This is a genomic window from Paraburkholderia sp. BR14320 (genome assembly GCF_040948665.1).
Classification (GTDB): Bacteria; Pseudomonadota; Gammaproteobacteria; order Burkholderiales; family Burkholderiaceae; genus Paraburkholderia; species Paraburkholderia youngii.
Genome location: NZ_JBFPKG010000058.1, coordinates 1 through 47622, shown reverse-complemented (window position 1 = coordinate 47622; position 47622 = coordinate 1). Strand labels below are relative to the sequence as shown.

Annotated in this window: 39 protein-coding genes and 1 pseudogene; 17 read left to right on the top strand and 23 right to left on the bottom strand. The window is 64.9% G+C overall.

The window, feature by feature from the left end; translation table 11 throughout:
* Nucleotides 1-143: 143 nt before the first annotated feature.
* The 4 genes from AB3X89_RS33605 to uraH all read right to left on the bottom strand — a co-directional run bounded on the left by AB3X89_RS33605 (nucleotide 144) and on the right by uraH (nucleotide 3747).
* Nucleotides 144-1490 (bottom strand): type II toxin-antitoxin system HipA family toxin, encoded by a 1347-nt coding sequence (locus AB3X89_RS33605; RefSeq protein ID WP_368587103.1) that lies wholly within the window; start codon nucleotides 1488-1490, stop codon nucleotides 144-146.
* Nucleotides 1487-1753, bottom strand: a complete 267-nt coding sequence (locus AB3X89_RS33600) for a helix-turn-helix transcriptional regulator (RefSeq protein WP_008920757.1) — start codon at nucleotides 1751-1753, stop codon at nucleotides 1487-1489. The genes AB3X89_RS33605 and AB3X89_RS33600 overlap by 4 nt, the downstream gene beginning before the upstream one ends.
* 276 nt (nucleotides 1754-2029) lie before the next feature.
* Nucleotides 2030-3223 (bottom strand): urate hydroxylase PuuD, encoded by a 1194-nt coding sequence (locus AB3X89_RS33595; protein WP_368587102.1) that lies wholly within the window; start codon nucleotides 3221-3223, stop codon nucleotides 2030-2032.
* Nucleotides 3224-3393: 170 nt separating this feature from the next.
* Complete coding sequence (gene uraH, locus AB3X89_RS33590) at nucleotides 3394-3747, bottom strand: hydroxyisourate hydrolase (RefSeq protein WP_368587101.1); 354 nt, start codon at nucleotides 3745-3747, stop codon at nucleotides 3394-3396.
* Between the two features lie 499 nt (nucleotides 3748-4246).
* Here uraH and AB3X89_RS33585 point away from each other — a divergent pair, with 499 nt between their 5' ends.
* A complete protein-coding gene (locus tag AB3X89_RS33585; protein ID WP_368587100.1) occupies nucleotides 4247-5635 on the top strand; it encodes an 8-oxoguanine deaminase in 1389 nt (462 codons plus the stop codon).
* An 88-nt stretch (nucleotides 5636-5723) separates the two neighbouring features.
* On the opposite strand, the gene AB3X89_RS33580 is transcribed toward AB3X89_RS33585, so the two are convergent.
* Nucleotides 5724-6656 carry a LysR substrate-binding domain-containing protein gene (locus AB3X89_RS33580; protein ID WP_368587099.1) on the bottom strand — a complete coding sequence of 311 codons (933 nt, stop codon included), beginning with the start codon at nucleotides 6654-6656 and terminating at the stop codon, nucleotides 5724-5726.
* 272 nt (nucleotides 6657-6928) lie between these two features.
* Between AB3X89_RS33580 and AB3X89_RS33575 the strand changes: the two genes are divergently transcribed.
* The 4 genes from AB3X89_RS33575 to AB3X89_RS33560 all read left to right on the top strand — a co-directional run bounded on the left by AB3X89_RS33575 (nucleotide 6929) and on the right by AB3X89_RS33560 (nucleotide 11855).
* Complete coding sequence (locus AB3X89_RS33575) at nucleotides 6929-8527, top strand: ABC transporter ATP-binding protein (protein WP_368587098.1); 1599 nt, start codon at nucleotides 6929-6931, stop codon at nucleotides 8525-8527.
* Between the two features lie 93 nt (nucleotides 8528-8620).
* On the top strand, nucleotides 8621-9727 hold the full coding sequence (locus tag AB3X89_RS33570) for an ABC transporter permease (RefSeq protein ID WP_368587097.1): 1107 nt from the start codon (nucleotides 8621-8623) through the stop codon (nucleotides 9725-9727).
* Nucleotides 9728-9767: 40 nt separating this feature from the next.
* On the top strand, nucleotides 9768-10697 hold the full coding sequence (locus AB3X89_RS33565; RefSeq protein ID WP_368587096.1) for an ABC transporter permease: 930 nt from the start codon (nucleotides 9768-9770) through the stop codon (nucleotides 10695-10697).
* Nucleotides 10698-10760: 63 nt separating this feature from the next.
* Complete coding sequence (locus tag AB3X89_RS33560; protein WP_368587095.1) at nucleotides 10761-11855, top strand: BMP family ABC transporter substrate-binding protein; 1095 nt, start codon at nucleotides 10761-10763, stop codon at nucleotides 11853-11855.
* Between the two features lie 112 nt (nucleotides 11856-11967).
* Here AB3X89_RS33560 and AB3X89_RS33555 read toward each other — a convergent pair whose 3' ends face one another.
* The gene (locus AB3X89_RS33555; protein ID WP_018435559.1) at nucleotides 11968-12177 is read right to left on the bottom strand and encodes a dodecin; all 210 of its coding nucleotides are present in this window, start codon (nucleotides 12175-12177) and stop codon (nucleotides 11968-11970) included.
* A 265-nt stretch (nucleotides 12178-12442) separates the two neighbouring features.
* Between AB3X89_RS33555 and AB3X89_RS33550 the strand changes: the two genes are divergently transcribed.
* Together AB3X89_RS33550 and AB3X89_RS33545 are read left to right on the top strand one after the other, a co-directional pair.
* Nucleotides 12443-13384 carry an NAD(P)-dependent oxidoreductase gene (locus AB3X89_RS33550; protein ID WP_368587094.1) on the top strand — a complete coding sequence of 314 codons (942 nt, stop codon included), beginning with the start codon at nucleotides 12443-12445 and terminating at the stop codon, nucleotides 13382-13384.
* A 93-nt stretch (nucleotides 13385-13477) separates the two neighbouring features.
* A complete protein-coding gene (locus AB3X89_RS33545; RefSeq protein WP_368587093.1) occupies nucleotides 13478-15070 on the top strand; it encodes an ABC-F family ATPase in 1593 nt (530 codons plus the stop codon).
* A gap of 92 nt (nucleotides 15071-15162) precedes the next feature.
* Here AB3X89_RS33545 and AB3X89_RS33540 read toward each other — a convergent pair whose 3' ends face one another.
* The 3 genes from AB3X89_RS33540 to AB3X89_RS33530 all read right to left on the bottom strand — a co-directional run bounded on the left by AB3X89_RS33540 (nucleotide 15163) and on the right by AB3X89_RS33530 (nucleotide 17734).
* Nucleotides 15163-15951: a uracil-DNA glycosylase gene (locus AB3X89_RS33540; protein ID WP_368587092.1), complete on the bottom strand. Its 789-nt coding sequence runs from the start codon at nucleotides 15949-15951 to the stop codon at nucleotides 15163-15165.
* A 153-nt stretch (nucleotides 15952-16104) separates the two neighbouring features.
* Nucleotides 16105-16308 carry a DUF1289 domain-containing protein gene (locus AB3X89_RS33535; RefSeq protein WP_368587091.1) on the bottom strand — a complete coding sequence of 68 codons (204 nt, stop codon included), beginning with the start codon at nucleotides 16306-16308 and terminating at the stop codon, nucleotides 16105-16107.
* Between the two features lie 124 nt (nucleotides 16309-16432).
* Nucleotides 16433-17734 (bottom strand): Nramp family divalent metal transporter, encoded by a 1302-nt coding sequence (locus AB3X89_RS33530; protein ID WP_368587090.1) that lies wholly within the window; start codon nucleotides 17732-17734, stop codon nucleotides 16433-16435.
* A gap of 539 nt (nucleotides 17735-18273) precedes the next feature.
* Between AB3X89_RS33530 and AB3X89_RS33525 the strand changes: the two genes are divergently transcribed.
* From AB3X89_RS33525 to AB3X89_RS33505, 5 genes are all read left to right on the top strand, one after another.
* Nucleotides 18274-19374, top strand: a complete 1101-nt coding sequence (locus AB3X89_RS33525) for a polyamine ABC transporter substrate-binding protein (RefSeq protein ID WP_368587089.1) — start codon at nucleotides 18274-18276, stop codon at nucleotides 19372-19374.
* Nucleotides 19375-19467: 93 nt separating this feature from the next.
* Complete coding sequence (locus tag AB3X89_RS33520; RefSeq protein ID WP_368587088.1) at nucleotides 19468-20634, top strand: ABC transporter ATP-binding protein; 1167 nt, start codon at nucleotides 19468-19470, stop codon at nucleotides 20632-20634.
* Nucleotides 20631-21563 carry an ABC transporter permease subunit gene (locus AB3X89_RS33515; RefSeq protein WP_368587087.1) on the top strand — a complete coding sequence of 311 codons (933 nt, stop codon included), beginning with the start codon at nucleotides 20631-20633 and terminating at the stop codon, nucleotides 21561-21563. The genes AB3X89_RS33520 and AB3X89_RS33515 overlap by 4 nt, the downstream gene beginning before the upstream one ends.
* Complete coding sequence (locus AB3X89_RS33510; RefSeq protein ID WP_368587086.1) at nucleotides 21560-22378, top strand: ABC transporter permease subunit; 819 nt, start codon at nucleotides 21560-21562, stop codon at nucleotides 22376-22378. Before AB3X89_RS33515 ends, AB3X89_RS33510 begins: the two co-directional genes overlap by 4 nt.
* A gap of 39 nt (nucleotides 22379-22417) precedes the next feature.
* Nucleotides 22418-22549, top strand: coding sequence for a hypothetical protein (locus AB3X89_RS33505; protein WP_368587104.1), 132 nt, complete (start codon nucleotides 22418-22420; stop codon nucleotides 22547-22549).
* 27 nt (nucleotides 22550-22576) lie between these two features.
* Here the strand turns inward: AB3X89_RS33505 and AB3X89_RS33500 are convergent, their stop codons facing one another.
* A complete protein-coding gene (locus AB3X89_RS33500; protein WP_368587085.1) occupies nucleotides 22577-24067 on the bottom strand; it encodes a flavin-containing monooxygenase in 1491 nt (496 codons plus the stop codon).
* Between the two features lie 210 nt (nucleotides 24068-24277).
* On the opposite strand from AB3X89_RS33500, the gene AB3X89_RS33495 reads away from it, so the two are divergent.
* Nucleotides 24278-24946: a TetR family transcriptional regulator gene (locus tag AB3X89_RS33495; RefSeq protein WP_368587084.1), complete on the top strand. Its 669-nt coding sequence runs from the start codon at nucleotides 24278-24280 to the stop codon at nucleotides 24944-24946.
* Nucleotides 24947-25039: 93 nt separating this feature from the next.
* Here the strand turns inward: AB3X89_RS33495 and AB3X89_RS33490 are convergent, their stop codons facing one another.
* The 3 genes from AB3X89_RS33490 to AB3X89_RS33480 form a co-directional block, all read right to left on the bottom strand.
* Complete coding sequence (locus AB3X89_RS33490) at nucleotides 25040-26224, bottom strand: tetratricopeptide repeat protein (protein WP_368587083.1); 1185 nt, start codon at nucleotides 26222-26224, stop codon at nucleotides 25040-25042.
* Between the two features lie 178 nt (nucleotides 26225-26402).
* On the bottom strand, nucleotides 26403-27083 hold the full coding sequence (locus AB3X89_RS33485; protein WP_368587082.1) for a PspA/IM30 family protein: 681 nt from the start codon (nucleotides 27081-27083) through the stop codon (nucleotides 26403-26405).
* Nucleotides 27084-27542: 459 nt separating this feature from the next.
* Entirely contained in the window at nucleotides 27543-28205 is a 663-nt protein-coding gene (locus AB3X89_RS33480) for a hypothetical protein (protein ID WP_368587081.1), read from the bottom strand.
* Nucleotides 28206-28761: 556 nt separating this feature from the next.
* Here AB3X89_RS33480 and AB3X89_RS33475 point away from each other — a divergent pair.
* A complete protein-coding gene (locus tag AB3X89_RS33475) occupies nucleotides 28762-31263 on the top strand; it encodes a penicillin-binding protein 1A (protein WP_368587080.1) in 2502 nt (833 codons plus the stop codon).
* 545 nt (nucleotides 31264-31808) lie between these two features.
* On the opposite strand, the gene AB3X89_RS33470 is transcribed toward AB3X89_RS33475, so the two are convergent.
* The 3 genes from AB3X89_RS33470 to AB3X89_RS33460 are packed head-to-tail and all read right to left on the bottom strand — an operon-like array spanning nucleotide 31809 to nucleotide 37671.
* Nucleotides 31809-33383 carry an efflux transporter outer membrane subunit gene (locus AB3X89_RS33470; RefSeq protein ID WP_368587079.1) on the bottom strand — a complete coding sequence of 525 codons (1575 nt, stop codon included), beginning with the start codon at nucleotides 33381-33383 and terminating at the stop codon, nucleotides 31809-31811.
* A 14-nt stretch (nucleotides 33384-33397) separates the two neighbouring features.
* On the bottom strand, nucleotides 33398-36526 hold the full coding sequence (locus AB3X89_RS33465; protein WP_368587078.1) for an efflux RND transporter permease subunit: 3129 nt from the start codon (nucleotides 36524-36526) through the stop codon (nucleotides 33398-33400).
* The gene (locus AB3X89_RS33460; RefSeq protein ID WP_368587077.1) at nucleotides 36523-37671 is read right to left on the bottom strand and encodes an efflux RND transporter periplasmic adaptor subunit; all 1149 of its coding nucleotides are present in this window, start codon (nucleotides 37669-37671) and stop codon (nucleotides 36523-36525) included. Before AB3X89_RS33460 ends, AB3X89_RS33465 begins: the two co-directional genes overlap by 4 nt.
* Nucleotides 37672-37888: 217 nt before the next feature.
* Here AB3X89_RS33460 and AB3X89_RS33455 point away from each other — a divergent pair, with 217 nt between their 5' ends.
* Nucleotides 37889-38506 (top strand): TetR/AcrR family transcriptional regulator, encoded by a 618-nt coding sequence (locus AB3X89_RS33455; RefSeq protein WP_368587076.1) that lies wholly within the window; start codon nucleotides 37889-37891, stop codon nucleotides 38504-38506.
* Between the two features lie 84 nt (nucleotides 38507-38590).
* Here the strand turns inward: AB3X89_RS33455 and AB3X89_RS33450 are convergent, their stop codons facing one another.
* Nucleotides 38591-38803 carry a hypothetical protein gene (locus AB3X89_RS33450; protein ID WP_368587075.1) on the bottom strand — a complete coding sequence of 71 codons (213 nt, stop codon included), beginning with the start codon at nucleotides 38801-38803 and terminating at the stop codon, nucleotides 38591-38593.
* A gap of 266 nt (nucleotides 38804-39069) precedes the next feature.
* Here AB3X89_RS33450 and AB3X89_RS33445 point away from each other — a divergent pair.
* Nucleotides 39070-39951: pseudogene (locus AB3X89_RS33445) on the top strand (LysR family transcriptional regulator); the annotation flags it as partial.
* Nucleotides 39952-40167: 216 nt separating this feature from the next.
* On the opposite strand, the gene AB3X89_RS33440 reads toward AB3X89_RS33445, so the two are convergent.
* The 6 genes from AB3X89_RS33440 to AB3X89_RS33415 form a co-directional block, all read right to left on the bottom strand.
* Nucleotides 40168-40398, bottom strand: coding sequence for a DUF2795 domain-containing protein (locus AB3X89_RS33440; RefSeq protein WP_368587074.1), 231 nt, complete (start codon nucleotides 40396-40398; stop codon nucleotides 40168-40170).
* A gap of 192 nt (nucleotides 40399-40590) precedes the next feature.
* Complete coding sequence (locus AB3X89_RS33435; RefSeq protein ID WP_368587073.1) at nucleotides 40591-40845, bottom strand: hypothetical protein; 255 nt, start codon at nucleotides 40843-40845, stop codon at nucleotides 40591-40593.
* A gap of 216 nt (nucleotides 40846-41061) precedes the next feature.
* Nucleotides 41062-42399 carry a C45 family autoproteolytic acyltransferase/hydolase gene (locus tag AB3X89_RS33430; protein WP_368587072.1) on the bottom strand — a complete coding sequence of 446 codons (1338 nt, stop codon included), beginning with the start codon at nucleotides 42397-42399 and terminating at the stop codon, nucleotides 41062-41064.
* A gap of 153 nt (nucleotides 42400-42552) precedes the next feature.
* Nucleotides 42553-44286, bottom strand: coding sequence for a ClcB-like voltage-gated chloride channel protein (locus tag AB3X89_RS33425; RefSeq protein WP_368587071.1), 1734 nt, complete (start codon nucleotides 44284-44286; stop codon nucleotides 42553-42555).
* A gap of 112 nt (nucleotides 44287-44398) precedes the next feature.
* Nucleotides 44399-45136 carry a glutathione S-transferase gene (locus tag AB3X89_RS33420; protein ID WP_368587070.1) on the bottom strand — a complete coding sequence of 246 codons (738 nt, stop codon included), beginning with the start codon at nucleotides 45134-45136 and terminating at the stop codon, nucleotides 44399-44401.
* Between the two features lie 202 nt (nucleotides 45137-45338).
* Nucleotides 45339-46418 (bottom strand): YeiH family protein, encoded by a 1080-nt coding sequence (locus tag AB3X89_RS33415; protein ID WP_368587069.1) that lies wholly within the window; start codon nucleotides 46416-46418, stop codon nucleotides 45339-45341.
* Nucleotides 46419-46554: 136 nt separating this feature from the next.
* Between AB3X89_RS33415 and AB3X89_RS33410 the strand changes: the two genes are divergently transcribed.
* Nucleotides 46555-47445 carry a LysR family transcriptional regulator gene (locus AB3X89_RS33410; RefSeq protein ID WP_368587068.1) on the top strand — a complete coding sequence of 297 codons (891 nt, stop codon included), beginning with the start codon at nucleotides 46555-46557 and terminating at the stop codon, nucleotides 47443-47445.
* The last annotated feature ends 177 nt before the right edge of the window (nucleotides 47446-47622 follow it).

Here is a 47622-nt window from a genome sequence, read left to right as displayed (position 1 = left end):
TTCCAGCACCCCAGCGCCTGCAGTGCCTTGCGATCGAGCAATTCTCCCCCTGATGTCCCCTCAATTCAGGCATCAGATTACGCAATTGGCAAAAATCGCTCCACGCTTTTCTACGAAGAACCTTTTTCTTGCATGGATCACGATTACTTGCGCCTGCCGAGCAGCGGCGAATGCCCGATGACTTCCCTTGACCGCTCGGGCGGCTCCGGCGCCGAAAATCCCGCTGCTTCGATGGCTGGCTTGAGGCCCCTGAATTGCAGGCTTTTCTTTGGCGAGCGCAGCGATGTCATGCCGTCGTCCCACGCATGCAGCATCTGCTTGGCGACCGTGCGCCACTGCGGTTCGTTGCGCGCTGCTTCGATCAACTCGTGGCCGACGTCGACAGCCGAGTCGCACAGCGCTTCAACCATTTGCGCATATTGCCGCGGAGCGATGCCCATGCGCGTGTTGAAAAAGCGTTCCAGCGTTTTACCCGCTGCCCAGGTTTTGCGGCCATCGATGGCGAGCCCCGGCGGATTGGCGGCGAAGCGCGGATAAGCCTGGGTCGTCACGACATCGTAGACGGGCGTGAACGCGACGTCGTCGACCGACGTATAGAACAGCGCGACGTTCTTGGTGTGGCAGTCCGCATTGCGCACGACGTAGTTGGTCAGCAGATGCCAGCCGAGCTGCTGGAGCTGCACCCGCAAGGTGTCGCGATCGAGCAGATACGCTCTTGCCGCGTTGAGCATTTTCTCGCTGGTCGAATTGTATTTTTCGTGCGGCGGCAAACCGAGCAGCCCGCACAGGTCTTCGACGCCGTACGCCGGCAGTCCTTGTGCGTCGACATCGAAGCGCTCGACGACGAGCGCCCGGCCATCGTCCGACATCTGCGTGCGCGCAACGGGCGCCACCCCCAGCCGCTCCAGCACCCGCATCGAATGGAATTCGTTGAAACCGAGAAAGGGCGTGTTGTCGTCCGAACCTTTGACGATGTGACGGCTCGTTCGAATCGTCGGCTTTCCGAGCTGCAGCGGTGTCGATGCGGCAGGCTGCGCTTCGGGCGCGATGAACTTCGGCACGACCCCTGAAATAGCCGCTCGCGCGTATTCACGCACCAGTCGCGCGAAATGTTCGGCGGTGTTGTCGCCGTGCAGGATGTGCTGGACGTCGAGCGCCTCCAGTTCGGTGCCCGGCGCGACGCCTTCGGGCGTGACGGTGACCCGGCCGATCCCCATCGATCCCACCACGGCGAGCAGCGACAGATCGGTTCCGTCGAGCAAGGGCCCGAATTGCTCGCGGATCAGATTCAGCAGATAGCCCTCGGGCAGGTTCTGCCGGAAAAACGGATGCAGGTCGCGCGGCCAGCGCCAGGCCTCTTCGCGCACCGGCATCGTCAGACTGACGAAGTCGGCCGCGCTCGCATCGCGGTTGTATTTGAGGACATAGTCGTCGCGCTCGCGAAACAGCGTGGCGACGTTCCTGCCTCGTACCTGAACGTCGAGCTTCATGGCTGCGCGTCCGGACTGCGCTGTTCAGCGAGAATGTCTTCCAGCGTGCGGCCATGTCCATGCGCAACGAACTTGAGGTCGTAACCGGCGGCTTCGAGCAGGCGCACGAGCACGGACACGCTCATATCGTTCTTGGCGAGCGTCTCCATCCGCGCGACGGTCGTGCGGGCCACGCCCGCGCGGCGCGCAAGCTCTTCCTGCGATAGCTTGCTGTCGCGGCGTACAGCTTTCAGCATGTCCGAGACATCGGCGAGGTTGGTCATTTGTAGCCTCAGGGCGTCAAATTCAGCGTATTTGCCATTTATTGTAGCCTAGGAGACACAGCAACGTTGCATGTCTTTGTGCCTCTAGGGCTACATTTTACGTATTTTTGGCGTTTTTGTAGCCCAACGGCGACAAATTTTTCGATGTATCGATGCCACTGACTGCACCCGGCACCCTGTCCAAACGACAACGGGCTTGCCGCTGTCGCGACAAGCCCGCTTCACCCTCCAGCCTCCACCTCGGCACCGGATGATCCGTGATCCTGACAGACCTTCTTACTTCGCCGCGCCGCCTTCGAACCACGCGGCGATCTTCATCCGCTCGTCGTCGGTCATGTGCGTGACGTTGCCGAGCGGCATCGCCTTCAACGTGACCGCCTGCTGGTAAATGCGCTGCGCGTTCTGCGAGATCTCGTCGGGGGTATCCATCAGCACGCCGGCGGGCGCGCTGCCCATCATCGTCGGATGCGCGGAGTGGCAGGCCACGCAGCGCTGCTGCAGCACCGGCGCGATGTCGGCGACCTTCAGCGTCGGCGCGTTGGCGGCCTGCGCCTGCGGCACCACCGGACGCGGCATGGTCCACACGAGCGCCGTGCACATCAGCGCGACGCCGACGAGCGGCAGATACCACAACACCTGGCCGCGATGGCGCATCACGAAGAACTGACGGATCAGCGCGCCGGCCAGCATGATGACGACGAGCACCGCCCAGTTGTACGGATGCGTGTAGGTCATCGCGTAGTGGTTCGACAGCATCGCGAACACGACCGGCAGCGTGAAGTAGGTGTTGTGCACCGAGCGCTGCTTGCCGCGCTTGCCGTAGATCGGGTTCGGCGTGTCGCCCTTGAGCATCGCGTCGACCATCTTGCGCTGGCCCGGAATGATCACGAAGAACACGTTGGCCGACATGATCGTCGCGAGCATTGCGCCCATGATCAGATACGCCGCGCGGCCCGCGAAGATATGACACGCGAGATACGCCGCGATCAGCACATAAACGCCGACGCAGATGCCGAGCAGTTTGTCGCGCGTGCCGAGAATGCGGCACAGCGAGTCGTAGACGATCCAGCCGGCCGCGAGGAAACCGATCGCCGAGGCGACCGCGACCACCGGTCCCATGTCGAGCACGTTCTTGTCGATCAGGTAGGTGCTCGGCGAGAACAGATACAGCACGGTAAAGAGACCGAAGCCCGACAGCCACGTCGTGTACGACGGCCATTTCGACCAGTGCAGGTCTTCGGGCATTTCCGGCGGCGCGACCGTGTACTTCTGCATGTTGTAGAAGCCGCCGCCGTGCACGTGCCACAACTCGCCGAACACGCCGCGACGGCGCTGGTTCGGATCGGTCGGCGGTTTCAGACTGTTGTCGAGCGCGACGAAATAGAACGATTCGCCGATCCATGCGATGGCGGCGATGACGTGGAACCAGCGAATCGCGAGGTTCAACCAGTCGGTGATAAAGCCTTCCATGAAACTCCTCCACTTCTGATTCGTTGTGCGCGCGATGACGTTCGACGTCGCCGGTCATCGCGCCGACTGCGGATAGAAGACGCAGCGCGGCTTGTTATGGGTATCGCGGGGCGCTTATGCGTATTTGTGTCTGTTCGTGCCGAAGCGGATGCGGCTCGCATCCGGCAGGGCTAGCTGCCCCGATACGTGCTGTAGGAAAACGGCGACACCAGCAGCGGCACGTGATAGTGCGAGTTGGCATCGGCGACGCCGAAGCGCAGCACGACGCGATCGACGAAGCGCGGCTCCGGCAAGCTGGTACCGAGCGACGCGAAGTAGTCGCCCGCGCCGAACACGAGTTCGTACTCGCCCGCGACGAGCGCGTCGCCTTCGAGCAGCGGCTCGTCGCAGCGGCCGTCGTGATTGGTGACCGTGGTTTTGAGTGCGCGGCGCGTGTCTCCGGCGAGCGCGAAGAGTTCGACCTTGATGCCTGCGCCGGGACGGCCGTTCGCGGTGTCGAGCACGTGGGTAGTGAGCTTGCCCATTCGCAATTGTCCTTGTGTGAATGCGAGGTGTCGGCGGCGGCCCGATCCAGTACGTTTGCGGCGGATCGAGGCTCCACGTCAGTGGCTACATACCCGTCGGCGAATTGAAGCGAGCGCCGTGGCAGCCATTGTAAAAAGGATGCCCCGTTCAGCGCGCGAGCGATAGGAAAGATAATAGTTCGCGCATGATGGGCAGCCAGTCGAAAGCCGCGCAGGCTCATCGGCCGATCGTACCGGCGCCAAAAATGCACCACTATATTGGCGGTGTGAAGTTGGGTATCGCAGCCGCGCGAGTTGCCAGCGGGATTTTGGCTACCGAAGGTAAGCGCTGTGCGAAACACCCGTGCAAAGGCAGGACTTTGGTACGGCAAACCCCGAAGACGGCGATTCACGCCGGGTAACCGGGCCAACGGCGTTCAAGCGAACGCGGCGGCGCGGTGGCGTGCCGCCGCATCGCGTTCGAACGGCTTTGCATGCAGGCAATCAGGCGGACAGACGAATGACGATGAATGAAGCACTGAAACAACCCGGCAAAACGATGCTCGTGAAGCACGCGGACGTGCTGGTCACGATGGATGGCGAGCGGCGGGAATTGCGCGACGCCGGGCTGTACATCCAGGAAAACCGGATCGTCGCGGTCGGACCAACCGCGCAACTGCCGCAAACGGCCGATCAGGTACTCGACCTGCGCGGCCATCTGGTGATCCCGGGCCTCGTCAATACGCATCACCACATGTACCAGAGCCTCACGCGCGCGATTCCCGCCGCGCAGAACGCCGAGCTGTTCGGCTGGCTGTCGAATCTGTACAAGGTGTGGGCGAACCTCACGCCCGACATGATCGAAGTATCGACGCTGACCGCGATGGCCGAGCTGCTGCTGTCGGGCTGCACGACCTCGAGCGACCATCTGTATATCTATCCGAACGGCAGCCGCCTCGACGACAGCATCGCCGCGGCGCGCCGCATCGGCATGCGCTTTCATGCGGCGCGCGGCAGCATGAGCGTGGGGCGCAAAGACGGCGGCTTGCCGCCGGATTCGGTGGTCGAGCGCGAAGCGGACATCCTGAAGGACACGCAGCGCCTGATCGAGACGTATCACGACGACGGCCGCTACTCCATGCTGCGCGTCGTCGTGGCGCCGTGCTCGCCGTTTTCGGTGAGCCGCGACCTGATGCGCGAATCGGCGGTGCTTGCGCGCCAGTACGGCGTGTCGCTGCACACGCATCTGGCGGAGAACGTCAACGACGTCGAGTACAGCCGCGAGAAGTTCGGCATGACGCCGGCCGAGTACGCACACGATCTCGGCTGGATCGGCCGCGACGTATGGCATGCGCACTGCGTGCAACTCGACGACGCCGGGATCGCGCTGTTCGCGCGCACCGGCACCGGCGTCGCGCACTGTCCGTGCTCGAACATGCGGCTCGCGTCGGGCATCGCGCCGGTCAAGCGCATGCGGCTCGCGGGCGTACCGGTTGGGCTCGGTGTCGACGGCTCGGCGTCGAACGACGGTGCGCAGATGGTCGCCGAAGTGCGCCAGGCGCTACTGCTGCAGCGCGTCGGTTTCGGGCCCGATGCGATGACCGCGCGCGAGGCGCTCGAAATCGCGACGGTGGGCGGCGCGCGCGTGCTCAATCGCGACGACATCGGCGCGCTCGCGCCCGGCATGGCCGCGGATTTCGTCGCGTTCGATCTGCGCTCGCCGCACTTTGCCGGCGCATTGCACGATCCGGTGGCGGCTCTGGTATTCTGCGCGCCGTCGCAGGTCAGCTATAGCGTGATCGACGGCAAGGTGGTGGTGAAGGAGGGGCGGTTGGCGACGCTCGAACTCGAGCCGGTGATCGAGCGGCATAACGCGCTCGCGCGGCAGCTCTATGAGGCGGCGGCTTGAGCTTGAGCTTGAGCGGAAGGGGCGGCGCTCACGCCCTGATGCGCGGGTGCCGCGAGTCGTTGATATCCGAGCGGCGCCGCATGCGGGCTCAGGGCTTGTCGATCAAAGTCCGGGTCGCCTCGCCAACCAGACCGCGCAGCCAGCGCACTTCGTCGGAGTAGTGCACGCGCTCGTGCCACAGCTGGTAGTACTGCATCGGCGGAAAGTCGAGCGGCGCGGACACCACGGTCAGCGGCAGGAACTTCGCGTAGTAGTCGGCAAAGAGGCGCGTCGTCGTGAAGATCAGATCGGATTTGATCAGCACGTACGGCGCGAGATTGAAGTAGGGCAGCGTGACGACCACATGGCGCTTGAGCCGCTCGCGCGCGAGATGCACGTCGATCGCGCCGCGCTGGCCGACCGAGTACGGCGTCGGCGCGAGATGCGGCGCGTTCAGGTACTGGTCGAGTGTGAGCCCGCCGCGTTTGGCGAACGGATGCGTGTTGCTCATCAGGCAGACGATCTGATCGACGAACAGGTTCGACAGATGCAACTGCTCGGGCGGTTCCGGCCAGTTGCCGACCACGATGTCGAGCTTGCCGTCTTCGAGCGCGAGTTCGTAGTCGAACGCCGGGCCGAGCGAATGGAATTCGAGCGTCGCGTTCGGCGCAGCCTGGCGAAAGCGTTCGACGACGGTCGGCACGAATAGCACATTGAGGTAGTCGGGACAGCCGATCCGGTAGCAGCGGATCGACGTGGCCGGATCGAAGTTGTGCTGCTGGAACTTGATGCGCTCGATTTCGCGCAGCGCGTTCTGCACCGGTTCGAGCAGGCGCAGGCCGTACTCGGTCGGCACCATGCCGGATTTGCCGCGCACCAGCAGCGGGTCGCCGGTGATGTCGCGCAGACGGCGCAGCGCCGCGCTGATCGCGGGTTGGGACTGGTTCAGTTTGACGGCGGCGCGCGTGACGCTGCGCTCCATCAGAAGCGTGTGCAACACGCGCAGCAGGTACGTGTCGATCGCCTCGCGTTGCTGGCTCATGGATTCTCCGAAATATATGTGCTGGCTGATCGAACGGACGTGGGGGTATATGCGTTTTAATATGGACGAAAAACGTCGTCAAGGGTGACATACCCGCAGAGCTTGTAGCGGCGCGGGTTTGCGGGAATTTTGTCAACTCGACTGAGTGGGGCGAATTAGGTATCGTCATTCGGTTGTGGTGACGGATCGCCCGTCGGCACGGTGGACGTTTTCGACGTCAAGCCGGCGGTATTCAGGCAGCATGCGGCGTCTCGAACGCACTACGGAATCTCATGAGCGACACTCCACTTAGCGACGGCGCACAACTCACCAGCCAGGCGGTGCCCCGGCTCGCGCTGACAGGGATCACGAAGCAGTACCCGGCCGTGCGCGCCAACGACGATGTCACGCTCGTCGTTGCGCCCGGCGAGATCCACGCGGTGCTCGGCGAGAACGGCGCGGGCAAGAGCACGCTGATGAAGATCATCTACGGCGCGGTCCGGCCCGATGCCGGCGAGATCCGGTGGGAAGGCGAGACGGTCGACATCGCGAGCCCGGCGGCCGCGCGCAAGCTCGGCGTCGGCATGGTGTTCCAGCACTTCTCGCTGTTCGAGACGCTGACGGTCGGCGAAAACATCGCGCTCGCGCTCGACGAACCGTTCGATCTGAAGTCCCTTGCGAAACGCATTCGCGAGGTGTCGGCCGACTACGGGCTCGACATCGATCCGCAACGGCACGTGCACAGCCTCACCGTCGGCGAACGTCAGCGCGTCGAAATCGTGCGCTGCCTGCTGCAGAATCCGCGTCTGCTGATCATGGACGAACCGACCTCGGTGTTGACGCCGCAGGCGGTCCGCAAGCTGTTCACGACGCTGCGCCGGCTCGCGGCCGAAGGCTGCAGCATTCTCTACATCAGCCATAAGCTCGACGAAATCCAGGAGTTGTGCGACACCGCTACCGTAATGCGCGGCGGTCGCGTCACCGGCAATGTGACGCCGAAGAACGAGACGCATGCGTCGCTCGCGCAGTTGATGGTCGGCCACTCGCTGCCCGACTACACGCGGCGCGAGCACAAGCCGGGCGCGGTGCTGCTCGACGTCAGGCAGTTGTCGGTCGCGAGCGACGATCCGTTCGGTACCTCGTTGCGCGACGTGTCGTTCAGCGTGCATGCGGGCGAGATCTTCGGCATTGCCGGTGTGTCGGGCAACGGCCAGGCGGAACTGCTCGCGGCGTTGTCCGGAGAAAAGCGCGCTGAAAAACGTAGCCTGCCGGCCGACGCGATCACGATCTGCGGCAAGCCGGCCGCGCGCCTCGGCGCGGGCCGGCGGCGCGCGCTCGGCTTTGGCTTCGTGCCTGAGGAGCGGCTCGGCCGCGGCGCGGTGCCGGCGATGAGCCTGGCCGACAACGCGCTCCTTACCGCGCATCGGCAGAGCATGGTCAAGTCGGGCTGGATCCGGGCGGGCGCGATGCGCGCGTTCGCGAAGCGCTGCATCGACGCATTCGACGTGCGCTGCGGCGGCCCCGACGCGCTCGCGCAAAGCCTGTCGGGCGGCAATCTGCAGAAATACATCATGGGCCGCGAGATTTTGCAGGCGCCGAAGGTGCTGGTGGTCGCGCAGCCCACGTGGGGCGTCGATGTCGGCGCGTCTGCATTCATCCGTCAGCAGTTGCTCGATCTGTCGGCGCGCGGCGTCGCGATTCTGGTGATCTCGGAGGAACTGGAAGAGCTGTTCGATATCTGCGACCGCATCGCGGTGCTCGCGGGCGGGCGGCTTTCGCCGGTGCGCGCGACCGGCGCGACCAACGCCGAGGAAATCGGCCGCTGGATGGCGGGGCTGTTCGGCGACCGCGAGGGCGCGGCGCCCGCGGCGGACCAGCCGGCGCATGCATGACGCGAGGCGCGGTCTGCCGGCCACACCAAAAAGCTAAGCACGCACGCGAACGCGGACCCTGAAGAACAGAACCCGAACAATTTCACGCTACCCATGATGCTTCCTTATCGACTCGAAGCCCGCACCACGCCCTCGCGCACGATGCAACTCGCCGTGCCGCTGATCGCCGCAGTGCTGACGCTGGCGATCGGCTTCCTGATTTTCGGCCTCGTCGGCCGCGACCCGTTGCAGGCGATGCACGCGTTCTTCATCGAGCCGCTGTCGAGCATCAACGGCTGGTCGGAGCTATTGCTGAAGGCGTCGCCGTTGTGCCTGATCGGCCTTGGGCTCGCGATCGGTTATCGCGCGAACGTGTGGAACATCGGCGCCGAAGGGCAGATGCTGCTCGGCGGCATCGCGGCGAGCGGCGTCGCGATCTATTTCGATCAGGCGAGCGGCTGGTGGATCCTGCCGACGATGATGCTCGCGGGCATCCTTGGCGGCATGGCGTGGGCTGCGATTCCGGCGTTCCTGAAGAGCCGTTTCAATACCAACGAGATTCTCGTGAGCCTGATGCTCACGTACGTCGCGACCCAACTGCTGATCTACCTGGTGAGCGGCCCGTGGCGCGATCCGCAGGGCATGAACTTTCCGCTGTCGGAGATGTTCAGCGGCGACGCGCTGTTTCCGACGCTGTATGGCGACTGGCACTGGAAATTTCTGCGCGGCACGCGCCTGAACGCGTCCGTGTTCCTCACGCTGATCGCGATTCCGCTCGTCTGGCTGTTCATGCGCAAGAGCTTCGCGGGCTACCGGATGAACGTCGGCGGACTCGCGCCGCTCGCCGCGCGCTACGCGGGCTTCTCCGACAAGAAGACGATCTGGACCTCGCTGCTGATTAGCGGCGGCCTCGCGGGCCTCGCCGGCATGGGCGAGATCGCCGGTCCGATCGGCCAGTTGCAGGCGACGTGGTCGCCGGGCTACGGCTTCACCGCGATCATCGTCGTGTTCGTCGGCCGCTTGCATCCGCTCGGCATCGTGCTCGCCAGTCTGCTGATGGCGCTGCTGTATCTCGGCGGCGAAGCGGTGCAGACCTCGATGCAATTGCCACAAGCGCTGTCGGGCGTGTTCCAGGGGTTGCTGCTGTTCTGCCTGCTGGGCGCCGACCTGTTCGTGAACTACCGCGTGCGGCGCCGCTCGGCCGTGGCAGTGAGTCATTGAGTTTGCCAATAAGCTCGCTAATCCGCCTTTAGAACTCGATATGGATATCCAGCAAGCCAGCGCGCTCACGTCGAGCGCGATCACCGCGTCGATCCCGCTGATGTTCGCGGGCGCCGGCGAACTCGTCGCCGAAAAATCGGGCGTGCTCAACCTCGGCGTGGAAGGGATGATGCTGATGGGCGCCGTCAGCGGCTACGCGGTCACGTCGATCACCGGCAGCCCGTGGCTCGGCGTGCTCGCCGCGATCGGCGCCGGTCTCGCGATGTCGCTGCTGTTCGCGTTCCTCACGCTGACGATGCTCGCCAACCAGGTCGCGACCGGCCTGTCGCTGACGATCTTCGGCATCGGACTGTCCGCGTATGTCGGCAAGCCGTACACGTCGGCGGCGGTGCGCGCGACGATCGATACGTGGACGATTCCCGGCCTGTCGAAAATCCCGGTGCTCGGTCCCGCGCTGTTTACCCTCACGCCGCTCGATTACCTCGCGTTCCTGACGTTCGCGGCGATCGGCTGGTTCCTGTATCGCACGCGCGCGGGGCTCGTGCTGCGCTCGGTCGGCGAATCGCCGCAGGTCGCACACTCGGTCGGCTTTCCGGTGGTCGGTGTGCGCTATGGCGCGGTCGCGTTCGGCGGCGGCATGGCGGGGCTCGCGGGCGGCTACTATTCGATCGTCAATCTGCACCTGTGGCAGGAAAATTTGACGTCGGGCCGCGGCTGGATCGCGCTCGCGCTCGTGGTGTTCGCGACGTGGCGCCCGGGCCGTCTGCTGATCGGCTCGCTGCTGTTCGGCGCGGTGACGGGGCTGCAGTTCTACGCGCAGGCGATCGGCGTGCCGGTGCCGACGCAGTTCCTCGCGATGCTGCCCTACGTCGCGACGATCGTCGTACTGGCGCTGATCTCGCGCAATCCGAACACGATTCGCCTGAATGCGCCCGCGTCGCTCGGCAAGCCGTTTTTTTCGGCGGGCTGACGGCGCCACAGGTTTTTTGTCGATTCGCTCACTACTATTCGCTCATCACGACAGGGGAAAAACATGAAGAGAAGAAATCTGCTGACCGCTTTTGCGTGGGGCGCGGCGTCGCTCGCACTTGCAGCGCCGCTCGCGCAAACCGCGCAGGCCGCCGACGTGCCGGGCGTTGCGTTTGTCTATCTCGGCAATCCGGGCGATGCCGGCTGGACCTTCGCGCACGACCAGGGCTCGCGCGAAGCCGAAGCGAAGTTCGGTAACCGGATCAAGGTCACGCGCGTCGAGAACGTGCCGGAATCGGCCGACTCGGAGCGCGTGTTCCGCGATCTCGCCAACAAGGGCAACAAGATCATCTTCGGCACGAGCTTCGGCTTCCAGGACTTTCAGCTGAAGGTCGCGAAGGACTTCCCGGACACCATCTTCCTGCACGCGACCGGCTACAAGAAGGCGCCGAACTTCGGCACCTACGACGTGCGCATGTATCAGGGCGCGTATCTGGCCGGCGTCGCCGCGGGCTACGTGACGAAGAGCAACACGCTCGGCTTCGTCGCGTCGGTGCCGATTCCGGAAGTGGTGCGCAACATCAACGCGTTTACGCTGGGTGCGCGCTCGGTGAATCCGAAGGTGCATACGAAGGTGATCTGGATCAACAGCTGGTTCGATCCGGGCAAGGAAAAGCAGGCCGCCGAAACGTTGATCGGCCAGGGCGCGGACGTGCTGCTGCAGAACACCGATTCGAGCGCGACGCTCGCCACAGCTTCGGAGAAGCACGTGCACGCGTTCGGCTGGGATTCGGACATGAAGAAGTTCGGTCCTGATGCCCATCTCGGCTCCGTGGTCGCGCACTGGGGCGTGTACTACAGCGCGGTGATCCAGCAGGTGCTCGACGGCAAGTGGAAGAACGATCCGGTGTGGTGGGGTATTCCGCAAAAGGCCGTCAACCTCGAGAACCTGAACACGTCGGCGATTCCGGCCGATGGGCAGAAACAGGTCGCCGCCAGGCGCGAAGAACTTGCGAGCGGCAAGCGCGACGTGTTCACGGGCCCGATCAAGGATCAGTCGGGCACGGTGAAGGTGCCGGAAGGCAAGACCTTGACCGATCCGGAGTTGCAGCGCCTGAACTGGTACGTCGAGGGTGTCGACGGGTCGCTGCCGAAGTAAATCGGGCGGTCCGCTGTTGAAAAAAGCTGCGTCCAGCGTGGGCTGGACGCAGCTTTTCTGTTTGCGGCCTGCGCGTGGCAGCGCGCAAGCGTGCGTGTCGTGCGGTCGCCGCTCAGTCCTCGATGCGCAGGCCGACCTTCAGCGTCACCTGCCAATACGCGACCTTGCCGTTCTCGATCTGGCCACGCGTTTCCGTGACCTCGAACCAGTGCAGATTGCGCAGCGTTTCCGACGCTTTGGCAATCGCGGTGGTGATCGCGTCGTCGATCGATTTCTTCGACGAACCGGTCAGTTCGATCTTCTTGTAAACGTGTTCTGACATGAATTCCTCCTTGGTGTGCGCCGCTGGTCGATAAAACGCTGCTCGGAAACGCGCTTGGAAAAAGTATAGGCAACGGTTCGCGCAGTCCGTCGGACATATGCGTGCTCGCGAGCGTCATCGCCTGCGCGGCGGATCGAACGTCGCGCCCGCACCATCGATGCCGCAGGTCGCGTGCCCGCTGCTGCGCGACTTCGGCGCATGGCATGGTCGTTATCATGTGAACGCAACATAATCCATTCAATCTGATAGCCGACGAGGTTCGAACGTGGAAATTGGTTTTTGCGGCCCCGGTCTGATGGGTGCGCCGATGATCCGGCACCTGCTGCGCGCGGGTCATACCGTGCATGTGTGGAATCGCACGCGAGCGAAGGCCGAGGCATTGCGGGCCGAGGGCGCGCACGTCGTCGATACGCCGCGTGAGCTGGCCGCGCGCTGCGACGCGGTGCTGCTGTGCGTCGCGGACGCGGCGGCGGTCGAACAGACCGTGTTCGGCGCCGCGGGGCTGCTCCATGGCGATCCTTCGACCCCGCGCCGTGTGCGCTGGATCGTCGATCATTCGAGCATTCCGCCTGCCGCGACGCGCGCAATGGCGCGACGGGTGGCGGATTTCGCCGGGCAGGGCGGCGCGGCGGGCACCGGAGTTTCCCGGGATGGCGCGTCGATCGGCTGGATCGACGCGCCGGTGTCGGGCGGAGTCGCCGGCGCCACGGCGGGCACGCTCGCGATCATGGCAGGCGGTGAGGCGAGCGATCTCGCCGTGGTGCGCCCCTTGCTCGACGCCTATGCCGCCCGCGTCACGCACATGGGCGCGGTCGGCGCCGGGCAAACCGCGAAGCTGTGCAATCAGGCGATCGTCACCGCGACCGTTGCCGCGATCGCCGAGGCGGTGAGCCTCGCGCAGCGCAGCGGCATCGACGCCGCGAAGCTGCCCGAGGCGCTCGCCGGCGGCTGGGCCGATTCGGTGCTGCTGCGGACCTTCGTGCCGCGGATGACGCAAAGCGATCTCGCGCCGATCGGCGCGTTGCGCACGTTCCAGAAGGACGTCGATACGGTCGCGGCGACCGCCTACGAGACCGGCACGCCGATGCCGGTCGCGTCGACGGTCCAGCAATTGCTGCGACTCGGTGCCGCGATGGGGCTCGCCGATGCGGATTTTTCGGCCTTTATCGACATTCTGCAGACGCCGCGCGACGGCTCGAACGGGTAATGCGAGCCGGGGCGGGCGAACTGTCGGGTTGATTTCTCTAAACCTGCTAAAATATTGAGTTTTTCGCCGATATCACATTCAAAGGGACGCGCCGTGCTGTCTACTGCCAATATCACCATGCAATTCGGGCCGAAGCCCCTCTTCGAGAACATTTCGGTCAAATTCGGGGAAGGGAACCGCTATGGCCTGATCGGTGCGAACGGCTGCGGTAAATCCACCTTCATGAAGATTCTCGGTTCGGATCTCGAGCCGAGCTCGGGCAACGTGATGCTCGAGCCGAACGTGCGCCTCGGTAAGCTGCGTCAGGACCAGTTCGCATACGAAGACGTGCGCGTGCTCGACGTCGTGATGATGGGCCACACGGAAATGTGGGCCGCGATGACCGAGCGCGACGCGATCTACGCGAACCCCGACGCGACCGACGACGACTACATGCACGCCGCCGAACTCGAAGCGAAATTCGCCGAGTACGACGGCTACACGGCCGAAGCGCGCGCGGGCGAACTGCTGCTCGGCATCGGCATCGCGATCGAAGACCACAACGGCCCGATGAGCAACGTCGCACCGGGCTGGAAGCTGCGCGTGCTGCTCGCGCAGGCGCTGTTCTCGAAGCCGGACGTGCTGCTGCTCGATGAGCCGACCAACAACCTCGACATCAACTCGATCCGTTGGCTGGAAGATGTTCTCAACCAGTACAACTCGACGATGATCATCATCTCGCACGACCGGCACTTCCTGAACCAGGTCTGCACGCACATGGCCGACATGGACTACGGCACGCTGAAGGTCTATCCAGGCAACTACGACGACTACATGCTCGCGAGCACCCAGGCGCGCGAGCGTCAGCAGGCCGCCAACGCAAAAGCGAAGGAGCGCGTGGCCGATCTGCAGGACTTCGTGCGCCGCTTCTCGGCGAACAAGTCGAAGGCACGCCAGGCGACCAGCCGTCTGAAGATGATCGACAAGATCAAGATCGAGGAATTCAAGCCGTCGTCGCGGCAGAACCCGTTCATCCGCTTCGAGTTCGAGAAGAAGCTGCACAACATCGCGGTGGTCGCCGAGAACATTTCGAAGAAGTACGAGCGCTCGATCTTCAATAACTTCAGCATCAGCGTGCAGCCGGGCGAGCGTATCGCGATCATCGGCGAGAACGGCGCGGGTAAGACCACGCTGCTGCGCTCGCTGCTCGGCAATCTGCAGCTCGATCACGGCACCGTGAAGTGGGCGGAAAACGCGAACGTCGGCTACATGCCGCAGGATACCTACGAAGAGTTTCCGAACGACGTCACGCTGATGGACTGGATCGACCAGTACCGCAAGGAAGGAGACGACGAGCAGATGGTGCGCGGCACGCTCGGCCGCCTGCTGTTCAATGCGGACGACATCCGCAAGTCGGTCAAGGTGCTGTCCGGTGGCGAGAAGGGCCGCATGATCTGGGGCAAGCTGATGCTCGGCCGCCATAACGTGCTGCTGATGGACGAGCCGACCAACCACATGGACATGGAGTCGATCGAGTCGCTGCAGATCGCGCTGGACAAGTTTGAAGGCACGCTGATTTTCGTGTCGCACGACCGGGAATTCGTCAGCGGGTTGGCGAACCGGATCATCGAAGTGCGCACGGACGGCACCCTGAACGACTTCGGCGGCAACTACGAGGACTTCCTGACGAGTCAGGGCGTTCAATAAGCGCTGGGTCGCTGGTTTTCAGCGATCCCCCAAAGGCCCATGCCGGCAGTTTGCCGGCGTGGGCCTTTTTGTTTTGGTGGCTAGCCGGTGCCTCAGGCGCTGGGCTCATGCCCGCTCTGCGCGAGCCGTCGAATGACTTCATCCAGCTTACCCATGATGCGATTCTTCGCTTGAGACGCGCTATTTGCAGGCTTTGCCGCTCTAGCTGTAGGGTGCCTGACGAGCTCGTGCAGCGGCTGGATCGGATGGCTGAGCAGCGCACTTTCCGCTTCCCGCCCAAGCGCGACGAACCGCACGTTTCCAGGGAACAGGCTGATGAAGTCGGTCAGAATCTGGGCTGTCGCATGTAGCTCTGGATTCGTTGGGCGGCGGTTGCTCTCGGTGTCTTCGTCAACGAACGGATGAAACGGGAAAGCATTCCATAGCGCAAACTCGGTTGGGCCGAAGCCATTGGACAGCATCGTCTGCCAGACGATCGAGGCGGTTCTCTCATAGACACCGTATTCGCGGTCCGTCATTCGAGGCAACGCATCGCGGCAACTGGTGCGGGTTGCCGAACCTGGCAGATAGTCCGGCAGCGGGCCGCGGTCTGTTCTCGTGGCGACGCCGTTGAGCTTCGTATCGTTGCCAAGCAGAATCCGCTCGGAGGTCATCGCGATGCCCGTGAAGCGCCCGCCGCGGCAGCTCAGCGCTTCAGCGATCAGGATCACCTTGACGCTCGTCCGGCGGCCCTGCAGGTAGGCGGCGAGCTGTTGCTGGCGAATCAGTGGCGCGTTGATGCCCGGCTGGTCGCGTTCATCGGTCTCGGACCATGGATTGAACACGTGGGCCATTCGGCGCCATTGCGCGAGGCACTGAACGAAGTCCCGGGTGGTGGTCATGGAGCCGAAGTTTTCCGAAGCGTTCTCGGGTTTGAATGCATTCGTATCCGCAGCGATCAGAGGAAAACGCAAACCAATAAAAAATGCCGGGACATCCCGGCATTCTTCATGGTCGCAAGCAACCCCAAACTGCGATGCGTGCAGACGACCGGCTCACACCTTGTCGTTCTGAAAGCGCATCGCCGTGCCTTCCCGTTCGATCCGGGTCCAGATCGCGCGTTTTTCCTCGTCGCTGAGGAACACCCAGTTCGACACTTCGGCCGCGGTGCGGCCGCAGCCTTTGCAGACCTCGTCGAAGAGCGTGGAGCAGACGCCGATGCATGGGCTGTCGGGATGATCGTGGAGATTCGAAGTCATCGGAAACCTTGGGGCGGGGGGCAAAGTCCCGCTATGTTAACCGATGCGCGGCGCGTGCCTTGCACGCGGCGCTCAGCGCGATGCGAAGTTCACGATACCCGCGCACCGACGTGCACGGCTGCCGTCATGCCCCGGTCGCCAGTTGCCACATCAGCGCGCCATTGAGCGCAATGATGAACCACGCCGATAGCCACGACAGCACCAGCGGCACGCCGTGCACGCGCCAGCCGCGCATCAGCGCCGGATCGGACGCACAGCGGATCAGCGGCACGACCGCGAGAGGCAATTGCAGGCTCAGCACGACCTGGCTCGCGACCAGCAACTGGTTCGAGCCATGCTGGCCGAACATGCCCACCGCGAGCAGGGCCGGCCCGATCGCGAGCGCACGCGTGAGCAGTGCGCGTTTCCAGCGCGGCAAGCGCAGCCGCAGGAAGCCTTCCATCACCGCCTGACCGGCCAGCGTGCCGGTGACCGTCGCGCTGAGTCCGCACGCGAGCAGTGCCGCGGCGAACAGGATGCCGGCCCAGCGGTTGCCGACGAGCGGCGCGATCAGCCGATGCGCATCGGCCAGATCGGTCACGTCGCGATGGCCGCTGGCATAGAACACGGCGGCCGCGACGATCAGCAGCGCCGCGTTGATCACGAACGCGAACGCAAGCGAGCCGAAGGTATCGAGATTGACGACGTGCAGCGCGGCCTTGATCTGCGCGTCGCTGCTGTCGGGCGCGTGATGCTTGACGAGCGCCGAATGCAGATACAGGTTGTGCGGCATGACCGTCGCGCCGACGATGCCCGCCGCGAGCCACAGCATGCCCGCGTTTCTGATCAGCTCGATGCTCGGCGCGGTGCCGGCCAGCGCCGCGTGCCAGTCGGGCCGCGCGAGCGCGAGCTGCACGACGAAGCACAGGCCGACGAAACCGATCAGCGCGGCGATCACCGCTTCCAGCCGGCGGCCGCCCTTGTGCTGGAGCGCGAGCAGCGCGAACGTGCAGACCGCCGACATCAGCACGCCGACCGTCAGCGACACGCCGAGCAGCAGTTGCAGCGCGACCGCGCTGCCGACCACCTCGGCGACATCGCAGGCGATGATCGCGACTTCGCTCGTCAGCCACAGGAACAGCGTCGCGCGCCGGCCATTGCGCTCGCGGCACAGCTGCGCAAGATCGCGCCCGGTCACGACGCCGAGGCGCGACGACAGCCATTGCATCAGCATCCCCATCATGCTCGACAGCAGCACGATGCCGAGCAGGCCGTAGCCGTAGCCCGCGCCGGCGCCGAGCGCGGTCGCCCAGTTGCCGGGGTCGATATAGCCGACCGCGATCAGCGCGCCGGCGCCGAGGAACGAGAACCAGTGCGCCGGACGCGTCGGCTCACCCGGCAGACGCCGGCGCCGGTTGGGACGCATCGCGAAAGGATTGGTGTTCATCGTGCCAGAGCTTCTGGGAAATGCATCCTGTTGCAAGTCATATGCCCATCGCAGTCGCGCAGCGGCTGGCCGGCCGTCGCGCGACGACGTCGCGCAATCCCGCATCAAAGGATCATGATAGGAGCAATCGAGCCGTCGTGGCGAAGCCGGTTGCGCATGAAAGGTGCGCTGCCGCGCCGACGCGGGGCTCTGCACCGGCTTGCACCGTCCGGCACCCGCGCGGGCGTGAGCGGCGCCCCGGCGAAGCGCGAGCCAACGCCGACCTGACAGGCAGATAACAGCGACGCGACGAAACCCCCGCAACCTGCGCCAGCGCGGGGAAAGCGCGACCGCGGCACGCGTATTTTCCGGTAGACACGCGCCGATAACCCGTTAAAATTGCGGCCATTTTGCAAGGGTGCGGCCACAGCCCTGTACCGTTTGCGCGACAGCTCCGGGTTTTTTTTGGAGTGGGCAATAATTGGTGGTAGTTTTCGGGGTTTTCAGGGGGCCGTGCGCGCGAGGGCGCGGCTTGAGTGACGACGGGAGCGGAGAACGGGATGAACAAACGGATAGTGGGGCATGTGGCGGCGCTGATCTTGTGCGCGGCGCCGTGGTTGACGGCCGCTGCGAAAGATACGCAGCTGAACGTGTATAACTGGTCCGACTATATCGGGAAGGATACGATCCCGAACTTCACGAAACAGACCGGCGTTCAGGTCAAGTACGACAACTACGACAGCGACGACACGCTGCAGGCGAAGCTGCTCACCGGCAACTCGGGCTACGACATCGTCGTGCCGACCAGCAACTACGCGGGCAAACAGATCGCCGCGGGCATCTTCCAGCCGCTCGACAAATCGAAGCTGCCGAACCTTAAGTACCTCGACCCGTCGCTGATGGCGCTCGTCGCCGGCGCCGATCCGGGCAACAAGTACGTGGTGCCCTGGGCGTACGGCACGACCGGCCTCGGCTACAACGTGACGAAGGTCCAGCAGATCCTCGGCAAGGACGTGCCGCTCGATAACTGGGACATTCTGTTCAAGCCGGAAAACATCTCGAAGCTGAAGGCCTGCGGCGTGTCGGTGCTCGACGCGCCGGACCAGATGTTCGCGGCCGCGCTGCACTACATGGGCAAGGACCCGATGAGCACGAACCCGGCCGACTACCGCGCCGCGCTCGAGATGCTGAAGAAAATCCGTCCGTACATCACGCAGTTCAACTCGTCGGGCTACATCAACGACCTCGTCGGGGGTGATGTCTGCTTCGCGTACGGCTGGTCGGGCGACGTCGTGATCGCCAAGCATCGCGCGATCGAGGCGAAGAAGCCGTACAAGATCGAGTACTTCGTGCCGAAGGGCGGCGCGCCGGTGTGGTTCGACGTGATGGCGATTCCGAAGGATGCGAAGCACAAGGAAGCCGCGCTCGAGTGGATCAACTACATCGAGACGCCGCAGGTGCACGCCGCGATCACCAACGCCGTGTACTACCCGAGCGTCAATATGGAAGCGCGCAAGTACGTGGACAAGGACGTCGCGAACGATCCGGCCGTGTACCCGTCGCCGGAAACCATCAAGACGCTGTTCCTGTTGAAACCGCTGCCGCAGGAAATCCAGCGGCTGCAAACGCGACTGTGGACCGAGTTCAAGTCCGGCCGCTAAGCGCGGCAACAACAAACAGATAAGAAGCCTATGAAGCCCTCGGTGTTCACCGGGGGCTTTGTTCGTCAAACGCCGGAGTGAAGCAGCATTATGATGAGTAGTGACCAGCCGGGCGCGCTGGCCGGGACGGCCGTGCCGTCGACGGGCCCGAGCGCCGTTACGGGAGACGCAGCGGAGCAGTTCATCCAGATCGTCGACGTCGTGAAGAAGTTCGGCGAGACCGTCGCGGTCAAAGGGGTCAACCTGACGGTAAAGAAGGGCGAGCTGTTCGCGCTGCTCGGCAGTTCGGGCTGCGGCAAGTCGACCTTGCTGCGCATGATGGCCGGGCTCGAAACCGTGACGTCGGGCAAGATCCTGATCGATGGCGAAGACCTCGCGCAACTGCCGCCGTATCGCCGGCCGGTCAACATGATGTTCCAGTCGTACGCGCTGTTTCCGCACATGACGGTCGAGGCGAACGTCGCGTTCGGCCTGAAGCAGGAGGGCGTGCCGAAGGCCGAGCTGAAAGACCGCGTGCACAACGCGCTCGAACTCGTGCAAATGGGCCGCTTCGCGAAGCGCAAGCCGCACCAGCTGTCGGGCGGGCAGCAGCAGCGCGTGGCGCTCGCGCGCTCGCTCGTCAAGCGGCCGAAGCTGCTGCTGCTCGACGAGCCGATGTCGGCGCTCGACAAGCAGATCCGCCAGCGCACGCAGATCGAGCTCGTCAACATTCTCGACCAGGTCGGCGTCACCTGCATGATGGTCACGCACGATCAGGAAGAAGCGATGACGATGGCCAACCGCCTCGCCGTGATGAGCGAAGGCCAGATCGTGCAGCTCGGCACGCCGCATGAAGTCTACGAGTATCCGAACAGCCGTTTCTCGGCGGAATTCATCGGCTCGACCAATCTGTTCGAAGGCCGCACGGTCGAGGACGAACCCGATCACGTGTTCATCGAAACGCCGGATCTGACTTGCCGTTTGCACGTCAATCACGGCATCACCGGTCCGCTCGGCATGCCGGTGACGATCTCGGTGCGGCCCGAACGCATCGCGCTCACGCGCAAGCCGCCCGAGGGTGCGTACAACTGGGGCAAGGGCGTCGTCACGAATATCGCGTACATGGGCGGCTATTCGCTGTATCACGTGAAGCTCGAGGGCGGCAAGACCGTGATCGCGAACGTGACGAGCCTCGCGCTCACCGAAATCGATCCGCCGTCCTGGGGCGACGAAGTCTACGTGCGCTGGAGCGCATCGGCCGGCGTGGTGCTGACGTCATGAAAGAAGCGCTTCGCTCGTTTTTCGCGTGGCCGGTGCGTCGTCTGAAGCTCACGGGACGCAGCGCGGTGGTGGCGGGGCCGTTCATCTGGCTCCTGCTGTTTTTCCTCGTGCCGTTCCTGCTGGTCGTGAAGATCAGCTTCGCCGATTCGCAGCTCGGCATTCCGCCGTACACGCAGCTCGTCACCTTCGCGGAAGGCGCGCTGCACATCACGCTCGATCTATCGCACTACGCGTTTCTGCTGACCGACAGCCTGTACTTCGCAACCTATGTGAATTCGGTCGTGGTTGCGGCGATTTCGACCTTGCTGTGTCTGCTGATCGGCTATCCGATGGCGTACTACATCGCGCGCTCCAATGCAGCCACCCGCAATCTGCTGATGATGGCCGTGATGCTGCCGTTCTGGACTTCGTTCCTGATCCGCGTATACGCCTGGATCGGCATTCTGAAGAACAACGGGCTGCTGAATAACTTCCTCATGTCGATCGGGCTGATCCATTCGCCGATCGAGCTGTATCACACGAACACGGCGGTCTATATCGGCATGGTCTATTCGTACCTGCCGTTTCTCGTGATGCCGCTTTACGCTCACCTCGTGAAAATGGACCTCACCCTGCTCGAAGCCGCGTACGACCTCGGCGCGAAGCCGTGGAAGGCGTTCTGGCAGATCACGCTGCCGCTGTCGAAGAACGGCATCGTCGCCGGCTGTCTGCTGGTGTTCATTCCCGCGGTCGGCGAGTACGTGATTCCGGAACTGCTCGGCGGCGCGAACACGCTGATGATCGGCCGCGTGATGTGGAACGAGTTCTTCGACAACGCCGACTGGCCGATGGCGTCCGCTGTCACCTGCGCGATGGTGTTGCTGCTGCTGGTGCCGATGGCGCTGTTCCAGCATGCGCAGGCGAAGGCATTGGAGGAGGGCCGCCAATGAAACCGAATCGCATGCTGCAGCTGATTGCTCTCGGCATCGGCTTTCTGTTTCTGTATATCCCGATCGTCAGCCTCGTCGTGTATTCGTTCAACGAATCGCAACTGGTCACGGTGTGGACGCGCTTTTCGACGCGCTGGTACGCGGCGCTGCTGCGGGACGACGAGCTCATTGCGTCGGCGTGGCTGTCGCTGCGGATCGGCTTGCTGACGGCGTTCGCGTCGGTGATCATCGGTACGTGGGCCGGTTTCGTGCTCGCGCGCATGGGGCGCTTTCGCGGCTTCACGCTGTACACGGGCATGATCAACGCGCCGCTGGTGATCCCCGAGGTGATTCAGGGCATCTCGCTGCTGCTGCTGTTCATTGAAATGGCGCGCTGGATCGGCTGGCCGGCTGAACGCGGCATCTTCACGATCTGGATCGGTCACGTGATGCTGTGTATTTCGTACGTCGCGATCATCGTGCAGTCGCGCGTGCGGGAGCTGCATCCGTCGCTCGAGGAAGCCGCGCTCGACCTCGGCGCGACCCCGTTGCGCGTGTTCTTCTCCGTCACGCTGCCGCTGATTTCACAGGCGCTGGTGTCGGGCTGGCTGCTGTCGTTTACGCTGTCGATCGACGACCTCGTGCTGTCCGCGTTCCTGTCGGGTCCCGGCTCGACGACCTTGCCGCTCGTCGTGTTCTCGCGCGTGCGCCTCGGCCTGAACCCGGAGATGAATGCGCTCGCGACGCTGTTCATCGCAGTCGTCACGGTCGGCGTCGTCGCGGCGAACTTCTTCATGCAGCGCGCGGAGCGCAAGCGGGCCGTGATGGCGGTTTGAGGTTGCGCGACGCGTTGAGCGCCTTCACTTCTTCTGACGATGGCGATAATCGACTCCCTTCTGCGCGTGCTGGACTGGCAGCCGCTTTATCGGCTGTGGGAACTGATCGTGATCATCGTGAAGTTTCTATGGGAGCTGTTGCGGTTGCTGAGCGGCGGCGGAGGGCAGTGACTGCGCCTGCCTCCGCGCGGTGCCGATTCAACGCGCGAAGCGGTAATCCTGCGGCCGCACGCGCCGCGTACGCTTGCGAAAGCTGAACGTGAAGCCGGGCCAGATCGCGGTGACCTTGCCGCTCTGCGTCTGATACCAGCTATGGCAGCCGCTCGTCCATACCGCGTGCCGCATCTCCTGCTGCAAACGCGCATTGAAATCGCGCTGCACGTCGGCGCGCAAGGTCATCGTGCGCGCATTCCGTTTGCGCAGCACACGCAGGCAATCGCCGATGTAGCGCAGTTGCGACTCGATCATGTAGATCATCGAGTTATGGCCGAGCCCCGTGTTCGGGCCGACGATCATGAAGAAGTTCGGGAAGTTCGCGATGCTCGTGCCGAGATAGGCCTCGGGGCCATCGCGTAGCCATAGCGTGCTGAGGTCGGTGCCGTCGAGACCGGTCACTTCGAACGGTGCGGGCACGTCGTTGACCTGGAAGCCGGTGCCGCAGATGATCGCGTCCGCGTGGTGGTGCACGCCGTCCTCGGTCACGATGCCATCCGCGACGATCTCGCGAATGCCACTCGTCACGACATCGACGTTCGGCTGGCACACGGCCGGGTAATAGTCGCTCGACAGCAGCACGCGCTTGCAGCCGAGCCGGTAGTTCGGCGTGAGCTTCGCGCGCAGCGCCGGGTCCTTGACGCGTCGCTCCAGATAGCTGAGGCCGAACTTCATCGGCATCTCCATCAGCTTCGGATTGACGACGAACGCGATCCCACGCGATTCGAGCTGCCAATAGATCGCGCTGCGAACGAAGCGCTGCGTGAACGGCAGCGTACGGAACAGCCATTGCGCGCGCGGGCCGATCGGCTTGTCGCGCTTCGGCATCACCCACGGCGCGGTGCGCTGGAACAGGTCCAGATGCGCGACGCGCGGCTGGATTTTCGGCACGAACTGGATCGCGCTCGCACCGGTGCCGATTACCGCGACGCGTTTGCCGTCGAGCGCATACGCGTGATCCCAGCGCGCCGAATGAAACAGCTTGCCTTCGAAACGTTCGATGCCGGCGATGCGCGGCAGCGCGGGACGCGACAGCGGACCGTTCGCGGCGATCAGCACGTCGGCCTCGATGATTTCGCGCGCGCCGTTCGTGTCGAGTTCGACGAGCCAGATCTGCCGCGCTTCGTCGAAGCGCGCGGCGCTCACTCTCGCATTGCAACGCACATAGCGATCGACGCCGTACTTGCGCGCGCAGTGCTGCAGATACGCGAGAATTTCGGCCTGGCTGCTGAACGAGCGCGACCACGCCGGGTTCGCCTCGAATGAAAACGAATACAGATGGGAGGGGACGTCGCAGGCCGCGCCGGGGTAGGTATTGTCGCGCCACGTGCCGCCGATGCTGCTCGCCGCCTCGTAGACGGTAAACGACGTGATGCCCATCTGCTGCAGACGGATCGCCATGCCGATGCCGGCAAAGCCACTGCCGACGATCGCAATGCGCGGCGCGGTGGATGAAGGGGAGGGGGCAGGCGTCACGACGGTCTCCGGCACGGGCGAAAGCGGGGGTGAAGCGACAGCGGCTACGGCGCGGCGGGCTCGCGCGGCGCGGACGGCCGGGGCCGAAACGCGCGTCTACACCTGTCTATACATGGCTTATCGCGCAGGGTAGACAAGCGTACACATCGCGTCAAGATCGTTTAGAGTGCAGCTATTAAACGCGTATATCGCGCGATGATTGAACGCACGATGAGCACTGTCCCCGAAGCATCGTCCGTCGCCGGTCCGGAGTTGCCGCCCGGCAAGCGCAAGCTGATCGAAGCCGCGCTGCGGTTGACCGCCGGCGGCCGCAGTTTCGCGAGCCTCGGCTTGCGCGAGCTCGCGCGCGAGGCGGGGCTCAATCCGAACACGTTCTACCGTCATTTCAGCGCGCTCGACGAACTCGCGCGCGAAGCCGTCGCCGCCGTGAGCCGTCGGCTTCGGCCGATGCTGCGGCGCGAGCGCTGGCTCGCCGCGCACGACGAACCGCACAGCGTGCCACGGCGCGCATGCGTCGCGTTTTTCGCATTCGCGCTGGCGAACCGCGAGGCGTTCCTGAGCGCGCTGGCCGAATATCACGGCATGTCGCCGGCTTTGCGCGAAGCGGTGCGCGCGAACCTGCACGAGGTGTCGGCGGAAATGGCGGACGACGTCGTGCAGCTCCAACTGATGCCGCAACTCGCGCGGGAGACCGTCGACGAGGTCTGCACGCAGATCGTGCTGCAACTGTTTCATCTATCCGCTGAATACATCGACGCGAACGACGCGCGCCGCGACGCATTGATCGATTACGCCGAGCGTTTCATCGTGCGGCTGTTCGCGGGGGCGGTCGTGCTCGCGCAGCACGAGGGTAGCCAGGCCGAATCGGCGCGGGCCTGAAATAAACGAAAGCGGTACGCAAAACCGGCAGGCAAAAAAACAGGCTCCGCGAAGGAGCCTGTGTTTCATTCGACGCGGATCGATTGGATTCGATCAGGTATCGGTCCAACCGCCGGAATCGTCGTTGCTGCCCATGTCGACGCCGCCGCCGCTGCCGTCATCGTTCCAGTCGTTCGAACCCTGGCCGAAGTCGAGGCCGCCGCCGTTTGCGCCGTCGTTGCCGCGCCGGCGCAGTTCGTCGGGGTCGACGATCACGTCGCGCTCGATCACGCGGTCACGCCCATGACTGAGCGCCTCGCCAAGCAGCACGCCGGTCAGCAGACCGCCCATGCCGCCACCCATGCCACCGCCTTGCTGCACGATGACCTGCGGCTGCTGCTGAACCGGACCCTGTTGCGGATAAGGCGGCTGCGGATTGCCGAAGCGTTCGGCCTCCTGCGCATACGCCGATTGCTGGCCGGTGCCCACCGACGCGGCGGTCGGATCGGGCCTGCCGTCGGCGCGCGCACGCAGGCTCGCGATGCGCTGCTCGAACTCGTCGAGTGCATAAGGCGGCAGCGGATTCTTGCCGTTCGACAGCGTTTCGACGGTGCCGCGCAACTGCTCTTCGGTCGCTTCGACGTCTTTCTCGAGCAGCTCGTGACCCGGCGCGGTGGACAGCTTCACGTCGAGCTTGATCGAGCGCACGGTGTTCAGCATGTCGGTTGCGCGCTTCAATTGCGCGCGGCGGTCATCGTCGGCGCGGGTGTCTTCCTGGCTGCGCGCGCGGCGCAAGGTCCAGCGCAGCACGAACGCGATCACGACGATCAGAACAACGATACCGATCCACATACCCACCCCCGGACCATGCCGTAGTTGCGCTTGCGACATCATCGCCGACTGTTGCTGCACGGCAGGCGCATTCTGCTGCGCGAACGGATTGGCGGCGTGACGGGTGACGTTGTTGCCCGCGCGTTCTGCGTCGCGGCGCAGGCGCGCTTCGGTTTGCGCGAAGCGGCTCGGGTCGGTGAAGCGGATCTGCGGATCGAGCGTCTTCGCCTGTTGGAGTTGCGCGAGCGCCTCGGCCGAACGGCCTTCGCGATCGAGCACCTGGGCGTACAGATAGTGCGCGTGTGCGTTGTTCGGATGCGCTTGCAACACTTCGGTGAGGCCGGCGTCGGCCTGCTGCCAGTTGCCCTGCGCCATCGCCGATTCGATTTGCTGAGCGGTCGGCACCGCGAACGCCGCGGCCGACACGAGCAGCAGCGAAGCGAAAGCGGTTGCGAAAAGTTTTTTCATTTGCGGACCGGGCGGAGCGCGCCCGTCTCCATCAGTCGATTGCGGTGGCTGCCTGCGGCGGCCGATATGCCGGTGCGTTCAGGAGCGAGCGCACCGGCATCTACTGCTACTTCTGCGGTCATTGCCGCGCGTACCTGCTGTGCGTAGTTGCCGTGGAGCCGGTACACGCATCCAGCATTTACTGCGCCGGCGTATTGAGCTGCTTCTTCAGCGCTTCGAGCCGGTCGTCGATGGACGGGCCGCGGTTCAGATCCGCGAGCTTGTCGTCGAGCGCCTTGCCGCTTTTCTCGTCGGCGGAGTTCAGACGTGCATCCGAACGCGCGTTCGACAGCGCGACTTTATCTTCGAGCTTCTGGAAATCTTCGGACAGGTTCTTGCCGCCGATGCCGCCGAGTGCCGTGGCCGCGGTATCTTTCGCCTGCGCGATCTGCTGCTTGGCTTGCAGGATGTTCGAGCGCGCATTCAGGTCGTTGCGGCGCGTGCGCATGTCGTCGATCTGGCTCTTCAGTTGCGCGACCGACGGCTCCAGCGAGGTCAGTTCTTTCGTCAGTGCATCGCGTTCGGCTTCGGCGGTGGCCTGCGCGCCGAGCGCTTCACGCGCGAGCGCTTCGTCGCCGGATTGCAGTGCACGGCGAGCACCGTCTTCATACTTCTTCGCCTTGTCCGCGGCAACATCGCGCTTGCTTTGCTGGGTGGCGACCTGCGCCTGAATCTCGATCAGCGAGTTCTCGGCCTTGCCGATGCTGTCGTCGAGTTCGCGCACGATCTGGCGCGAGTCACGCGACGGATCCTGCACCGAGTCGGCCGCATCGTTCAGAAGACCCTTGAGCGTGCGCGAAATGCTGTCAAAAAGCGACATGAAAACCTCCAGAGAATGTGAGCGGCGCCGACGATGCGTGCGCCCCTGACTGCTTTGAACTACTGCTACTTTACGCCGCCGCGCGCGATGCTGCGCAACGTTCGGACCGGAGTTCGGGGCGCACTTGCCAATTGCAATAGCGCGCTCCGTTTTTGTTGGGGCGCAATGCCGGGTCGAGGCTTGCCTGGACGATGGAAAGCCGCGACGGGCATGGACTTGACGGCGGATATTACACCATCGGCTGTCTTAAAGATGGCTTGAAACGATGCGGCCTTTGGGACGCTGGAACGATGCTGGAAAGCCACTGTTTGCCCGTGTGTGCGGGCATTATCGAGCAGCGGTTCATACGGGTGTCACTGATGTAACGATATGCAACGTGGACTCGTTACGTACCCCGCCTGTCCGCCCGGATGCAGTGCTCGCGGCTCGATGCGCGGTAATTTTCCGTCACGCTTTCGGTCACGCGAAGCGGCCGCCTTCGGCGCTCGGGTCGCTGTGCGGTTCGTCGTCGTCGGGGGCGGGCTCGTTGGGGCGGCGCTTCAGAGAGTTGCGCAGACGCGCCGAGGTGCTGGACAGCCGTTGCGACGCGGCTTGTTCGATCGCGTCCGTCTCGGTGTTTTCGGCGTTGTCGGCGGCTCGTGCCGCGGTCAGGCGCGCGACCGCTTCGGCGGTGGCCGCGGCCTGTTCGTCCTGCTCGGCGGCGAGCGCGGCGGCAACACCTGCGGGAAGCAGCGGGGCGGGGGAATCGGCAGCGTCGGCTGCGACGGTGGGGCGACCGGCTTGCGGCACCGCGGCCGGGTTCACGGTATTGGCGGCACCGGTAGCCGCGCCTGCCGCATCTTTGTCAGGCGCTTGTAGCGATGCCGGCAGCGCGGCGCGCGCATAGCGGGTACCGCGCGCGACGCGTTGCAGCGCCGCGTTCAGCGCATCGGGCGCGCGCGGCGCACGCAGCCGGTCGACGATGCTCGCGGCCTTGACCTGCTCGCTGGTCGCGCCGAAGCTCAGCACCGCGCGCCGCATCAGTTCGCTTACGCTGATGCCCAGTTCCTCCGCAGTAGCGGTGATCGCACGTTTTTGCGCAGTCGTGACGAATACGACGATGCGCTCGCTGGGCTTGGACATGATCGACTCGCAGTCTTGTTGGCATGGGCGGGTCGGCGCGTGCCCCCGGATACGGTGTCGGAACCCGTCAACGGAGCTGCCGTTGGAACCCGCCGCTGGGTCCCCGTCGCGCGCATCGAAAGACGTGCGCGGGGTTCATCATATGACGAGTTGCGCCGCCACGGAATAAGCGTGATGCGAAAATCCCGTGACATCAATGAGTTGTAGTGATTGCGGCCGGTTTGTCCACAGCCCTTTCAACAGAAAATGTTGATAACCCCGCATAAACCGCGCTTCGCACGCACGCTGCAATCCGCACTGCGCGAAATTACAGAGCCCTACTAGGAAAAGGCGGCCGTCGAAGGGAATTCTTACAAAAAAACTGCGTTGGACCGCTGCCGATTTCTTTAAAATGCGCTGTTACGTTGCGCCGGACATGGTCCGAGGCGTGCCGTGCGGCCGGCCGGGGGCAAGGTCCGCAGGGCGGCGTACGTCCCGGCCCGGATGTCGATCACGACCCATGCGCGCCATGCGCGCGTGCAGACAGGCGCGCAGTTGCGGGCCCATTACTCCAGTCATGCCAATCATCAAACGACCGCATTCCTCGAATTCTCCGGCCGCTGAAGACCGGGACTCCCATCAACGCACCCCTGGACGCAACGCCGCTTCGCGCGACGCCGAGTACGGCCGTCGTTCGATCGGGGCGTCGCTCGTGTTGTGGTTCTTCGGCCTGATCGCGACCGTCGCGGTGATCGGCGCGCTGATCGTCGGCTATGCGCTCGTCGTGATGGGGCCGCAGTTGCCGTCGCTCGACGCGCTCACCGACTATCGCCCGAAAGTGCCGCTGCGCGTCTACACCGCTGATCACGTGCTGATCGGCGAATTCGGCGAGGAGCGCCGCAGCCTCGTGCGCTTCCAGGATATCCCCGACCAGATGAAAAAAGCGGTGCTCGCGATCGAGGACTACCGCTTCTACGAACACGGCGGCGTCGATTTCCTCGGTATTCTGCGCGCCGGTTTTGCCGACCTCGCGCATGGCGGCGCATCGCAGGGCGCGAGCACGATCACGATGCAGGTCGCGCGCAACTTCTTCCTCTCCAGCGAGAAGACCTACACCCGCAAGGTCTACGAAATGCTGCTCGCGTACAAGATCGAGCGCGCGCTGACGAAAGACCAGATCCTCGAGCTGTACATGAACCAGATCTATCTGGGCGAGCGCGCGTACGGCTTCGCCGCGGCCGCGCGCGTGTACTTCGGCAAGGACCTGAAGGACATCTCGCTGGCCCAGGCCGCGATGCTCGCGGGCCTGCCGAAGGCGCCGTCCGCTTATAACCCGGTCGTCAATCCGAAGCGCGCGAAGATCCGTCAGGAGTACATCCTGCGACGCATGCTCGAACTGCGCTACATCACGCGAGAGCAGTACGACCAGGCCGTGAAGGAAGAGATTCACACGAAGAATCCGGGCAACGAGTACAGCGTGCATGCCGAGTACGTCGCCGAAATGGTGCGGCAGATGATGTACGCGCAGTACAAGGACGAAACCTACACGCGCGGCCTGAACGTCACGACGACGATCGATTCCGCCGACCAGGACGCCGCGTATCGCGCGGTGCGCAAGGGCGTGATGGACTACGAGCGGCGCCACGGCTATCGCGGACCGGAAGGGTACGTGCAGTTGCCGGAGGCCGGCGACGACCGCGACCAGACGATCGACGACGCGCTGACCGATCACCCGGACAACGGCGAGATCATCGCCGGCGTGGTGACGGCCGCGAACGCGAAGCAGGTGGTCGCGCAACTGGTCGACGGCACGCAGGTGACGGTGTCGGGCGACGGCCTGCGCTTCGTCGCTGCCGCGCTGAGCCCGCGCGCGAACCAGCCGCTGCGCATCAGGCCGGGTTCGATCGTGCGCCTCGTCGCCGACGACAAGGGCAACTGGCAGATCACGCAGCTTCCGCAGGTCGAGGGCGCGCTGGTGTCGCTGACGCCGCAGGACGGCGCGATCCGTGCGCTGATCGGCGGCTTCGACTTCAACAAGAACAAGTTCAACCACGTGACGCAAGCGTGGCGCCAGCCGGGTTCGAGCTTCAAGCCGTTCATCTATTCGGCCGCGCTCAACAAGGGTCTCGCTCCGGCGACGATCATCAACGACGCGCCGCTGTACTTCCCGCCGAGCACGCCGGGCGGCGACGCGTGGGAGCCGAAGGACGACGACCAGCCTGACGGTCCGATGTCGATGCGCCTCGCGCTGCAGAAGTCGAAGAACCTCGTGTCGATCCGCATCCTGTCGTTCATCGGCACCAAGTATGCGCAGGACTTCGTCACGCAGCGCTTCGGCTTCGACGCCGACAAGACCCCACCATATCTGCCGATGGCACTCGGCGCGGGCCTCGTCACGCCGCTGCAGTCGGCGGGCGCGTACTCGGTGTTCGCGAACGGCGGCTACCGGATCAATCCGTATATGATCAACGAAGTGACCGACGCGCGTGGCGTGGCGATCTCGCGCGCGCAGCCGCTCGTCGCGGGGCACGACGCGCCGCGCACGCTCGAGCCGCGCAACGCGTACATCATGAACAGCCTGTTGCACTCGGTCGCGACCGCGGGTACGGGGGCGGGCACCAACGTGCTGAGGCGCTCGGACCTGCAGGGCAAAACCGGCACGACCAACGACGCGAAGGACGGCTGGTTCGCCGGCTATCAGCAGTCGCTGGTGGCGGTCGCGTGGATGGGCTACGACCAGCCGAAGAGTCTGGGCAGTCGCGAATTCGGCGCGCAGCTCGCGCTGCCGATCTGGGTCGAGTACATGCAGCGCGCGCTGCGCGGTGTGCCGCAGGCCGAGCCGCCGCAACCCGACGGCGTGACGGTGGTGGACGGTGAGCTGTTCTTCAGTGACAAGTTGCCGGGGCAAGGCTTCGTAGCGAGCATCGGTCTCGATACGAGCAATCCGATGGCGGGCGCGACCGATGCGGTGGGCGGTGTCGGGCCGGCGGGCATGACGCCGCCGGTGGTGCCGCCGCCGAGCGTGTCGACGACCGAGAAGAAGCAAATTATGGATCTGTTCGAGTCGAACAAGCCTTGATGTTTTTGACGGCGCGTACGCGGTCGGCTTCGGCGGGCCGCGCACGCTTTCACCCCTTCGGGTCGGATTCCTGACCTATCCTTCGTTCTTTGCGCGATGCGTGCGCGAATGCATCGTTGCCTGAATCCATCGCGCGCTCAAGCACTTGGGCGCGATCTCCAGGCCTTATCAACAGGTCTTTCAACACATTCTGTGGATAACGGCGTGGGCCGATATTTTCCGGTCGTGAGTCCGCTAGATGGCGTCGTTGCTTCGAAATTGCTGCGCCCAGTAACGCGCGGGACAAAGCGATTCGCCTCAAGCACTTAGACACTCCGCCCCAGGCTTATCAACAAGTCTGTCAACACAAACTGGGGATAACGTTGAGGGATCCCAGGCGCTGGCGCGGCGAAAAACTCCGTCACGCGCACATGCTGTGCGATTTCGCACCTCATCCGCAAATCTCCGCGCGCTCAATGCGTTAGCCCGTTTTTCAGACGGTTTTCAACAGGCTCATCAACACGAACTGGGGATAAGTGCGCGGCGTTCCATAGGGAATCCCAGGTTTAGTCGGATGCGGTCGGGTTCGGTGTACCGACGGACGCCGACGCGGACGCGGCAGTGGAAGCCGCCGCCGCCGGCGCGGACGACGTCCCGCCCTGATCGAGCGGCGGATTGCCCATCGCCTGCAACAGCGCAGCCGTATCAGTCAGCCGCGCGCTCGTATAGCGGATCTCGTCGAGCTGCGCGTTGCGCCATTGCTGCTCGCTCGAACGCGTCGCCGCGACGGGCAGCGAGCCGAGCCGATAGCGCGCCGACGTCTCGTTGAACACGCCCTGTGCCGAACGCGCGGCGATGTTCGCGGCATCGAGCGACTGCGCGTCGTGCTCGAGCGAGGCGAGCGTATCGGCGACGTTCTGGAACGCGGCCAGCACCGTCTGTTTGTACTGCGACACGCTGGCTTCGTACGCGTGTTGCGCCGCGCGACGCTGCGCGAGCAGCGCGCCGCCATGGAACAGCGGCTGCGACAGCGACGCGCCGATGCTCCAGATCGCCCCCGCACCGGACATCGCGACCGGCCAGCTAAACCCGCCTTGTCCCATCGATGCCGACAGCGACAGACTCGGGAACATCTGCGCGGTGGCGACGCCGACATCGGTCGCAGCGGCCTTCAGCGCGGCGTCGGCGGCCTCGATGTCCGGCCGCGTGCGCAGCAGCTCCGACGGCACCACGACCGGCACCTGCTCGGGCAAATGCAACTGCGCGAGATCGATGTCGTCCGGCGCGGCGTCAGGCGTGCGGCCGAGCAGCACCGCGAGCGCGTGACGCGTAGTGAGCCACTGTTGCTTCAGCGCCGGCAGACTCGCCGACACGCTCGCCGCGCTCTGCTGCGCGCTCAGCAGATCGGCATGCGAGACCGCGCCGAGCGCGAAGCGCCGTTCGGTATCGCGCGCCTGATCGTTGGCGAGGACCACGAGCCGCTCGGTCGTATCGATCTGCGCGTGCAGCGCGGCGCTCGTGATCGTCGCGGTCACGATGTTCGCCGCGAGCGCGCGCCGCGCCGCCTCGAGCTGGTAGACCTGCACGTTCACGCGCGCGGCGAGCGCCGCGTTCGCGAGGCGCGCGGAGCCGAACAGATCGAACGTATAGTGCGCCTGCAACTGGCCGACGAACACGTTATACAGAAACGTGTTCGGTCCGATCTCCGGGATCGCGAGCGCGCGATTGCGGGTGGCCTGGCCGCCGGCGTCGATGGTCGGCAGCAGCGAACTGCCGACCTGCGCGCGCAACTGCTCGCGCGCGGCGGCGAGACTGCGGTCGGTCGCGTCGAGCGTCGGACTATTGCGCAAGCCTTCGTCGACGAGCGCGTTCAGCGCCTCCGAGCGGTACAGCTTCCACCATTCGGGCACCGGCTGCGCACCGGTCACGAACTGCTGCGTGATGCCCTGCGCGGGCACGGTTTGCGTCGGCAGCGGCTCGGCACCGTAATGCGCGGGCTGCGGCATCGCGGGCGCGTCGCCGTTCGGTCCGAACGAGCACGCGCCGAGCAGGCAGGTGATGCTCGCGATGCCGGTGGCGAGCGTGGTGCGGGCCAGCGCGTCGAAGCGCGCCCGGCGGCGGGATAGGGCGGGAATAGTCATGCTCGTGCTCATGCTCAGTTACCCGTGTGCGTGGCGTCGGAACCGGACGGCGTCTGCGGCTCGCGCTCGTCGGCACGCACGCGGAACGACGCGGCGTACAACGCGGGCAGATAGAACAGCGTCAGGATCGTCGCGCTCGTGATGCCGCCCATCAGCGCGGTCGCCATCGGCCCGAAGAAGTTCGAGCGCAGCAGCGGGATCAGCGCGAGCACGGCCGCGGCGGCGGTCAGCGTGATCGGCCGGAACCGCCGCACGGTCGCGCCGACGATCGCATCGAAACGCTTGTGCCCCGACGCGATGTCCTGCTCGATCTGATCGACGAGAATCACCGAGTTGCGCATGATGATGCCGAACATCGCGATCACACCGAGCATCGCGACGAAGCCGAACGGCTGGCCGAACAGCAGCAACGTCAGCACCACGCCGATCAGGCCGAGCGGCGCGGTCAGCACGACCATCAACACGCGCGCGAAGCTTTGCAGCTGGATCATCAGCAGCGTGAGCACCGCGATCACCATGATCGGAATCTGCGCATTGATCGAGGTTTGACCCTTGGCGCTTTCCTCGACCGAGCCACCGATCTCGATCCGGTAGCCGACCGGCAGCGTCGCACGGATCGGCGCGAGCGCGCGGTCCACCGCGTGCGTCACGTCGATGCCTTGCGCGCCGGCCGACACGTCGGACTGCACGGTAATGGTCGGCTGGCGGTCGCGTTCCCAGATCACGCCGTATTCGAGGTCGTTGCGCAGATGTCCGAGGGTGCCGAGCGGCACCGGCCCGTTCGGCGTCGGCATCGCGAGCGCGATCAGCTGCGACGGGTCGACGCGTTCGGCGCGCGGCGCGCGCAGATCGACGCTGATCAGCTTGTCGCGCTCGCGATACTGCGTGACCGTGTAGCCGGACATCGTCAGCGCGAGGAAGCTGGAGATGTCTGCCGATGTCACGCCGAGCTCGCGCGCGCGTTTCTGGTCGATCTCGAAGCGCACCGAGCGCTCGGCGGGTTCGTCCCAGTCGAACTGCACGTTGCGCGTGCCGCGATTGGCGCGCATCGTCGCGGCGACGCGTTCGGCGATCGAGCGCACGGTCGCGATGTCGTCACCGCTCACGCGGAACTGCACCGGATAGCCGACCGGCGGCCCGTTCTCGAGGCGCGACAGGCGCGTGCGGATCGCCGGGAAGTTGTCGCGCAACTCCGGTTCGAGCCACTGCGCGAGCTTCTCGCGATCCTTGACCGACTTCGCGGTGATCACGAACTGCGCGAAGTTCGGCTGCTGCAATTGCTGATCGAGCGGCAGATAGAAGCGCGGCGCGCCGGTGCCGACGAAGCTGACCGAGTGATCGATTTCCGGCCGCCCCTTGAGAACCTGTTCGAGGCGCTGCGCCTGACGCAGCGTTGCATCGAACGACGCGCCTTCGGGCAGCCTTACATCGACCAGCAACTCCGGCCGGTCGGAACTCGGGAAGAACTGCTGCGGCACCAGCGAGAAGCCGGCCATCGCGAGCACGAACAGCAGCACAGTGATCGCGAGCACCACGAAGCGACGCTCGATGCACCAGCCGATCCAGCCGCGCAAGCGCGTGTAGAAGCGCGTGTCGTAGATGTCGTGTTCGTGATCGTCGGGCTCGTGCGCATGCCGCTTGCGCTCGGGCAGCATGTGATAGCCGAGCAGCGGAATCAGCACGACCGCCGCGAGCCACGACGCGATCAGCGCGATCGCCGACACTTCGAAGATCGAGCGCGTGTACTCGCCGGTGCTCGACTTCGCGAGCGCGATCGGCAGGAATCCGGACACGGTCACGAGCGTGCCGGTCAGCATCGGAAACGCGGTGCTGGTGTATGCGAAGGCTGCGGCGCGGGTGCGGTTCCAGCCTTGCTCGAGCTTCACCGACATCATTTCGACCGCGATGATCGCATCGTCGACGAGCAGGCCGAGCGCGAGCACGAGGGTGCCGAGCGATACCTTGTGCAGGCCGATATCGAACAGGTACATGCAAAGCGCGGTGACCGCGAGCACCACCGGAATCGAGATCACGACGACCATGCCGGTGCGCACGCCGAGCGATACGAGACTCACGATCAGCACGATCGCGACCGCTTCGGCGACCGCTTCGAGGAAGTCGTCGACCGAGCGCGCGACCGCATGCGGCATGCTCGATACTTCGACCAGATTCAATCCGACGGGCAGCGCGGCGCGCAGTTGGGTCATCTGCTGATCGAGTGCGCGGCCAAGGCGGATCACGTCGCCGCCCGGCTGCATCGTCACGCCGATGCCCAGCACCGGTTTGCCGCCGAAGCGCATCTGCGTGACGATCGGGTCGTCGTAGCCGCGCCTGATGGTCGCGATGTCGCCGAGACGGAAGGTGCGGTTGTTGATGCGGATCAGCGTGTCGGCTAGCGCGTTGACGTCGTTGAACTGGCCGCTCGGGCGCACGAACACGCGGTCGTCGGTGGTGGTCAGCGTGCCCGCGGGCGCGATCGTGTTCTGCGCGTTGATCGCCTGGCCGAGCTGTTGTGGCGAGATGCCCAGACGCGTCAACTGCGTGTTCGCGATCTCGATGTAGATGTGCTGATCGGGGTCGCCGAAATAGTCGACCTTGCCGACGCCCGGCACGCGCAGCAGCACCGTGCGCAGCTGGTCCGCGTAATCGTGCAGTTGCGCGGCGGAAAAGCCGTCGCCTTCGAGCGTGTAAATGTTGGTGTAGACGTCGCCGAATTCATCGTTGAAGAACGGGCCCTGGATGCCCGGCGGCAAGGTCGCCGTGATGTCGCCGACTTTCTTGCGCACCTGGTACCACGTCTCGGGTACCTGGCTCACTGGCGCCGAGTCCTTCATCGTGAAGAAGATCAGCGATTCGCCGGGGCGCGAGTAGCTGCGCACGAAATCGATGTACGGCGTCTCCTGCAGCTTGCGGCCGATGCGATCGGTCACCTGCTCCTGCACCTGGCGCGCGTTGGCGCCGGGCCAGAACGTGCGGATCACCATCACGCGGAACGTGAAGGGCGGGTCCTCCGACTGCGCGAGCCGCGTGTAGGCGAGGATGCCGAATGCGGTGGCGAGCGCGATCAGGAACACCACCAGCGCCTGATGACGCAACGCCCACGCGGAAAGATTGAAGCGGCCTTCTTCGTGCGCCGTGCTCATGAAGCGAAGTCCTCGGGATGCAGCGGCGCTATCGCGCGGACTTTCTCGCCGGCGCTCACGGTGTGCACCCCTTGCAGTACGACGCTTTCGCCATCTTTCAGGCCCTCGCTGACGACGAACGTGCGCTCGTAGTAGCGCGTGACAGTTACGCGACGCAGTTCGAGCGTGTTGTCCGCGGCGCGCACGACCCACACGGCCGGTTCGCGCCCCTCGTGAAACAGCGCGGTGACCGGCAGCGTGAACACGCCGTGCTGCGCGGCCGCCGCGGTGAGCGGCACGGCCGGCGTGACGTCGGCGGTCATGCCGAGACGCACGTCGGCGCCGGCGTCGAGCAGCGTCAGACGCGCGCGCCACGTGCGGCTTTGCGGATCGGCGGCCGGCGACAGCTCGCGCACGCGCGCGCTGAGCTTGCGGCCCGGCAGCGCGGCGAGCGTGACGCTCGCGTTCTGGCCGACCGCGAATGCGGCGAGCGCGCTTTCGGGCACGTCGCACAGCACGTCGACGTCGCCGCTCCACGCGAGGTTGTAGACGGCCTGACCCGCCGACACGTTTTGTCCCGTGTCCGCCTGTTCAGCCGTGATGACGCCCGCATGACCGGCGGTGAGCGTCGTGTATTGCAGCTGATTCTTCGCGAGCGCCGCCTGCTGCTGCGCCTGATCGCGCTGCGCGAGCGCGGACGCGTACGCGTTGGTGGTCTGTTCGAGCTGGGCCGGCGCGATCAGGTTTTCTTTGGCCTGCGCCTTGTCGCGCTCGAGCTGTTGCTGCGCATAGACGAGGTTGTGCTGTGCGGCGTCGAGCTGCGCCTGCGTGCTCGCGGCGTTTTTCTGCGCATCGGCCGGGTCGAGCAATGCGACGACTTCGCCGCTCTTCACCGTGTCGCCGAGCCGCACCCGCCGCTCGATGATCTTGCCTGCGACGCGAAACGACAGCGGCGTCGAATAGCGCGCCTGCACTTCGCCGGGCAGCGACGCCGCCTGCAGCGCGTGACCGTCCGCATGCACGGCGAGCGCGACCACCGGGCGCGGCGCGGGTGCCGCGGCTTCCTTCTTCGAGCAGGCCGCGAGCGCGAGCACGCCTGCCAGCGCGAGCGCGCAGGTTTGCCTGGAGAAACCGCGGTGATGGAATGGGGGAGACTGCTGGCGCATCGCTGACGATGCGGGAGAACCGGCACGCTTCACAATTACCCCAACTGGAGACAGCGAACGAACACGGCAAGCCGCGCGGCCCGCCAGCGAAAACCTGCACGCCGTTCATGCTAATGGCATACAAGTATGGCTTTGGATGACGGAATGAATTCTAATACACTCGTGTATCTGAATGTATAGATGGATTTGAATTCTTTTGGGTGCTAGGCTTGCGGCCATGAAACGTCAAAGACTGACACGAGAGCAGAGCAAGGACCAGACGCGGGGGCGGCTGCTCGATGCTGCGCAGGCAACTTTCATGAAGAAGGGCTTCGTCGCGGCGAGTGTCGAGGACATCGCGGCGGCGGCCGGCTATACGCGCGGTGCGTTCTATTCGAACTTCCGCAGCAAGACCGAGCTGTTTCTGGAGCTGTTGCGGCGTGATCACGAAGCGATGCAGACGGGCCTGCATGCGATCTTCGAAAACGCGGCTTCGCGCGAGGAGATGGAGGAGCGCGTGCTGCGCTACTACAGTTCGCTGCATCGCGAGAACAAGTGTTTTCTGCTGTGGGTCGAGGCGAAGCTGCTGGCGGTGCGCGACGGCCGTTTCCGGCTGCGCTTCAACGCGTTCATGCACGAGAAGATCGAACAGTTGAGCGCCTATGTGCGCGAGTTCTCGGCACGCGTGGGCACGCCGATGTCGATGCCGCCCGAGCAACTCGCGATCGGACTGATGGGGCTGTGCGACGGCGTGCAGTTCTTCTACACGGTCGATCCGCAGAATGTGCCGACGGAGATGGCCGAAATGGTGCTGGCGGGGTTTTTCTCGCGCGTGGTGTTCGGGCGCGATGCGTGACAGTGGGCGTTCAGCCCGATGCGCGGATGCAAGAACGCGCGACCCGGACGGATCGCGCGTCAGATACGGCTAAAACCTTAAAAATCAGTCGGCCGGCAGTTGCGCGCACGCTTCGGCGGCGGGCGCCGTGCACGCGAACGCGTATTGGCCGCTGGCGTCGAGGATCTTTGCCCCTGCGTGCAGGGCCACCTTGATATCCGGGCAACGCTCGTAAGCGATATATGCCGAGCTGGCGGCGGCCGACCAGCAAACCAGCGAAAACGCGATTTTTTCCAGCAGATGAAAACGATGTGGCATGGCGATGTGGCGGTAATTTCTTTCGGCCGCCATTTTACCAAGAGACTAGGGTTTATACCTAGCCAAAATCCACAATAGACGGCGCAATAGTGGCGAGATCGATACGCCACCTCGAATCTGACCGGAATGTCATGTCCGGGTCAGGGTTGGGACATGTCCGATAGCTAGAATCGGTTGGGTTGGGCAGGCCCACACCCATGCGGCGCGGGGCCACACAGGCGGCAACAGTTGCGCCGGCCCGGCTTTACCGAGGCAGGAGTCGTCCCATGAATCAACTGCAGTCGATGCGCGTGTTCGTCAAGGTGGCGGACCTCGGCAGTTTCGTTGGCGCGGCGGGCGCGCTGGATCTATCCACCGCGGTCGTCACGCGGCACGTCGCGGATCTCGAAGCGCGGCTCGGCACCCGATTGCTGAACCGCACGACCCGCCGTCTGTCGCTGACCGAATCCGGCGCGACCTATCTGGAGCGTGTACGTCACATCCTCGCCGATCTCGAAGGCGTCGAGCAGATGGTGGTGGCGCGCAATCACGAGCCGGTCGGCACGCTGCGCATCGTCGCGCCGGTCGTGTTCGGGCTGCATAGTCTCGCGCCGGTCGTGCAGTCGTACGCGGCGCGCTATCCGGACGTGGTGCCCGACGTCACGCTCGCCGACCGCCACGTCGATCTCGTCGAAGAGGGCTTCGACGTCGGTATCCTGGTTGCGCGGCAGATGCGCAGCGCGAGCATCGTCACGCGGCGGCTCACGACCGGCTACATGACGGTGTGCGCGACGCCCGAGTACCTGGCGCAGCACGGCACGCCGAAACGCCCCGAGGATCTGCTCAGGCATTCGTGCCTGAGCCGGCCGGCCGAGCAGGGCGGCGGCGAGGAGCGCGTGTTCAGCGGGCCGGACGGCGAAGTGCGGGTGCGGCCGACCAACGCGATCGCGGCGAACAACGCCGAGATGCTGCGCCAGTTCGCGCTGCTGGGCATGGGCGTGGCGATTCTGCCGAGCTACCTGATCGGGCGGGACCTGGCGGCTGGGCGGCTCGTGCGTCTGCTCGACGAGTACAGCCTGCCGCCCATCGAAATCACGATTGCGTATCCGAGCCGGCTGCATCTGCCGGCGAAGGTCCGGACGTTCATCGATCATCTGGTCGAGCATTTCCAGCCGGAAAGCGCACAGGCGCGAGGTTCGCGTAGTGCGGCGCTGGTGCGGGCGGTAGCGGCGGTGAGCGGGTCCGACGATCAGGCCGCGCGCGAGATGTCCGAAGACGGGCTCGAAAGCACCCGCACGACACGCCGTGTGATACGGGTGCCGCGCACGCGGATCGCGGCGTCGTCGCAGTTCGGAAGGTGAGGTGACGCGTGTCTGAATCCGGCTTCAGATGCCTAGGCCCGGACCGTAATTGCCGCCGATCAGGCGCGTGACCGACTCGATATCGACGTAATCCTGCTCCGGCATGCTATCGAGCATCGCCAGCACCTCGTTGCTCGCGCCGGCTTCGCGCGCCGCGTCGACGAGCGCATCCTTGTTGGTCGGAAATTGGACTTCGCTGAGAAGGTCGGCGATCTGCAGATCGATCGATTCGCCGGGGATGTCCGAGGCCGTCATGCGCATGCTCCTGTCGAGCTCGAGTTGGTCACGTCGTTATTGCCGCCGCGAAAAGCCAGTGCCTCGCCGCGATGAGTTTCTCGCAGTGTGTCGCAATCCCGCGCGCATCGCCACCCCATCTTCATGACAGCCGGCGCAAGCCGGGCCGGCGCGCCGTCGCGGCCGCGCGATCGCCCGCCGGTGCGGCCGCCCTCACGTGGTCAAATGCTCGTGCTGCCCGGTCAGGCTGCGTTCCAGATGTCGGGACTTTGGCAGCGCAATATGCTCCCAGTGCTGCGGACGGTTCGCGTCCGCGCTCGCCACGTCCGGGGCAGGAGGCGCGACCGGGGCGGCGTCCACGCGTTGCGCAAGCGTAATGGAATCCTTGCTGTCCGGCGCGGTATGAACCGGCGCGGCGAAACACGAGGCTGACAGCGTCACCATGATTAACAGTGTCGAGGTTTTCATCGCCCGACCTCCTAAAGCTCATGCGGCGCTGACAATCGAGCAAACCCTGTGCCGTCCCGCGTCGAAAGGACGGTGCAAGCCAAGGACGGCGTGGCGCTGCGCGGCCCGAACTCCTTACCATCTTAGATGGCAATTACTGCAAAGCGCGCACATTTGCGACAAAACCGTTTTGTAGATTCCATCATCGCACGAACCGGCGCGCGCGTCCGCCATGCGTTAGCGCAGCACGTCGAAGCGCGTCCACGGCCACGACGGCCGGTCGCGCATATAGCCGTTCAGCCAGTTCCACTGCGGATGCCGCTTCATGAACGCCTGCGCGTCGAACGGCCGGCCGCACGGATGGCCCCAGCGCGCGCAGAACGCCATCTCGCGCGCCATTTCGCTATCGACCACCTTGCCGTCGTTCGCGCCCCACGGATTGAACGGGCCGTGATCGGTGCCGCCGAAGCGCGCGTCGTCGAGCTCCAGATGCCCGCAGATCGTGCGCGAGCACGGGTTGTCGTTGCGATGGAGATAGACGTCGTGATGATCGGCGATCATCTGCTTCGCGAGTTCGACGTCGATGCTGCCGCGATGCATTTCCTCGAGCTGCATGAAACGCAGACGCCGCGCGCCGTTCTTGCGCACGTCGGTATAGTCCTCGCCTTCGCCGATGCATTCCTGGTTGCGGATCTTCAGATCCGTCGCGGTGTTGTAGCCGCTGTAGAAACCGTCTTTGGTGGTCTCGAAGCCCGAATAGTGCAGGCCGAGTTCGTAACGGGCGATCTCGCCGGTCTTCGTGTCGCCGAGCAGCCAGCTGTTCGCGTAGCCGCCGTTGTTCGCGAGCGAGAACATGTCGCACCATTCCTTGATGCTGTTCGCATATTGGGACGCGCGCCGCGAGCGATAGAACTCGGGCGCGCCGGCCGGGTTGTAGCCCGCGAAGTTCGAGATCGTCGTTTCGGTGATCATCAGCCCGGCCGCCGTGACCCAGAAATCGGTCAGGCTCGAGATGCAGCCCGGCAGGCCCTGCATCAGGATGCGGTTGCCGCGGTCGGGCACGATGTCGAACACGACGTTGAACGCGTCGCCGGCCGCGTAGCGGTCCCATGAGTTGTGCGCCATCACGATGCGGCCGTCGCGCGTCGCGTTGCCGGTCGCGATGAACGCGCTGCAGTGGTGACCACGCCGGCCGCGCCACAGTTTCGCGCCCAGATGCGGCTGAGCCTGCGCCGCATGCGTCGGCCACCAGCTTTGCAGCAGATCCATGTAGCCGTTCCACGCGAGCACTTCGGCGAACGGCAGCTTTGCGCCGTCGGCGATGCCATGAATTTCGTCGGCGAATTCGGTGTCGAGCTTGCTCGCGAACTGGCTCGTCGCGGCGTTGACGAAGGTGTCGAACTCTTCGCCGGTGTCCCACCTGGCGAGGTAGCGTGCGGTGCGGATCGCGTTTCTGATTTCGTCGGCGAGCAACTGGCCGTGCTGCTCGCCGCGATCGTACGGCTCGCCTTCGATATGCACGAAAATCCAGCCGGCCTGATCGCGGCGTACGGCCTCGGGGGACGGTTCGCTCATCTGCGGCTCCGACTACACGGCGTATAAGGCGGGCGCTGCCTCTGCGCCCATGCTGGGCTCACGCGTGCCGGCCGCATAAAGGGCCGGCGGTCTGTTCATTGTAGAGAATCCGCGGCGCTTTGCATCGCACGCCGCGAAGCTTGCGCGAAGGCCCTAGCGCGACGGATTCATGCGGAAGTACGCGTCGAGCAGCGAGGTCTTGTAGACGACCCCGGCGAGCTTGGGATGCGCGGTGCTTTCGATCACCGGCAGCCGCTCGCCCTGAAACGCCATGAAGTGCTGTAACGCGACAGCGAGCGACATGTCCGGCGTCAGCACGTCGAAATGCGGTTGCAGATAATCGGCGGCGGTTTTCATCGACGTGTCGGTCCGCTCGAGCAGATCGGACGTGATGTCCTTCAGCGCGACCACGCCGAGAAATGCGCCCGAGTCGTTCGCGACGTACAGATACTTGACCGGATATTCGAGGAACACGCGCGTCATGTCGTGCACGGTCGCGTTCGGCGGCACGACGGTCTGCGCGGGGCGGATCAGCTCGCGCATCTGCGTCGCTCGCAGCCGCGTGCGTTCCTGCTCCTCGCGATTGCGGCGCAGCGTGATCTCGTACATCGAGGTCTTGCCGATCGCACGCGCGATGAAGTACGCGACCACGCACGACACCATCAGCGGCAGCACGACCTGATAGCTCAAGGTCATCTCGAAGATCATCAGGATCGCCATCAGCGGCGCCTGGGTCGCGCCCGCGAGGAACGCGCCCATGCCGACCATCGCATACGCATAAGCGGCCGACGTCGCATGCGGCCACAACGCGTGCATGCCCTGACCGAACAGCGAGCCGACCGCCGCGCCGACGAACAGCGTCGGCGTGAACACGCCGCCGACCGCGCCCGAGCCGGCCGTCGCCGCGGTCGCCGCAAGCTTGCAGACGAGCACGAGCACGAGCGCGGTCCACGTCCACGGCGAATGCAGGATCGAGTTCACGACGCTATAGCCGTTGCCCCACACCTCGGGCTCCGCGACCGAAATGATGCCGACCACGAGACCGCCGATTGCGAGCCGCACCGGCAGCGCCACCGGCAGCTTGCGAAAGGTCCGCTTCGAGGCATCGAGCAATCGCAGGAACTGTGGCGCGGCCGCGCCGCACAGCGCGCCGAGCGCGACGAACAGCAGCACCTCGGGACCGGTCACGGTCGGAAACTCCGGCATCTCGTAAGGCGGCTTGTAGCCGGCGAATTCGCGCATCGTGATGTTAGCGACGACCGCCGCGACCACCACCGGCCCGAAGCTCTCCATCGCGATCGAGCCGAGCACGATCTCGGTGACGAAAAACGCGCCCGCGATCGGCGCGCTGTACGCGGACGTGATGCCGGCCGCCGCGCCGCATGCGACCAGCAGGCGCAGCCGCGGCGGATCGAAGTGGACCCAGCGGCCGATCAGCGACGAGGCGAGCGCCGCGAGCTGCACCATCGGACCTTCACGGCCGATCGAGCCGCCGCTCGCGATCGTAAACAGCGACGACACGCTGCGCCACAGGCTCAGGCGCACCGGCACGGCGCCGTCGCCGATCGCGACCGCTTCCATGTAGTCGGAGTGCGGGTGCCTGTCGGCGTGACGCTGCGCGATCAGCAAAAACACGCCGGCGACCAGACCGCCCGCGGCCGGCACCCAGATGCGCACGGTCCACGGCAGGCTGCGCGCCGTTTCGACGAAGCTGCCGGAGTGGCCGGTGATCGCCAGTTGCAGCAGTTCGATGCCTTTACGAAACGCAACGGTCGCGAACGCGCCGACAATGCCGACCACGACCGACCAGACCAGCATCGTGTGGGCATCGGAGAGGCGGAAAAGGCGTTGGGCGCGGGTGCGCAGCTTCAGCAGGAATGAAAGCACGTCGACGGTACGGGGCGTGATGGGGGGGTGAAAAACGCGCGCCATAACAGCAGCGCGCCCCCCTCGAATGGCGGGCGCGCGGCGGCGAGCAGGCGGGGGCGGGCGGCGCGGTTCAAGTCGCCGCCTTGTCGAGTTCCGGATAGTGCCGGAAGACGCAGCTTTCGTTATGGGCGATGCGCCGGTCCGAGTTCAGGTACGCGGCGATGTTCGGTCTGGCGATCACCCTGTCGTGCAGCGCGGCGAGCCGCGGATAGTGCTCGCCGAAGCGCTTCAGCGCGCGCGGAAACGCATACAGCAGACCATCGATCAGCTGGAACATCGACAGGTCCACATAGGTCAGCGCGTCGCCGACCATGAAGCTGTCGCCGGCTGGATTCTGCGCGAGCACGCGCTCGAAGTACGACATGAACTTCGGAATCCGATGGTCGATGAAATCGTGCGCGCGCACCTTCGCCGCGTCTTTCTGCTCCTCGTAGTAGAGGCCGCTCGCGAGCGGATGGTGGGTGTCGTGCGCTTCGGTGACGACGTCGGCGATCGTCAGTTGCAGGCCGTTCGCGACGTAGCGCAGGCTCTCCACCCTGGGCGCGAGATTGAGCCGCGGGCCGAGATAGAACAGGATGTTGGCGGTCTGCGGGATCACCAGATCACCGTCTTTCAGAAACGGTGGCGCGAATGGCGGATACGGCTCGTCCGGGCTGTCCATCACGGCCATCATCGCCTCGGTGCCGAGGCCCTTCGAAGGCTTGCCGCGCGCGACTTCGACGTAGTCGACGCCGGCTTCCTCCAGCGCGAGCCGCACGAATTCGCCGCGGCCTTGCAGGCCATCCCAGTAGTACAGTTCCAGGCTCATCGATCGATCCTCATTCCGGTCGCCGGGACGCGTCGCGGGAAGGCGGTTTCACCGCTGCCATCGGACCATGCGTACAGGCGGGTTGTGGAAGCAAAGTTCGCAGCAACGAGTATGCCGTGTGAGCGGGCCGGATGGGGCGCCAGAAAGCCCAAAACCCCGCGCGCGGCGGGGTGTCGGGGAAGGCGGCGAAGCCGGCGGCGGCTTAGCGCAACAGGTGCTGGACGGCCCATGTGATGCCCAGTCCGCCGGCGATCAGCCACACATACAGGATCAGGCCGGTGGTCAGCGCGCGAGGACCCGCTTCGCGAATCTGCGAGATCCGCGTTTCCATGCCGAGTGCGGTCATCGCCATCGTCAGCGCGAAGGTGTCGAGCAGGTTCAGCGACGAGGTGGCGCTTTGCGGCAGCACATGCAGCGAGTTGATCGCGACGCAGGCAAGAAAGCCGAGTGCGAACCAGGGGATCGCAAGCTTGCGCGGGGCGGCGCCGTCCGTGCTGCCATCGTTCGCGCCGCGCGCCGCGCGGTTCACCCACAGGCCGACCACCAGCAATACCGGCACGAGCAGCATCACGCGGGTCATCTTGACGATCGTCGCGATATGCGTCGCTTCCGGGCTCACGTTGCTCGCCGCGCCGACCACCTGCGCGACCTCGTGGATCGTGCCGCCGAAGAACAGCCCGGCGCCGACCGTATCGAGATGCAGCCAGCCTGCGTTGAACAGCACCGGGTACAGGAACATCGACAGCGTGCCGAACAGCACGACGGTGCCGACCGCCATCGCGCTCTTGTGCGGCTTCGATTGCAGCGTCGATTCGAACGCGAGCACCGCGGCCGCGCCGCAGATCGCGCTGCCGGCCGCCGTCAGCAGAGCGGTGTCGCGATCGAGCTTCATGATCTTGATACCGGCCCAGGTACCGATCAGGAGCGTGCTGACGACGATCAGCACCGATTCCGCGAGACCCGGCAGACCGACCTGGGCGATTTCCTGCAGGCTCACGCGCAAGCCGAAAAACGCGACCGCAATGCGCAGCAGCTTGCGCGCCGAGAAGTTGACGCCCGCCGCCCAGCTGACCGGCATGCTGTCGCGCAGCGCGTTGCCATAGATCGCACCGGCGACGATGCCGACGATCAGCGGACTCAGGCCAAGACCGGCAACCGCCGGAATCGCGGCGATGCGCGTGACGGCGGCGGCGAACAACGCGACGAACAGCACGCCATTGAGCTGGCCGCGGGTGGACAGCGCGGGCGAGGCGGCAGTGAGCGGGACGGTGGATGTGGACATGATTGGGTGCCTGACTCGTAGCGAACTTGCACGGAACTGCATGAGCAGCAATGGGGCTAATCCTAAATTAGGTATATCAATATGAAAAATCGTGATTTAGAATGTGAAGTATCGGCCTCACGGATATTTCATCGAGATGACCCCGGATCAACTTATAACGTTCGCTGCCGTCGCTGAGCATCGCAATATCAGCCGGGCGGCGGTGGCGCTGCATCTGTCGCAACCGGCGGTGTCCGGACAGCTACGGCAATTGCAGGACGAGTTCGGCGAGCCGCTGTATCAGCGCGACGGCCGCGGCGTGCGGCTGACGCCGGCCGGCGAGCAGCTCGCCAGCTATGCGGCGCGGCTGCGCGATACCTGGCGGCAGGCGCATGCGTATCGCGACGCGCTGCGCGGTCTGGAGCAGGGCACGTTGCGGATCGGCGCGAGCACGACGCCGGCGAGCTACCTGCTGCCGTACCTGATCGCCGAATTCCATCGCCGCTATCCGGACGTGACCGTGCACACCGCCAACGGCAACACGACCGAGATCGTCGGCGCGCTCGGCTCGGTCGACATCGCGATGATCGAGGGTCCCGCCGGCGCCGATCTGCCGCCGGACACGGTCGTCCATGCGTGGCGCGAGGACGAGATCGTTGCGATCATGCCGCGCTCGCATCCGCTCGCGCAGGCGGACAACGGCGGGCGCATCGAGCTGGCCGCGTTCGGCGCGTATCCGCTGGTGCTGCGCGAGGAAGGCTCCGGTGTGCGGCAGACGGTCGAGCGAGAGTTCGCGCGCGCGGGCGTGCCGATGCGCGTAGCGCTCGAGATCGCGGGGGTCGAAGGCGTGAAGGAGGCGGTGCGGGCCGGCATGGGCGTCGGCTTTGTGTCGGCGATGTCGATGCGGCACGAGAACGGTGCGCTGCGCCTGATGTCGCTAAGCCCGCAGCCGCTGACGCGGCGGCTGTCGATTCTGGTGCCGCATGCGAGCGCGCCGTCGCGGGTGGTCGAACAGTTTCTGGCGATGTGTATCGCGGACGAGGGCTGACCGCAGCGCTGGCAGCATGCGGCCGCCGCGCCTGGGGATTTCCTCTATGGTGCGGGAGGGCTGCCCCGCGCACTATTCGCAAATCGCAGCGCCTCGGCGCTTTTTTTTGAAGTTTGGTTGGAACCGGTTCCAAAACCGGTTTCGCGTCAGAATTGAGTGAGTTGGACATGGCTGATG

Coding starts and splice junctions, on each gene's coding strand:
- AB3X89_RS33455 (WP_368587076.1), top strand. CDS start 37,889: ATGAAACGTCAAAGACTGACACGAGAGCAGAGCAAGGACCAGACGCGG.
- AB3X89_RS33495 (WP_368587084.1), top strand. CDS start 24,278: ATGAGCACTGTCCCCGAAGCATCGTCCGTCGCCGGTCCGGAGTTGCCG.
- AB3X89_RS33555 (WP_018435559.1), bottom strand. CDS start 12,177: ATGTCAGAACACGTTTACAAGAAGATCGAACTGACCGGTTCGTCGAAG.
- AB3X89_RS33540 (WP_368587092.1), bottom strand. CDS start 15,951: ATGACCACCACCCGGGACTTCGTTCAGTGCCTCGCGCAATGGCGCCGA.
- AB3X89_RS33410 (WP_368587068.1), top strand. CDS start 46,555: ATGACCCCGGATCAACTTATAACGTTCGCTGCCGTCGCTGAGCATCGC.
- AB3X89_RS33565 (WP_368587096.1), top strand. CDS start 9,768: ATGGATATCCAGCAAGCCAGCGCGCTCACGTCGAGCGCGATCACCGCG.
- AB3X89_RS33605 (WP_368587103.1), bottom strand. CDS start 1,490: ATGAAGCTCGACGTTCAGGTACGAGGCAGGAACGTCGCCACGCTGTTT.
- AB3X89_RS33595 (WP_368587102.1), bottom strand. CDS start 3,223: ATGGAAGGCTTTATCACCGACTGGTTGAACCTCGCGATTCGCTGGTTC.
- AB3X89_RS33490 (WP_368587083.1), bottom strand. CDS start 26,224: ATGAAAAAACTTTTCGCAACCGCTTTCGCTTCGCTGCTGCTCGTGTCG.
- AB3X89_RS33450 (WP_368587075.1), bottom strand. CDS start 38,803: ATGCCACATCGTTTTCATCTGCTGGAAAAAATCGCGTTTTCGCTGGTT.
- AB3X89_RS33475 (WP_368587080.1), top strand. CDS start 28,762: ATGCCAATCATCAAACGACCGCATTCCTCGAATTCTCCGGCCGCTGAA.
- AB3X89_RS33430 (WP_368587072.1), bottom strand. CDS start 42,399: ATGAGCGAACCGTCCCCCGAGGCCGTACGCCGCGATCAGGCCGGCTGG.
- AB3X89_RS33510 (WP_368587086.1), top strand. CDS start 21,560: ATGAAACCGAATCGCATGCTGCAGCTGATTGCTCTCGGCATCGGCTTT.
- AB3X89_RS33465 (WP_368587078.1), bottom strand. CDS start 36,526: ATGAGCACGGCGCACGAAGAAGGCCGCTTCAATCTTTCCGCGTGGGCG.
- AB3X89_RS33435 (WP_368587073.1), bottom strand. CDS start 40,845: ATGAAAACCTCGACACTGTTAATCATGGTGACGCTGTCAGCCTCGTGT.
- AB3X89_RS33470 (WP_368587079.1), bottom strand. CDS start 33,383: ATGACTATTCCCGCCCTATCCCGCCGCCGGGCGCGCTTCGACGCGCTG.
- AB3X89_RS33580 (WP_368587099.1), bottom strand. CDS start 6,656: ATGAGCCAGCAACGCGAGGCGATCGACACGTACCTGCTGCGCGTGTTG.
- AB3X89_RS33570 (WP_368587097.1), top strand. CDS start 8,621: ATGATGCTTCCTTATCGACTCGAAGCCCGCACCACGCCCTCGCGCACG.
- AB3X89_RS33415 (WP_368587069.1), bottom strand. CDS start 46,418: ATGTCCACATCCACCGTCCCGCTCACTGCCGCCTCGCCCGCGCTGTCC.
- AB3X89_RS33600 (WP_008920757.1), bottom strand. CDS start 1,753: ATGACCAACCTCGCCGATGTCTCGGACATGCTGAAAGCTGTACGCCGC.
- AB3X89_RS33515 (WP_368587087.1), top strand. CDS start 20,631: ATGAAAGAAGCGCTTCGCTCGTTTTTCGCGTGGCCGGTGCGTCGTCTG.
- AB3X89_RS33585 (WP_368587100.1), top strand. CDS start 4,247: ATGACGATGAATGAAGCACTGAAACAACCCGGCAAAACGATGCTCGTG.
- AB3X89_RS33535 (WP_368587091.1), bottom strand. CDS start 16,308: ATGACTTCGAATCTCCACGATCATCCCGACAGCCCATGCATCGGCGTC.
- AB3X89_RS33560 (WP_368587095.1), top strand. CDS start 10,761: ATGAAGAGAAGAAATCTGCTGACCGCTTTTGCGTGGGGCGCGGCGTCG.
- AB3X89_RS33460 (WP_368587077.1), bottom strand. CDS start 37,671: ATGCGCCAGCAGTCTCCCCCATTCCATCACCGCGGTTTCTCCAGGCAA.
- AB3X89_RS33420 (WP_368587070.1), bottom strand. CDS start 45,136: ATGAGCCTGGAACTGTACTACTGGGATGGCCTGCAAGGCCGCGGCGAA.
- AB3X89_RS33575 (WP_368587098.1), top strand. CDS start 6,929: ATGAGCGACACTCCACTTAGCGACGGCGCACAACTCACCAGCCAGGCG.
- AB3X89_RS33525 (WP_368587089.1), top strand. CDS start 18,274: ATGAACAAACGGATAGTGGGGCATGTGGCGGCGCTGATCTTGTGCGCG.
- AB3X89_RS33505 (WP_368587104.1), top strand. CDS start 22,418: ATGGCGATAATCGACTCCCTTCTGCGCGTGCTGGACTGGCAGCCGCTT.
- AB3X89_RS33480 (WP_368587081.1), bottom strand. CDS start 28,205: ATGTCCAAGCCCAGCGAGCGCATCGTCGTATTCGTCACGACTGCGCAA.
- AB3X89_RS33530 (WP_368587090.1), bottom strand. CDS start 17,734: ATGAACACCAATCCTTTCGCGATGCGTCCCAACCGGCGCCGGCGTCTG.
- AB3X89_RS33485 (WP_368587082.1), bottom strand. CDS start 27,083: ATGTCGCTTTTTGACAGCATTTCGCGCACGCTCAAGGGTCTTCTGAAC.
- AB3X89_RS33520 (WP_368587088.1), top strand. CDS start 19,468: ATGAGTAGTGACCAGCCGGGCGCGCTGGCCGGGACGGCCGTGCCGTCG.
- uraH (WP_368587101.1), bottom strand. CDS start 3,747: ATGGGCAAGCTCACTACCCACGTGCTCGACACCGCGAACGGCCGTCCC.
- AB3X89_RS33440 (WP_368587074.1), bottom strand. CDS start 40,398: ATGACGGCCTCGGACATCCCCGGCGAATCGATCGATCTGCAGATCGCC.